Origin of the sequence: Micromonospora sp. NPDC050187 (assembly GCF_044459745.1) — a bacterium.
In the GTDB taxonomy this organism is placed as follows: Bacteria; Actinomycetota; Actinomycetes; order Mycobacteriales; family Micromonosporaceae; genus Micromonospora.
This window is the reverse complement of the sequence record NZ_JBITJH010000006.1, coordinates 230,687-288,357: the sequence shown is the minus strand read 5'-3', so window position 1 is coordinate 288,357 and position 57,671 is coordinate 230,687. Positions and strand designations below refer to the sequence as shown.

The 57,671-nt window shown below is 72.2% G+C and carries 49 protein-coding genes and 1 pseudogene (2 of these 50 running past the window's edge); 33 read left to right on the top strand and 17 right to left on the bottom strand.

What is annotated here, in order from left to right; genetic code table 11:
* The 4 genes from ACIBJE_RS12880 to ACIBJE_RS12865 form a co-directional block, all read right to left on the bottom strand.
* A protein-coding gene (locus tag ACIBJE_RS12880) for a signal peptidase II (protein ID WP_396747353.1) crosses the window boundary here: on the bottom strand, positions 1-139 show its beginning. It extends 461 nt beyond the left edge of the window; only the first 139 of its 600 coding nucleotides appear in the window; the start codon lies at positions 137-139; its stop codon lies beyond the left edge, outside the window.
* Between the two features lie 114 nt (positions 140-253).
* On the bottom strand, positions 254-1,255 hold the full coding sequence (locus ACIBJE_RS12875; RefSeq protein WP_396747350.1) for a MaoC/PaaZ C-terminal domain-containing protein: 1,002 nt from the start codon (positions 1,253-1,255) through the stop codon (positions 254-256).
* Complete coding sequence (locus ACIBJE_RS12870; RefSeq protein WP_396747347.1) at positions 1,252-2,079, bottom strand: GtrA family protein; 828 nt, start codon at positions 2,077-2,079, stop codon at positions 1,252-1,254. Before ACIBJE_RS12870 ends, ACIBJE_RS12875 begins: the two co-directional genes overlap by 4 nt.
* A gap of 62 nt (positions 2,080-2,141) precedes the next feature.
* Positions 2,142-2,729 (bottom strand): GtrA family protein, encoded by a 588-nt coding sequence (locus ACIBJE_RS12865; protein ID WP_396747344.1) that lies wholly within the window; start codon positions 2,727-2,729, stop codon positions 2,142-2,144.
* Positions 2,730-3,102: 373 nt separating this feature from the next.
* Between ACIBJE_RS12865 and ACIBJE_RS12860 the strand changes: the two genes are divergently transcribed.
* From ACIBJE_RS12860 to ACIBJE_RS12840, 5 genes are all read left to right on the top strand, one after another.
* On the top strand, positions 3,103-4,944 hold the full coding sequence (locus ACIBJE_RS12860; protein ID WP_396747341.1) for a phosphoenolpyruvate carboxykinase (GTP): 1,842 nt from the start codon (positions 3,103-3,105) through the stop codon (positions 4,942-4,944).
* A 172-nt stretch (positions 4,945-5,116) separates the two neighbouring features.
* The gene (locus ACIBJE_RS12855; protein WP_396747338.1) at positions 5,117-5,977 is read left to right on the top strand and encodes a hypothetical protein; all 861 of its coding nucleotides are present in this window, start codon (positions 5,117-5,119) and stop codon (positions 5,975-5,977) included.
* A gap of 102 nt (positions 5,978-6,079) precedes the next feature.
* Positions 6,080-7,207 carry a geranylgeranyl reductase family protein gene (locus ACIBJE_RS12850; protein ID WP_396747335.1) on the top strand — a complete coding sequence of 376 codons (1,128 nt, stop codon included), beginning with the start codon at positions 6,080-6,082 and terminating at the stop codon, positions 7,205-7,207.
* Positions 7,208-7,253: 46 nt separating this feature from the next.
* Positions 7,254-8,024 carry an isoprenyl transferase gene (locus tag ACIBJE_RS12845; RefSeq protein ID WP_396747333.1) on the top strand — a complete coding sequence of 257 codons (771 nt, stop codon included), beginning with the start codon at positions 7,254-7,256 and terminating at the stop codon, positions 8,022-8,024.
* A 172-nt stretch (positions 8,025-8,196) separates the two neighbouring features.
* The gene (locus ACIBJE_RS12840; RefSeq protein ID WP_396747330.1) at positions 8,197-11,748 is read left to right on the top strand and encodes a ricin-type beta-trefoil lectin domain protein; all 3,552 of its coding nucleotides are present in this window, start codon (positions 8,197-8,199) and stop codon (positions 11,746-11,748) included.
* A gap of 158 nt (positions 11,749-11,906) precedes the next feature.
* Here ACIBJE_RS12840 and otsB read toward each other — a convergent pair whose 3' ends face one another.
* The 3 genes from otsB to ACIBJE_RS12825 all read right to left on the bottom strand — a co-directional run bounded on the left by otsB (position 11,907) and on the right by ACIBJE_RS12825 (position 13,758).
* Positions 11,907-12,731 carry a trehalose-phosphatase gene (gene otsB / locus ACIBJE_RS12835; protein WP_396747327.1) on the bottom strand — a complete coding sequence of 275 codons (825 nt, stop codon included), beginning with the start codon at positions 12,729-12,731 and terminating at the stop codon, positions 11,907-11,909.
* 76 nt (positions 12,732-12,807) lie between these two features.
* Complete coding sequence (locus ACIBJE_RS12830) at positions 12,808-13,161, bottom strand: hypothetical protein (protein WP_396747324.1); 354 nt, start codon at positions 13,159-13,161, stop codon at positions 12,808-12,810.
* Positions 13,162-13,320: 159 nt separating this feature from the next.
* Positions 13,321-13,758, bottom strand: coding sequence for a helix-turn-helix domain-containing protein (locus ACIBJE_RS12825; protein ID WP_396747321.1), 438 nt, complete (start codon positions 13,756-13,758; stop codon positions 13,321-13,323).
* Between the two features lie 263 nt (positions 13,759-14,021).
* Here ACIBJE_RS12825 and ACIBJE_RS12820 point away from each other — a divergent pair, with 263 nt between their 5' ends.
* The 6 genes from ACIBJE_RS12820 to ACIBJE_RS12795 all read left to right on the top strand — a co-directional run bounded on the left by ACIBJE_RS12820 (position 14,022) and on the right by ACIBJE_RS12795 (position 19,536).
* Positions 14,022-14,366 carry a hypothetical protein gene (locus ACIBJE_RS12820; protein ID WP_396747318.1) on the top strand — a complete coding sequence of 115 codons (345 nt, stop codon included), beginning with the start codon at positions 14,022-14,024 and terminating at the stop codon, positions 14,364-14,366.
* 37 nt (positions 14,367-14,403) lie between these two features.
* On the top strand, positions 14,404-14,844 hold the full coding sequence (locus tag ACIBJE_RS12815; protein WP_396747315.1) for a hypothetical protein: 441 nt from the start codon (positions 14,404-14,406) through the stop codon (positions 14,842-14,844).
* Between the two features lie 472 nt (positions 14,845-15,316).
* On the top strand, positions 15,317-16,723 hold the full coding sequence (locus ACIBJE_RS12810) for a PhoH family protein (RefSeq protein WP_396747312.1): 1,407 nt from the start codon (positions 15,317-15,319) through the stop codon (positions 16,721-16,723).
* Between the two features lie 276 nt (positions 16,724-16,999).
* The gene (locus tag ACIBJE_RS12805; protein WP_396747309.1) at positions 17,000-17,695 is read left to right on the top strand and encodes a lytic transglycosylase domain-containing protein; all 696 of its coding nucleotides are present in this window, start codon (positions 17,000-17,002) and stop codon (positions 17,693-17,695) included.
* Positions 17,696-17,829: 134 nt separating this feature from the next.
* Positions 17,830-18,471, top strand: a complete 642-nt coding sequence (locus tag ACIBJE_RS12800; RefSeq protein WP_396747307.1) for a rhomboid family intramembrane serine protease — start codon at positions 17,830-17,832, stop codon at positions 18,469-18,471.
* Positions 18,472-18,567: 96 nt separating this feature from the next.
* Positions 18,568-19,536, top strand: coding sequence for an NAD(P)/FAD-dependent oxidoreductase (locus ACIBJE_RS12795; protein ID WP_396747304.1), 969 nt, complete (start codon positions 18,568-18,570; stop codon positions 19,534-19,536).
* A 28-nt stretch (positions 19,537-19,564) separates the two neighbouring features.
* Here the strand turns inward: ACIBJE_RS12795 and ACIBJE_RS12790 are convergent, their stop codons facing one another.
* Complete coding sequence (locus ACIBJE_RS12790; RefSeq protein ID WP_396747301.1) at positions 19,565-20,251, bottom strand: TetR/AcrR family transcriptional regulator; 687 nt, start codon at positions 20,249-20,251, stop codon at positions 19,565-19,567.
* Positions 20,252-20,392: 141 nt separating this feature from the next.
* Between ACIBJE_RS12790 and ACIBJE_RS12785 the strand changes: the two genes are divergently transcribed.
* Entirely contained in the window at positions 20,393-21,337 is a 945-nt protein-coding gene (locus ACIBJE_RS12785; protein ID WP_396747298.1) for an NAD-dependent epimerase/dehydratase family protein, read from the top strand.
* Positions 21,338-21,347: 10 nt separating this feature from the next.
* Here the strand turns inward: ACIBJE_RS12785 and ACIBJE_RS12780 are convergent, their stop codons facing one another.
* Together ACIBJE_RS12780 and glpX are read right to left on the bottom strand one after the other, a co-directional pair.
* Positions 21,348-22,292 (bottom strand): DMT family transporter, encoded by a 945-nt coding sequence (locus ACIBJE_RS12780; RefSeq protein ID WP_396747654.1) that lies wholly within the window; start codon positions 22,290-22,292, stop codon positions 21,348-21,350.
* A gap of 20 nt (positions 22,293-22,312) precedes the next feature.
* Complete coding sequence (gene glpX / locus ACIBJE_RS12775) at positions 22,313-23,344, bottom strand: class II fructose-bisphosphatase (protein ID WP_396747295.1); 1,032 nt, start codon at positions 23,342-23,344, stop codon at positions 22,313-22,315.
* 184 nt (positions 23,345-23,528) lie between these two features.
* On the opposite strand from glpX, the gene ACIBJE_RS12770 reads away from it, so the two are divergent.
* Both ACIBJE_RS12770 and ACIBJE_RS12765 read left to right on the top strand, forming a co-directional pair.
* Entirely contained in the window at positions 23,529-24,332 is an 804-nt protein-coding gene (locus ACIBJE_RS12770; RefSeq protein ID WP_396747292.1) for a DUF4245 family protein, read from the top strand.
* A gap of 106 nt (positions 24,333-24,438) precedes the next feature.
* Positions 24,439-25,263 carry a hypothetical protein gene (locus ACIBJE_RS12765; protein WP_396747289.1) on the top strand — a complete coding sequence of 275 codons (825 nt, stop codon included), beginning with the start codon at positions 24,439-24,441 and terminating at the stop codon, positions 25,261-25,263.
* Positions 25,264-25,312: 49 nt separating this feature from the next.
* On the opposite strand, the gene ACIBJE_RS12760 is transcribed toward ACIBJE_RS12765, so the two are convergent.
* Positions 25,313-25,525: an exodeoxyribonuclease VII small subunit gene (locus ACIBJE_RS12760; protein WP_396747286.1), complete on the bottom strand. Its 213-nt coding sequence runs from the start codon at positions 25,523-25,525 to the stop codon at positions 25,313-25,315.
* Between the two features lie 25 nt (positions 25,526-25,550).
* On the bottom strand, positions 25,551-26,801 hold the full coding sequence (xseA, locus tag ACIBJE_RS12755; RefSeq protein WP_396747283.1) for an exodeoxyribonuclease VII large subunit: 1,251 nt from the start codon (positions 26,799-26,801) through the stop codon (positions 25,551-25,553).
* Positions 26,802-27,113: 312 nt separating this feature from the next.
* Here xseA and ACIBJE_RS12750 point away from each other — a divergent pair, with 312 nt between their 5' ends.
* Both ACIBJE_RS12750 and ACIBJE_RS12745 read left to right on the top strand, forming a co-directional pair.
* A complete protein-coding gene (locus ACIBJE_RS12750; RefSeq protein WP_396747280.1) occupies positions 27,114-28,106 on the top strand; it encodes a 4-hydroxy-3-methylbut-2-enyl diphosphate reductase in 993 nt (330 codons plus the stop codon).
* 54 nt (positions 28,107-28,160) lie between these two features.
* Complete coding sequence (locus ACIBJE_RS12745; protein WP_396747277.1) at positions 28,161-28,613, top strand: hypothetical protein; 453 nt, start codon at positions 28,161-28,163, stop codon at positions 28,611-28,613.
* Between the two features lie 240 nt (positions 28,614-28,853).
* Here ACIBJE_RS12745 and ACIBJE_RS12740 read toward each other — a convergent pair whose 3' ends face one another.
* Positions 28,854-32,153, bottom strand: coding sequence for a S8 family serine peptidase (locus tag ACIBJE_RS12740; RefSeq protein WP_396747274.1), 3,300 nt, complete (start codon positions 32,151-32,153; stop codon positions 28,854-28,856).
* Between the two features lie 150 nt (positions 32,154-32,303).
* On the bottom strand, positions 32,304-33,491 hold the full coding sequence (locus ACIBJE_RS12735; RefSeq protein ID WP_396747271.1) for a DNA recombination protein RmuC: 1,188 nt from the start codon (positions 33,489-33,491) through the stop codon (positions 32,304-32,306).
* A gap of 54 nt (positions 33,492-33,545) precedes the next feature.
* Between ACIBJE_RS12735 and ACIBJE_RS12730 the strand changes: the two are divergent.
* Positions 33,546-33,881 (top strand): annotated as a pseudogene (locus ACIBJE_RS12730) (hypothetical protein); the annotation flags it as partial.
* An 86-nt stretch (positions 33,882-33,967) separates the two neighbouring features.
* Here ACIBJE_RS12730 and ppc read toward each other — a convergent pair.
* Positions 33,968-36,754, bottom strand: coding sequence for a phosphoenolpyruvate carboxylase (gene ppc / locus ACIBJE_RS12725; protein ID WP_396747268.1), 2,787 nt, complete (start codon positions 36,752-36,754; stop codon positions 33,968-33,970).
* Positions 36,755-36,927: 173 nt separating this feature from the next.
* On the opposite strand from ppc, the gene ACIBJE_RS12720 reads away from it, so the two are divergent.
* A complete protein-coding gene (locus tag ACIBJE_RS12720; protein WP_396747265.1) occupies positions 36,928-37,968 on the top strand; it encodes a S66 peptidase family protein in 1,041 nt (346 codons plus the stop codon).
* Positions 37,969-38,132: 164 nt separating this feature from the next.
* Here the strand turns inward: ACIBJE_RS12720 and ACIBJE_RS12715 are convergent, their stop codons facing one another.
* Entirely contained in the window at positions 38,133-38,870 is a 738-nt protein-coding gene (locus ACIBJE_RS12715; RefSeq protein ID WP_396747262.1) for a hypothetical protein, read from the bottom strand.
* Positions 38,871-39,096: 226 nt separating this feature from the next.
* On the opposite strand from ACIBJE_RS12715, the gene mfd reads away from it, so the two are divergent.
* The 5 genes from mfd to ACIBJE_RS12690 all read left to right on the top strand — a co-directional run bounded on the left by mfd (position 39,097) and on the right by ACIBJE_RS12690 (position 46,528).
* Positions 39,097-42,735: a transcription-repair coupling factor gene (gene mfd / locus ACIBJE_RS12710; protein ID WP_396747651.1), complete on the top strand. Its 3,639-nt coding sequence runs from the start codon at positions 39,097-39,099 to the stop codon at positions 42,733-42,735.
* Positions 42,736-42,901: 166 nt separating this feature from the next.
* On the top strand, positions 42,902-43,630 hold the full coding sequence (locus ACIBJE_RS12705; RefSeq protein ID WP_396747260.1) for a hypothetical protein: 729 nt from the start codon (positions 42,902-42,904) through the stop codon (positions 43,628-43,630).
* Between the two features lie 2 nt (positions 43,631-43,632).
* Complete coding sequence (locus ACIBJE_RS12700; protein ID WP_396747257.1) at positions 43,633-43,800, top strand: hypothetical protein; 168 nt, start codon at positions 43,633-43,635, stop codon at positions 43,798-43,800.
* Positions 43,797-44,786 carry a nucleoside triphosphate pyrophosphohydrolase gene (locus tag ACIBJE_RS12695; RefSeq protein WP_396747254.1) on the top strand — a complete coding sequence of 330 codons (990 nt, stop codon included), beginning with the start codon at positions 43,797-43,799 and terminating at the stop codon, positions 44,784-44,786. The genes ACIBJE_RS12700 and ACIBJE_RS12695 overlap by 4 nt, the downstream gene beginning before the upstream one ends.
* A 128-nt stretch (positions 44,787-44,914) precedes the next feature.
* Positions 44,915-46,528, top strand: coding sequence for a DUF885 domain-containing protein (locus tag ACIBJE_RS12690; RefSeq protein WP_396747251.1), 1,614 nt, complete (start codon positions 44,915-44,917; stop codon positions 46,526-46,528).
* 91 nt (positions 46,529-46,619) lie between these two features.
* Here the strand turns inward: ACIBJE_RS12690 and ACIBJE_RS12685 are convergent, their stop codons facing one another.
* Positions 46,620-47,312: a hypothetical protein gene (locus tag ACIBJE_RS12685; RefSeq protein WP_396747248.1), complete on the bottom strand. Its 693-nt coding sequence runs from the start codon at positions 47,310-47,312 to the stop codon at positions 46,620-46,622.
* Positions 47,313-47,531: 219 nt separating this feature from the next.
* On the opposite strand from ACIBJE_RS12685, the gene eno reads away from it, so the two are divergent.
* The 10 genes from eno to ACIBJE_RS12635 all read left to right on the top strand — a co-directional run.
* The gene (eno, locus tag ACIBJE_RS12680; protein ID WP_396747245.1) at positions 47,532-48,815 is read left to right on the top strand and encodes a phosphopyruvate hydratase; all 1,284 of its coding nucleotides are present in this window, start codon (positions 47,532-47,534) and stop codon (positions 48,813-48,815) included.
* 36 nt (positions 48,816-48,851) lie between these two features.
* Positions 48,852-49,490, top strand: a complete 639-nt coding sequence (locus ACIBJE_RS12675) for a septum formation initiator family protein (RefSeq protein ID WP_396747648.1) — start codon at positions 48,852-48,854, stop codon at positions 49,488-49,490.
* 131 nt (positions 49,491-49,621) lie between these two features.
* A complete protein-coding gene (locus ACIBJE_RS12670; protein ID WP_396747645.1) occupies positions 49,622-50,179 on the top strand; it encodes a DUF501 domain-containing protein in 558 nt (185 codons plus the stop codon).
* Positions 50,176-50,688: an amino-acid N-acetyltransferase gene (locus tag ACIBJE_RS12665; RefSeq protein ID WP_396747242.1), complete on the top strand. Its 513-nt coding sequence runs from the start codon at positions 50,176-50,178 to the stop codon at positions 50,686-50,688. The genes ACIBJE_RS12670 and ACIBJE_RS12665 overlap by 4 nt, the downstream gene beginning before the upstream one ends.
* 142 nt (positions 50,689-50,830) lie before the next feature.
* On the top strand, positions 50,831-52,270 hold the full coding sequence (locus ACIBJE_RS12660; RefSeq protein ID WP_396747239.1) for a hypothetical protein: 1,440 nt from the start codon (positions 50,831-50,833) through the stop codon (positions 52,268-52,270).
* A gap of 22 nt (positions 52,271-52,292) precedes the next feature.
* A complete protein-coding gene (locus ACIBJE_RS12655) occupies positions 52,293-53,231 on the top strand; it encodes an exopolyphosphatase (RefSeq protein ID WP_396747642.1) in 939 nt (312 codons plus the stop codon).
* 170 nt (positions 53,232-53,401) lie between these two features.
* Positions 53,402-54,961, top strand: coding sequence for a glycosyltransferase family 39 protein (locus ACIBJE_RS12650; protein ID WP_396747236.1), 1,560 nt, complete (start codon positions 53,402-53,404; stop codon positions 54,959-54,961).
* Positions 54,962-55,000: 39 nt separating this feature from the next.
* Positions 55,001-56,326 carry a glycosyltransferase family 2 protein gene (locus ACIBJE_RS12645; protein WP_396747233.1) on the top strand — a complete coding sequence of 442 codons (1,326 nt, stop codon included), beginning with the start codon at positions 55,001-55,003 and terminating at the stop codon, positions 56,324-56,326.
* Complete coding sequence (locus ACIBJE_RS12640; protein WP_396747230.1) at positions 56,319-57,398, top strand: glycoside hydrolase family 26 protein; 1,080 nt, start codon at positions 56,319-56,321, stop codon at positions 57,396-57,398. Before ACIBJE_RS12645 ends, ACIBJE_RS12640 begins: the two co-directional genes overlap by 8 nt.
* Positions 57,399-57,564: 166 nt before the next feature.
* Positions 57,565-57,671: the start of a hypothetical protein gene (locus tag ACIBJE_RS12635; RefSeq protein WP_396747228.1), read on the top strand. 1,402 nt of this gene lie beyond the right edge of the window; only the first 107 of its 1,509 coding nucleotides appear in the window; the start codon lies at positions 57,565-57,567; the stop codon falls past the right edge of the window.

The window sequence follows — 57,671 nt, the reverse complement described above, 5'->3', positions numbered from 1 at the left end:
GGTCGGTGACGACCACGACGAGTGCCGTGCCGCCCGCCACCCAGGGGGCACGGTGCGTCCACCGCTGCGCGCGGGGCGCGGCGGCCGGTGCGTCGGCGGCGACCGGTGGCGACTCGTCGGTCGCGGATTGCTCGCTCATCCCGGCAAGTCTCTCACGCGATCGTGACTCCGCCGACCGCGTCACTCGCCCTGACCGGGGGCGCACGCCGTTCCGGTGTCAGAGCCGTCAGACGACCTCGGGTGGCGTGGGCCGTCAGGTGGCCTCGGGCGGAGGGTGCCGGTGGGACGGGTCGGGAAGGTCGTGGGGGTCGCGGGCGGCCGGGATGACGGCGGTGGGAGCGTCCAGACCGTACCGGCCCGTCGGCCCGACCGGTGCCGGTGCCGGTGGCGCGGGCGCCGGCGGGGCGGAGACCACCGGGCCGGGCAGGACGGCGGTGGGGGCGTCCAGCGAGGTGGCCGACGCCACCACGCGGTCGGGCACGCCGACCGGGGCTGGTGGGCGGGCCGGCGGTGCGGAGACGGGAGCGCCGACCGGCACAGCCGGCGCATTGGGCAGCGGTGGTGCGGAGACGGGCACGCCGGTGGGCATGGCCGGCGCACCGGGCAGCGGCGGTGCGGAGACGGGTGTGCCGGGAGCCGGACCGGTTTCGGTCATCGGATCGGGACCGGTGGCGACCGCGACCGGATCCGACCGACCGGGCGGTGGCTCGTCCCCGTCGACGGCACCGTCGGGTTCGGTGGCGTCGACGGGCTCGGGCTGGACGCGGAGGGTGAACCAGCCACGGAAGCGGGTGCGGAGCACCTCGCACTCCGGGCGTCCCTCCGCGTCGAGACGGAGCATCGTGCCGTTCAGGGTGACGGTGCCGAGCCCCGGACGGGCGGTGGAGGGCTTGCTCCCCATGACGTCGAGGCGTACCGCCAGACGGTCGCCGGCCCGCACCGGGGCCAGCCAGCGCAGCTCCTCCAGACCGGGGGAGGCGTCGGCCGCCGCGCGGGAGAGCACATGGTCGACGTACGCCCGCATGAAGAGGCTGACCGTGTAGAAGCCGCTGGCGATCAGGCCGCCGTGGTGGCTCTGCCGGGCCAACTCCGCGTCGACGTGGTACCACTGCGGGTCGAACCGTCGGGCGAAGGCGACCATCTCGTCCCCGTCGACGGTGAGCACGCCCAGGTCGAACCAGCGGCCCGGGGTGAGGTCCTCGAAGAACAGCTCGGCTGAGGCTCCGGTCCCCGAGCGGACCGGTTCGGCGCTCACCGGCGCGGAGCACGCCGGGACCCGGCGTGCAGTTCGGCGGCGAGTTCGGCTTCCAGTTCGCTGTCGATCGCGACGAGCCCCGGGTCGAGCGGCTTGAGCCGGTCCAGCGGTGAGGGGCCGGGTCGGGCGTCCGCCCCGGTGGTCGTCCGGGGGGAGATCGCGTCGCCGCCGCCGGCCGGACGTGGCTTGACCGCCCGGCCGGGGCCCGCGGTCGGGCTCGGCGTGACCCGGGAGCGGGGCCTGAGCGTCGGTCGTGGCCGGACCTCGGGTGGTGATGTCGGTTCCGGCTGGGCCTGCTCGAGTTCGGTGACCGACTCGGCGAGTTCGGCCACCGGGTCCATCTCGGCGACCGTCTCGTGCTCGTCCCGCTTCGCGGCGGGTTCGGCGACCGGGACGGGCTGGAAGACGAAGGTGCGGTACGACCAGAAACGGAACAGCGTGGCGAGCACGACACCGCCGGTCTTCGCCACGTTGAGCGCGAGCAGGCTGGTCATGCCGAGGCCGTACTTCGCCGCAGCGAGGACGCCCAGTTCGATGAGCAACCCGGTCGCGTTGAAAAGGAAGAAAAGGGCGTATTCCCGACGCATCGCCGATCTCGGCCGGTCCCGGTACGTCCAGTGCCGATTCATCAGATACGACGTGATGGTGGCGACGATCGTCGCCGCGACCGCAGCCTTCAACTGACCGTCGCTGAACACGGTGAGTGCCAGTGCGTTGAACACCGCGTAATTGATGACGGTGTTGATGCCACCGACGATGCCGAATTTGAGCGCCTCGTGGACGAACTTCTGCCAGCGCTCGGGCAGGAGGCGGACAAGACGCATGCGGAACACCTTAAGGTCGGTCGTGGCTTCCGGCCTGTCGGCCGGACGGGATGGGCCCCAGGTCACGCCTGGGAGTCTGGATCGGGTCCTCGCGGAACCCGTGGGGTTCCCGCTTCGACGAAGACGAACCGTCGGTACGACCAGAACCGGAACAGCGTGCCGAGGCCCGTGCCGACGATGAAGCTGGCGATGTTGTCGGCCAGCGTGGTCTGGAAGACCTCCGGCCAGATGCTGCCCAGCCCGTAACGGCTGATGGCGAGGCAGGCCACCGCGATGCCCAGCCCCACCCCGTTGAAGAAGAAGAACAGAGCGTACTCGCGGACCGGGTTGGAACGCTGCCGGTGCCGCCAGGTCCAGAACCGGTTGCCGAGGAAGGCGACCGTGGCCGCGATGACAGTGGAGATCGTCTTCGCCGTGACCGGCTCGATGCCGCGTCCGGCGGTGAAGTAGTTGAACAGGGCGAAGTCGATGAGGAATGCGATCCCGCCCACCGTGGCGAACTTGCTCAGCTCGCGCAGGAGGTGACCGAACCGGTCCAACAGCGACCGGACCAGGCCCGGGCGCGTATGCGGGGTACCCGGTTGGTCCCCGGTCACGGTCGCAGCCACGGGGGAAGCGTACCGGCTGACCGCTTCCCGGACGGGTAGCAACGTCGACAGCGGGTAAACACCTCTCGACGATGACGGAGGGTGATGTCGGCGGTGCCGTGAGGGACGGTGACCGGTGGAGGTGGTGTGGTGCCGTGTGCGTGCGCTCCCGCCCGGCCGGGCCCCACTTCCCGCGGCGTATTGAAGGTCAACTGGGGAATGTGCGTGAAACTGAGCGGGAAAGCGGGTATCAGCTCGTGAAGCCGCAGGTTAGCCGTACTTTGTGCAGTTCTTCACAACCAGTCCCACTGACGCCCGGGGCCGCCCGGTTTACGCTGAGCGGAATCCCAGGTTTCCACGAAGGCGACGCGGTTCCCGCCCGCCACGACTCGTGCATCCCATAGATCGGTCAGCGTCGACCACAAGGAGATGTGTCATGGTTGCTCCGGCTGCTGTTCGGGGTATCGATCAGGCCCCGACGTCCCACGCCAAGCTGCTCACCTGGGTCCGAGAAGTCGCGGAACTGACCACTCCCGACCGGGTGGTCTGGGTGGACGGTTCCGACGAGGAGTGGCGTCGTCTCACCGACGAACTGGTCGAGGCGGGCACGTTGATCCGCCTGAACCCGGAGAAGAAACCGAACTCCTTCTACGCGCGTACCGATCCCGGTGACGTCGCCCGGGTCGAGGAGCGCACCTTCATCTGCTCCGTCGACGAGGCGGACGCCGGCCCCACCAACAACTGGATGGCGCCGGCCGAGATGAAGCGGGTGATGACCGACCTCTACCGCGGGTGCATGCGCGGCCGGACGATGTACGTCATCCCGTTCTGCATGGGTCCGGTCGAGGCCGAGCGCCCGATGTTCGGCGTGGAGATCACGGACAGTCCCTACGTGGTCGCCTCGATGCGCATCATGACCCGGATGGGCACGAAGATCCTGGAGGCGATGGGGGACGACGCCGACTTCGTGCACGCCCTGCACTCGATCGGCGCGCCGCTGGAGTCCGGCCAGCAGGACGTGCCGTGGCCGTGCAACGAGACCAAGTACATCTCGCACTTCCCCGAGACCCGGGAGATCTGGTCCTTCGGCTCCGGCTACGGCGGCAACTCGCTGCTCGGCAAGAAGTGCTACTCGCTGCGGATCGCCAGCGTGATGGGGCGGGACGAGGGCTGGCTCGCCGAGCACATGCTGATTCTCAAGATCACCTCTCCGGAGGGGCGGGTCTACCACATCGCGGGCGCGTTCCCGTCCGCCTGCGGCAAGACCAACCTGGCCATGCTGGAGCCGACCATTCCGGGCTGGAAGGTCGAGACCATCGGTGACGACATCGCCTGGATGCGGTTCGGCCCGGACGGCCGGCTCTACGCGGTCAACCCCGAGTACGGCCTGTTCGGCGTCGCGCCCGGCACCGACTGGAAGACCAACGCCAACGCGATGCGCACCCTGGACCGGGGCAACTCCGTCTTCACCAACGTCGCGCTCACCGACGACGGGGACATCTGGTGGGAGGGGATGGGCGAGCCGCCGGCCCACCTCACCGACTGGAAGGGCAACGACTGGACGCCGCAGAGCGACACCCCGTCCTCCCACCCGAACAGCCGGTTCTGCACCCCGATCACGCAGTGCCCGATCCTCGCCGAGGACTACTACGACCCGAACGGCGTGCCGATCGACGCGATCCTCTTCGGCGGCCGGCGCAAGGACACCGTCCCGCTGGTCACCGAGGCCCGCGACTGGGTGCACGGCGTCTACCTGGGAGCGACGCTCTCCTCGGAGACCACCGCCGCCGCGTCGGGCGCGGTCGGGGTGGTCCGTCGCGACCCGATGGCGATGCTGCCCTTCATCGGGTACCACGCCGGGGACTACTTCCGGCACTGGATCGAGATGGGCAAGGGCGCCGACGGCGACGCCTCGAAGCTGCCGCAGGTCTACTACGTCAACTGGTTCCGCAAGGACGCCGACGGCAACTTCCTCTGGCCCGGCTTCGGCGAGAACTCGCGGGTGCTCAAGTGGATCGTCGAGCGGATCCAGGGACGGGCGGACGCGGTCGAGACCCCGATCGGCATGGTCCCGGCCCAGGACGCGCTGGACATCGAGGGGCTCGACATGACCCCGGAGGACGTCCGGATCGCGCTGAAGGTCGACCCGGAGGAGTGGCGGGCCGAGCTGCCGCTGATCAACGAGTGGTTCGAGAAGTTCGGGGACAAGCTGCCCGGCGTGCTCTGGTCCGAGTTGGACGCCCTGCGCGCCCGCCTGGACGCCGCCCCCGGACGGTAGCCGTGCGCCCGAGGTAGCCGTGCGAGCCAGGCGGTAGCCGTGCCCGGGGTGGTAGCAGGGGTCCCCTGCTACCACCTCGGGCCGAGCAGGGGTCCCCTGCAACCACCCCGGCGGAGCGTGCGCCGGCCGGGGTAGGTGTGCGGGTGGACCGCCGGGGGCATCATCAGCAGTCATGAGGACGGCCGCCGCGACCGAGATCCGGCGGCCGTCCGCCGTCCGCGCGCTCACCGCCCTGCTCGTCGTGACCGCGGCGGCCACCGTCGCGGTCGACCTGCTCAACTGGTGGTACGCCCCGGAGCGGGGCTTCGGCCTGGCCGTCCGGACCGGCTGGGCGTTGCTACGGGCGTTCGGGTTCGTGCTGCTGATCGGGCACGTCCGCCGGGGCCGGACGCTGGCCCGGCCGCTCGGCCTGATCCTCGTCGTCACCACCGTCTTCGCGGTCGGACGGCTGATCGTGCCCCGGCAGGGGGTGCCCCCGCTGCCCGGGATCCTCGGGTTCGCCCTGCTCCTGCTGCTCTGCCTGGCCGTCCTCTGGCTGCTGTACCGCTCCCCGGCGGTTGCCGGGCACCTGACCCGGCACCGGGGGCGCCTGGTCATCGACCGGCAGGGCATCTCCTGGCGGGAGACCCCGCCGCGTCGGCCGGCGGTCGCCGGTTGGCTGCTCACCACCCGGGTCGCCGCGTTCACGTACACCCCGCTGATGCTCGTCCCCTGTCTGGTCGCCGCCGGCACGATCCTGGACGGCCGGCTCGCCGCCGGGCCGGCCGTGCTGTCCTGGTTCGGCTTCGCCCTCGTCACCAGCTACGCGGTGCTGTTCTGCACCTTCTTCCTGCTGCGGGGCAGGCGCTGGGCACGCGGGCTGCTGGTGGCGATCACGTTCGGCGTGCTCGCCGTCGACCTGCCGCTGTGCTGGTGGCTGCTCGGTGTCGACGGTCTGGTCCGGGACGGCGCGCCGCTGGTGACCGCCGGTGCCCTGGCCATCTACGGTCTGTGGCGGAGTGGTCGGGCCGGGACCGGAGACGGCGTCGCGTGAGCGAGGCGTGCGACGTCGTCGTGGTGGGGGTCGGTCGGGCCGGGACGGGAGGTGGCGCGGCGTGAGCGAGGCGTACGACGTCGTCGTGGGGGCGGGGCCGGTATGAGCGAGGCGTACGACGTCGTCGTGGTGGGGGCGGGCCCGGCGGGGGCGGCCGGTGCGCTGGCGGCTTGCCGGGCCGGGGCCCGGGTGCTGCTGCTGGACCGGGCCGACTTCCCCCGGGACAAGGCGTGCGGGGACGGCATCACCGCGCACGCGCTGGACGTCCTCGCCCGGCTCGGGGTCGCCGACGCGGTGGCCGGGTATCCTCCGCTGCCCGCGTTGCGACTGGTCGCCCCGGGTGGCGACGCGGTGGCCCGGGCGCTGCCCCGGCCGGCGTACACGGTGCCCCGGACGGTGTTCGACGCCCGGCTGGTCGCGGCGGCCGTGGCGGCCGGCGTGGAACTGCGGCGGCACACCGTGCGCCGGGTCGTCGAGCGGGACGACCGGGTGCTGCTGGACGACGCGTTCACCGCCCGGGCGCTGGTCGGCGCGGACGGGGCCGGCTCGGTGGTGCGCCGGGTGCTCGGTCACCCGATCAACCCGGAACGCCATCTCGCGCTCGCCATCCGGGGGTACGCCACGGCCCGCCCCGGCCCACCGGAGCAGCTCATCGTCACCTCGGCCGCGCGCTGGCCGGCGTACGCCTGGTCGTTCCCGATCGGTGATGGCCGGGCGAACGTCGGGTACGGGGAGGTGCTGCGCGGCGAGCCGCTGAGCCGGACGCACCTGCTCGACCGCCTCGCCGCGCTGCTGCCCGGCACCGATCCGGCCACGGTGACCGACCTGCGCGCCCACCACCTGCCGCTGTCGACCTACCGGCCGCCACCCGGGCGGGGCCGGGTCACGCTGGCCGGCGACGCGCTGTCGCTGATCAACCCGTTCACCGGGGAGGGGATCTTCTACGCGCTGCTCTCCGGCGCGTTGGCCGGTGCGGCGGCGGCCCGGAGCCCGGACCGGGCCGCCGACCGGTACGCCGCCACCCTGCGCCGCCGTCTCGGCACCCACCTGCGGCACAGTTCGGCGGCGGCCTGGCTGGCCCGGCGCCGGCGGGTGGTGGACGGGGCCGTGTGCGCGGCCCGCCGCGACGACCGGGTCTTCCGTACCGTGGTGGAACTGGGGCTCGGCGAGGGTCGGCTGGACGCGCGGACGCTGGCGATGATCGGCTGGGGACTGTCCGGGCGGGTTTGAGGTGGGACGTGCCCCTTCCCGGCCCGGGTCGCTACGCTGCATGGTGATGACTCTGCGGAACCTGCTCTATTCGGTGTACGAGCGTCGACTGACGGCGAGCCTCGCGGGCAAGCCGGTGCCCCGGCACGTCGGCGTGATGTGCGACGGTAACCGCAGGTGGGCCAAGGAGATGGGCTTCGTCGATCCCAACGACGGCCACCGGGTCGGCGCGGCCAAGATAAAGGACGTGCTCGGCTGGTGCGACCAGGCCGGAATCGGGCACGTCACCCTCTACCTGCTCGCCACCGACAACCTGCGGCGCCCGGCCCGGGAGCTCGACCCGCTGTTGCAGATCATCGAGGACCTGGTGGTCGAGTTGGCCGAGGAGGGCAACCCGTGGCGGTTGCGTATGGTCGGCGCGCTCGACCTGCTCCCCGCGCAGACCGCCGCCGCGCTGAAGGCCGCCGAGGAGCGCACCCGGGAGCGCAGCGGGGGTGCCCAGGTCAACATCGCGGTCGGGTACGGCGGCCGGCGCGAGATCACCGACGCGGTCCGCTCGCTGCTGCTGGAGCACGCCGCCGCCGGTGGCACCCTGGAGGAACTCGCCGAGGTGCTGGACGTCGAGCACATCGCCGAGCACCTCTACACCCGGGGTCAGCCCGATCCGGATCTGGTCATCCGCACCAGCGGTGAGCAGCGCCTGTCCGGCTTCATGCTCTGGCAGTCGGCCCACTCGGAGTTCTACTTCTGCGAGTTGAACTGGCCCGACTTCCGGCGCGTGGACTTCCTCCGGGCGCTGCGCTCGTACGCCAGCCGGCAACGCCGCTACGGCATCTGATCATCCGAGGCCGGTCCTTGTCGTAGGACAACTGTCAACAATCCGCACCGGGGTACTGTCGGCGTTCCGACCGTGCCCGGCTGGCCGGGACACCTGTCCCTTCCGGCTGGGACGGTCCTCCGGCGAACCTCCCCGTGCCGTCCGACTGTGGGCGGCACCGGGAGGAGAGGTAATGATCCAGAGAGGATCGACAACGAGACGGCGACGCGGGTTCGCCGGTCGATGGGGCCGACTCTGCGCCGTGGCGGCGGTCGCGCTGGTCGCCGCTGTGGGCAACGTCGTGGTGTCACCGTCGGCGTACGCGTCGGGCGGGGTCGTCGTCGACGAGGACACCCAGCGCCGGGGACTGTTCGCGGCCTACATGCGGTCCCGGGCCACCGGGGCCGAGGGACTGCGGCAGATGTTCCTCAGCGCGACGATGGTCGGCTACCGGCAGCAGCACCCGGGCGCCACGTCGCAACAGTTGGTGCAACACACGGCGTCGATGAACCAGTGGTACACCAGCCAGCTCGGCGCCGACGACCTGGCCCGGCCGACGTACCAGCTCATGGTGAAGCTGCTGGAGCTGTCCGCGCTGCACCCGTCCGGCGCGGTGGCCGCACCGATCTTCAAGGAACTGGCCGAGTCGACCCTCGGCAAGGAGATCAAGGCGCTCGGCGAGACGCTGGACGACATCCACGCCGCGCAGCGGCACAACTCGGTGATCAACCAGGTCTTCGAGCACCAGAACAAGATCTGGGGTGAGGTGGCCGGCCGGGGCGCGATCGACCCGACCTTCACCACGGCGTGGAACGGCTACTTCGGCGCGAAGTACAACATCGTGGCGAACGCGACCTCGGACCAGTTGATGGCCGACCCGCTGATCGCGACGTACGTCAACGTCGAGGCCCTGCTGGAGCACAGCAACAACCTCCAGAACTACCTGGCGGAGGGCAACCGGCAGATCACCGCGTTGCTCAACGAGATCAACGTACGGACCCACGCCGCCAACGCGGACGTGGAGGCGATGAACGCGGCCCTGCCGGTGGACGGGCGGCAGGCGACCCCGGCCGAACTGGAGCAGGCGAAGGCGAAGGCCGAGGAACGCAAGAAGTGGCTCGAGGGCGCCGCCGGTGCGATCGACCTGTTCGGGAAGCTGGTCGGGTTCGCCGACCCGAAGGTGGGCGCGATCGTGATGGGCACCGGCCGGGCCGCCGTCCAGATCGCCACTGCGGTCAGTGACTGGCTCCCGACGCTCGCCGCCAACGGCCTGAAGGCCGCGCTCTTCTCGGCCAGCGGCATCGGCATGGCCGGCGCGGTGCTCGGTGCCATCCAGTCGCTGGTTCCCCTCTTCGGCGGCACCGGTCCGACCATCGACCAGCAGATCCTCGACGAGCTCAAGGAACTCCGTCAGGAGCTGAGAGACTTCCGCGACGAGATGAAGGAGCGGTTCGACCGGATCGAGCTGGCCCTGGTGCAGATCTACGACCAGATGGACGCCCAGTTCAACCGGCTGCTCACCGAGGTCTGGCTGGTCCAGGACGAGCTGAAGAAGGTCGTCTCGCAGCTCGCGCTCGTCACCCAGCAGGTCGACTTCTGGGGCAGCTCGATCCTGCGGTCCCTGCAGGAGACCCAGGTGTCCCAGCTCAAGGGCCTGATCAACCAGCGGGTCAGCCACGCCGCGCGGTATCCGCAGACCCCGTTGACCTGGGACGAGTACAAGGCGACCGTGGAGGCGCTGAACACGGCGGCCAGCGTGCAGAGCAAGGCGGCACCGTTCACCGCCGGCCTGGGCGACCCGAACCCGGAGAACAATCTCGGTGCCTTCGGCTACCACGGCTCGATCCGCTACCTGACCGACTACGCCGAGAACAACCTGCAGCTGCCGTACCTCGAAAGCGGTGGTGTGCGGGTGCAGGCACCGCCGGTGCCGGCGGTGGAGCACTGGATGCTCGCCGCCGAGGGCTACAAGCACATGGTGGCGCAGAACCCGAACTATGCCGCGCAGGTCAACCTGACCACCGACGAGATCCTCTCGTCCGGCCGGGCCATCCAGGCGGCCGTCCAGCGGTTCAGCGCTCCCCAGCGGACCGGGGACGTCCAGCTCAACCCGATGTTCGACAAGCTGATCAACGACTACCGGACCACTGGTGAGACGCTGTTCGGCAAGCTGCACGAGAAGCGGAACACGATCCAGAACCACCGCCTGGGCTACACGATGTTCGGCGTGCCCACCCAGGACGTGGAGGGCGCCAGCACCGCCGAGCCGACCTCTATTCCGCCGTGTTCGAGCAACGTCACCTACCAGGCGAGCCGGCCCGGCAACGTGGTCAGCAAGGACGTCAAGGAGATCTGGCTGGCCGACTACGGGCGTCCCGACACCCCCGCGCAGCTCTGCTACCAGCCCGCCTGGGCGAACGAGTCCGAGCCGCCGGACCCGGACGGGGACAAGCCGTACGCCGTCTACGCCGACCTGGAGATCACCTTCATGGTGCGGCAGAAGTGGGACGGCCAGTGGCTCACCGCGTCCACGTGGAGCAAGGTCTACCCGTACGGCAAGATCCAGCAGTACTACCCGCCGGACGACCCCCGGCAGGGTTGGCGCCGCACCCTCAGCCAGGCGATGTCGGAGAAGTGGAGCGGGGTCAAGGCGGACTTCGCGCAGACCGTCAGCCGCACCCGGATCGACGAGGCGAAGATCCAGACGAAGGTGCGTGACTGGCTCTACGGCCAGGCGGGGCAGTACTACTACGAGGTGGTCCGGGACCTGAAGAAGCCGGGCACCGAACTGTACGAGCTGAACAAGCGGCTCACCCGTTCGGCGCTGCTGCTCCAGTCGTACACCAAGCTCGGGTTCGCCCGTTCGTTGGAGCAGGACCAGACCATCGGCATCCACCTGTTCGGGCAGTCCCGCATCCCGTTCGACCAGGGGCAGCTGGAGGCCAACGTGGTCAACGGTCGGGAGGGCCACTCCGGTGGCATCACTCCGGCGAAGCGGGTGACCGCCGGCTTCGAGAGGGCCTACGCCAACTACTGCGAGTCGGTCGTGAACGACCGGTGCGTGGTGAAGCCGAAGAAGGACGGCGTAGCGGAGCCGAACCCGCTGACGGACCCTCCGGGCACCACCCCGGACCCGTACCTGCTGCCCTGCAACTGGGCGGAGCGGTGGGACCCGGTGGAGCGCTGTCTCACCTGGGCGGTCGTCTACCGGTCGAACCAGCTCCGGGATCGGCTCGAGGTGGCCAGTGAGCGGATCGCCGACCAGGTGACCCTCACCGAGGGCATCCCGGCGGTGGACGACCTGATGCAGGGCATCCGGATCGCGGAGACGGTGGCCAAGAACGGGCCGACCGGCGGCGCCGCCCGGGTCGGCGCGGTGACCGGGTTGGCCGGCAAGTGCCTGGACTCCCGGGCTCCGCACTCCGACGGCGCGCAGGTCGAGATCTCGACCTGTGACGACTCCGGCCCGCAGGGCTGGGCGTTGATGCCGAACCGCACGGTGATGTCGATGGGCAAGTGCCTGGACATCAGCGGTGGCGGAACCGCGGACGGTACCCAGATCGTCCTCTGGTCCTGCCACGGGCTCGCCCACCAGCAGTGGCAGCCGCACCCCGACGGCACCCTGCGCAACCCCCAGAACGGCAAGTGCCTGACGGTCGCGGACAACAACTCCGCCGACGGCACGGTCGTGCACCTGTGGACCTGCGGTGCCGGCGCGAACCAGAAGTGGACCCTGCCGGCCTGACCGCCGACGGGACCAGCTGACCGGGATCCTCCGCCCACCTCGGGCGGGGGATCCCCTCGCGTCCGGTCAGCTAGCGCGGAAGGAGTCGGTGGCGACCTCCGGGCCGGCGACACCAGTACCGCGTCCGTCCACCGGCGCGCCGGCGGGCCCGGGTGCGGTCAGCGCAGCCGGGCGACGGCGTCGGTGAGGAAGTCGCCGAGGGCGGACGGGGAGTCGATGGTCAGGTCGGCGGCCTGGGCGACCTCCTGCCCGGTCTCCGGGTTGGCCACCGCGACGCAGACCCCGACGAAGTCGGGATCGGCGGCGGCCCGGGCGCGCAGCGCGGTGAACGCCTTGATGTCGGAGACGTCGTCGCCGAAATACCAGGCCCCGGCGGCGGAGCGGACCACCTCGCCGATCACCATGCCCTTGTCCCGGTCGACCGGGGGCTTGAGTTCCAGCACCATCCGACCGGCCTGCACCCGCAGGCCCAGCCGGTCGGCCTGGGCCCGGCCCCAGCTCTCCACCGCCTCGGCCAGGTGCGGCGCGGTGCGGTAGTGCAGGGCGACGGAGAGCCGTTTGAACTCCACCAGGGTGCCCGGGGGCAGTTCGGCGCGGGCCAGGTCGGCCAACTCGGCCATGGTGGGCACCCAGGGCAGGGCGGCCGGCTCGGTGACCGTCTCGCCGCCGGAGTGGCTGTGCTCCAGCCCGTAGAGGCCGTAGAGGTCGATGCCGGCGAGCCCGCCGAAGTGGTCGCGCAGGAACTCGACCGGACGGGCGGAGACGATCGCGACCCGCCGTACGACGGGGGCGAGCGCCTCGAGCGCGGCGAGGACCTTCGGGGCGGGCTGGACCGCCTTGGGGTCGTCGTCGACGGGGGCGAGTGTGCCGTCGAAGTCGAAGAAGAGGACGTATTCGCCGGCCCGCTCGGCGGTCGCGGCCCAGGCGTGGGCGGCGTCGAGCGGGCTCTTCGGCTCCTGGTTGCCCAGATTCAACGGTGGCACGCGCGTCAGCGTACCCGTAGGAGGGCCGGGCATTCGTGGTCGCGAGAAGCTCTCTCGGAGCGCCCGCCTGCCGCCCTCAGCGTTCGGCGGCCCCGCGTCCGCGTCGCCCGAACGGCACCACCGCGGCCTCCCGGTCGTGGCTGAGCAGGTAGCCCTCCACGAAACCGGCGTTCCGGTCGCCGGCGTGCTCCTCGATGTCGTTGAGCCGGGCCACCAGGAACTCGGTGAGCGCGGTGAGCCGGTCGTTGAGCCGGTCGTAGAGGTCGGCGAGGACGGCCAGGACGACCGCCGTGCCGGCCGTGGTCAGCGCGAAGAGGTTGACGACCAGAGGAAGCTGTCCGCCGTCGATCGCGCCGATCACCACGTTGCCGGTCACGGACAGCGTCACGGACACCGTCGCGACCAGGACTGCCAACCACTTCAGGGTCATGGACAGACCCCTCCTTCTGTCCCGCAGGGCTGGGTTCGGCCTTGTCCCGTCCCCCCGCCGACGACGAGCCCAAGCAGTTAGGGGGACGCTAGCGCGCGAACCCACCGTCCGGTGCGGAACGGGGATTTCCCGGTCAGTGTTCTTTTCGCCATTTGAGAACTAGCCCGCCTGTTTGTCCACATTCCGGGCGTTCGCCGGGAGTGGCGGGCGATAAGCAAGGTATCGGACGGTTTCTCGGATGTGGAACTTTTCGAGGTCCGAGACCCCGGGATCGACCAGGCGACGCAGCAGCGCCTCGACGTCCGGGTCCATCGGCGGCGCGCCCGGCCGCGACCGGGACGGGTCCGCCCGGTCCCAGCCGAGGGCGGCGAAGGCCGCCGCCGGGTCCAGCCCGAGCCCCTCGCAGAAGGAGACCACCCGCGCGGCCTCGGGATCGCTGCTCCAGTCGCCGCGGACCCACCGGTTGATGGTCTGCCGGGAGACGCCCGTCCGGCGGGACACCTCGGTGCCGCTCCAGGCCCGGGTCGCCCGCGCGTCGTCGAGCGCCCGGCGCACGAAGGCGGCGAATTCGATCTTGCGCGCGTGGGCGTGGGTCACCCGACGACGGTACGACCGGCCGTCCGCCGCGTCGTCGTGAGACGCGCTCTTGTCACGTGGATGTGACACTGTCTTCGCATTTCGACGACTGCCGCGCGGGCTTGGACATCGACTCTGACGTGCATGAACCAAGGAGCGTCGAGTGTGGTCCCAAAAACATCGGAAGCTGCTACTGTCACGCCGATGGGACAATTTGTGGTGTGTGGTATGCCCTGGGGCGACGCGTCCCGGCCATGCCGCACACCAGGTACGAGGGGGGTGTGGTGACTGAACTCGCAACCCGCGCCCAGGCGTTCGGCCTGGTGGCGGAGGGAGTGGCCGCGGGTCTGAGTGCCCCGTGGCGCCTCTACCTCGCCCGAGGGAGCCGGCACGTCTCGCTGAACGTGGCGGACCGCGTCGAGTGGGACGCCTGGCGTGCCCATCTCGGCTGCCCGGAGCTGAGCGTCCGGGTCTACGACGCCGGAGGCGAGATCCGGCGTACCTCGGTGGCGGAGGTCCTCCTGGACGGCTGCCGGATCAGCGTCGAACTGGTCGAGGAGGTCGGCACCGACGACCTGGACCGGCTGCTCGTCGCCGACCCCGCCCGGCCCGGGCCGGAGGAGCGATGACGGCCCGCCCCGGCCCGAGCCGCGCCGGAGCCGCCGGATGAGTCCCTTCTTCGCGGTGTTCCTGGTCCTGCTGCTCGGCTCGACCAGCTACGCGGCCGGACGGCTGCACGGCCAGATGAGCTACCGGATCGGGTACCGGTTCGGCTACCGCCAGGGCTACTTCGACGGGGACCGGGGCGCGTGGAACCGCAGGCGTCGGGAGGCGCAGGCGGCCCTCGCCTCGGCCCTGGCCGTCCCGTCCGGTCCCGCCGTCCGGGCCGGTGTGCCGGTCAACCGGACGGGCACCACGTACACCGGCTCGGCGTTCGCGCCGGGCGCGGCAACCCGGGGGGTCGCGGCCGAGCCACACCCCCGAGGGCGTCAGCCGGGCGCGGCGGTCGGCGTCGGCCGTCCCACCGTGAGCGTCGGCGCGAGCCAGTCGACCGTGACCGTCGGCGGACGGTACCCGACCGGGACGCTGGCCGGCCGACACGGCTGAGCCGACGACGACCGCCGCCCGGCGGACCCGACGCGTCGCCCGCGACGCGTCGTGGACCCGCGTCCCATCCGGTGACGCGGGGCCGGGGCCGGCCGGGGTGCGCGCAGGGGGCACACATCCCGGCCGGCGTCCCGGAGGACCGCGACCGTGGTCGTCCACGGGCCGGGTCTCGGAGCCGCCGCGGCACCGCGATCGTCGCCGGCCCCGTCGGGACCGCGACCGTGGCCGTCAGCACCGTCGACGTGCCGCCCGAACAGGGTGTTCGTTCACTGCTCGATTGAGATCCATCTTCACCTCTAGCCGGAACGGGCGCGGCGACGCTAGCGTCTATTCATGGCGCGGGGTTCTCCCGGGCCAGCCGGCCAGCCCGGATCTGCGACCTCGCGCACGGGGCCCGCATCCGACCCCGTGTCCCCGGGCACCGGAGGAGGCGGAACGCGGGTGGCGGGTGCCCATCCGTCGGAGCAGGCCTGTGACGACTCGTCGTACCCCCGCCGGTGGCGATCAGACCCCGGCCGCGACCACGACCACCCGCCGGACGTCCCGGAGCCGCCGTGCGGCGACGGCCGCCGCCGAGCCCGGGGAGCCCCGACCAGAGGTCTTCGTTCTGGACACCTCGGTCCTGCTCTCCGACCCCGCGGCGTTCCACCGGTTCGCCGAGCACGAGGTGGTCCTCCCCCTCGTGGTGATCTCCGAGTTGGAGGGCAAGCGCCACCATCCGGAACTCGGCTGGTTCGCCCGGCAGTCGCTCCGCATGCTCGACGAGCTGCGGATCACCCACGGTCGGCTGGACCATCCGGTGACCGCCAACGACGAGGGCGGCACGCTGCGGGTGGAGCTGAACCACACCGACGACCGCGTGCTCCCGCCCGGGTTCCGCACGGACTCCAACGACGTCCGGATTCTCGTCGTGGCGCTCAACCTGGCCGCCGAGGGGCGGCACGTCACGCTGGTCAGTAAGGACATGCCGCTGCGGGTCAAGGCCGCCGCCGTCGGGCTGCGTGCCGACGAGTACCGGCACGGCCAGGCGAGCGACCCGACCTGGACGGGCATGGCCGAGCTGGAGGTCGCCGAGGAACAGATCGGTCAGCTGTACGGCGGTGAGACGCTCGACCTGGACGAGGCGGCCGGGCTGCCCTGCCACACCGGCCTGGTGCTGCACTCGGGCAACGGCTCGGCACTGGGGCGGGTCCTGCCGGACAAGACCGTCCGGCTGGTCCGGGGCGACCGGGAGGCGTTCGGCCTGCGCGGGCGCTCGGCGGAGCAGCGGATCGCCCTGGACCTGCTTCTCGACGAGTCGGTGGGGATCGTCTCGCTCGGTGGTCGGGCGGGCACCGGAAAGTCCGCCCTGGCCCTCTGCGCCGGCCTGGAGGCGGTGATGGAACGCCGCCGACACAAGAAGGTGGTCGTGTTCCGCCCGCTGTACGCCGTCGGCGGCCAGGAACTGGGCTACCTGCCCGGCTCGGAGGCGGAGAAGATGTCGCCCTGGGCACAGGCGGTCTTCGACACCCTGGGTGCCGTGGTGCACGAGAACGTGCTGGAGGAGGTCACCTCCCGGGGCATGTTGGAGGTGCTGCCGCTGACCCACATCCGGGGGCGGAGCCTGCACGACGCGTTCGTCATCGTGGACGAGGCGCAGTCGCTGGAACGGGGGGTGCTGCTCACCGTCCTGTCCCGGATCGGCCAGGGCTCCCGGGTGGTGCTCACCCACGACGTCGCCCAGCGGGACAACCTCCGGGTGGGGCGGCATGACGGCGTGACCGCCGTCATCGAGGCACTGAAGGGGCATCCCCTCTTCGCGCACGTCACGCTCAGCCGCTCGGAGCGATCGCCGATCGCGGCGATGGTGACCGACCTTCTGGAGGACATCCCGCTCTGACTGTCGCTTACGACCACTTTTGGCACTATTTGCATAGTGGTGCAGATCACATTTGCGGCGTGTGGTTTCCCAACGGCCCCATGGTGCGCGATGGTGTCCCACGAGCGCCCGCGCACCACAGGGATCGTTGGTGATCACTCGCCACACGGGCCGGGGGTCACCGGCCCACGGTGCCGGCGGTGACCGGCACGGTCGGGGCGCTCACGGCGCGGGTCCGCCCGGTGCTGACCGGGATCGGCCGCGCCGTGTCCTTGCCCCCGATGAAGGGACCTCTTCGTGAGTCGGCTGTGGAGCCGGTTGGGTGCTCGAACCGCCGCCGTCGCGTTGCTCTCCGTGGGCGTCGCCGGCGGCTTCTACCTTGGTGAAGACCGCGAGACCCGGCCATCGGACGCGACCGCGCAGGTCGGCCAGGTCGAGATCGAGCAGTCGCGGTACGAGCAGACCGAGCACGTCGTCGAGTCCGCCAGGTACCAGACCGAACTGCGGATTACGCAGCGGGCCGAGGCCGCCGCCGAGCTGGCCGCCCGCAGGGAGGCCGCCGAGCGCGCGGCCCGCAAGAAGCGCGAGGCCGAGGCGAAGGCCAAGGCGGAGGCCGAGGAGGCCGCCAGGGAGGCGGCCGAGAAGGCCTCCAAGCCGTACGACGGCCCGATCCCCGCCTCGTGCAACGAGTACAGCGGCAACCGGAAGATCGGCTGCGCCATGCTGGTCGACGCCGGCTTCGGTATGGACCAGATGCCCTGCCTGGACAAGCTCTGGAAGAAGGAGAGCGGCTGGAACCACAAGGCCAGCAACCCCTCCTCCGGCGCGTACGGGATCCCGCAGTCGCTGCCGGGCAGCAAGATGGCCTCGGCCGGCGACGACTGGCGGACCAACCCGGCCACCCAGATCGAGTGGGGCCTCGGCTACATCAAGGGCCGGTATGGCACCCCGTGCAAGGCCTGGTCGCACTCCCAGGACACCGGCTGGTACTGATTCCCCGGACCTGAACCGGTGGGGTGGGTGGCGCTGCCACCCACCCCACCGTCGTCTCCGCCGGAGGGCGGACCCCGCAGCTCGGCGGGGCCGGCGAGTGGCGGTCTGCCGCCAGAGCTGATAGCTACTTGTGGGTGACTTTCGACGGCGGCCCGTCGGGCGACCCCAACCGGTTCGGCAGCGATGCGTTCTACGCCTCGCTGGGCCGGGCCTTCGTCGCCATGTGCGCGGTGGTACCGGTGCTCTTCCTCGTCGAGGCGCTGGACGTCTGGCTGGCCGCCGGGTTCGACCCGGCCGCCGGGATCATCCCCAAGCGCATCGAGGGGCTGGACGGCGTCTTCTTCTCGCCCTTCCTGCACCACGGCTTCGACCATCTCTACAGCAACAGCATCCCGCTGATCCTGCTCGGCACCTTCGTGCTCGCCGCCGGGGTCCGCCGCTTCCTCTGGTCGACCTTGGTGATCATCCTGGTCAGCGGTCTGGGCGTCTGGTTCACCGGGTCGTCCAACTCGATCGTGGTCGGCGCCAGCGGGGTCATCTTCGGATACCTCGGCCTGTTGCTCACCCGGGGTGTGGTGGAGCGCACATGGTGGAACTTCGCCGTCGTGCTCCTGGTCGGTCTCCTCTACGGCTGGCAGCTGGTCGGCATCCTCCCCACCGACGAGCGAATCTCCTGGCAGGGGCACCTGTTCGGGTTGGTCGGCGGGATGCTCGCCGCAGTGCTCTTCCGTCGTCAGCGCGGGGCCGACGCGGGGTATCCGCTCACCACGTCCTGAACGTTCCGTATGGCAGGTGCTTGCTCAGCGCAACCGACACCCCTACCGTCTGAATCGGCATGTGTTGATCCCCGGGCGGAGAGTGACGGTACGCGGATGCGAGAGGTCGATGTCGCCATAATCGGGGCCGGTCCGTCCGGCCTCTTCGCTGCCTACTACGCCGGGTTCCGGGGGTTGTCGGTGGCCGTCGTCGATGCCCTGCCAGAGCCGGGCGGGCAGATCGCCGCGATGTACCCAGAAAAGATGATCTACGACATCGCCGGGTTCCCCGCGATCAAGGGGCGGGACCTGGTCGCGAACCTGGTCGCCCAGGCGGCCACCGCGACTCCCCAGTACCTGCTCGGCGTCCGTGCCGAGCGCCTCGAACACCAGGACGGCAGGCCGGTGCTCACGCTCGCCGACGGCGAGCGGCTGCACTGCGGCGCGGTGATCATCACGGGTGGGCTGGGCAGCTTCACCCCGCGTCCGCTTCCGGCCGCCGTGGGCTTCGTCGGCACCGGGTTGGTCTACTTCGTCCCGCAACCGGCCGACCTGGCCGGCCGGGACGTGCTCATCGTCGGTGGCGGCGACTCCGCCTTCGACTGGGCTGCGGCGCTGGCCCCGCTGGCCCGTTCGGTGACCCTGGTGCACCGGCGGGAGCGGTTCCGCGCGCACGCCGCCACCGTGGCCCGGGTCCGTGAGATGCCGGTGCGGGTCGTGGTCAACGCCGAGGTCACCAAGCTGCACGGGGACACCGTGGTGACCGGCGCCGACGTGGCCGTGCGCGGCGGGGTCGCCGAGACGGTGCCGGCGGACGCGGTGATCGCCGCGCTCGGCTTCACCGCCGACCTGGGGCCGCTCTCCGACTGGGGGTTGCGGCTGGACCGGCGGCACATCGTGGTCGACAGCGCGATGGCCACCAACCTGCCCCGGGTCTACGCCGCCGGGGACATCACCGAGTACCCGGGCAAGGTCCGGCTGATCGCCACCGGCTTCGGCGAGGCGGCCACGGCGGTGAACAACGCCGCGGTGGCGATCGACCCGGCCGCGCACCTCTTCCCCGGCCACTCCTCCGACGGCACCTGACCAGCCCACCTCCGCCGTCCAGAGCCGGTCAGGGGAGGCCGATCAGGTCGGCCATCAGGGCGACCTGATGGTCGAAGTAGGCGTCCCGGTGGGGCAGGGCGTCGTTGATCCGGCCGAAGATCTCGAAGCTGATCAGCCCGAAGAGCTGTGTCCAGCCGGCCATGCCCCGGGCCAGCAGCGCCGCCGGCATCCCGGACCCCAGCGCCGCGCCGACCTCGGCGAGGTCCGTCCGCAGCGGCTCGGGCGGCTCGTCCGGGGGTGCGCTCAGCCGCCCGCTGGTGAGCCCGTCGTGCAGGATGCCGACCAGGGTGGCCGGCGGGCGTTGGGCCGGTCCGACCGTGTCGGCGGGTGCGGAGTACCCGGGCACCGGGCTGCCGTAGAGCAGTGCGTACTCGGCGGGATGGTCCAGCGCCCAGCGCCGGGCCGCCCGACAGCAGGCGGTCCAGCGCCCGCGTAGGTCGGCCGGGTCCCGGTCGGCGTCGGCCGCCTCCACCGCCGCGCCCAACGCGTCGTACGCCTCGATGATCAGTTCGGTGAGCAGTTCGTCCCGGCTGGGGAAGTAGCGGTAGACCGCCGAGGAGACCATGCCCATCTCGCGGGCCACCGCGCGCAGCGACAGGTTGGCGCCGTCGGTGGCGAGATGTCGACGGGCGACGGCCTTGATCTCGGCGATCATCTCGGCGCGTACCCGGGCGCGGATCGAGGGTGCGGGCATGGGCTCACTCTGCCACGACGAGAGCGGCAACCAAAACAGAGAGCACCGCTCTTGACGGATGTGCTGGTCGGATGCAGGATGGGAATGTCGGATGAGAGCGGTGCTCTCTGTTTGAAGCGCTGTCACGAAAGGCTGCCGCCTGTGTCCACTCATGTGATCGTCGGTGCCGGTCCGGTCGGCGTCGCCACCGCCCGGCTCCTCGCCGAGCAGGGCTGCCGGGTGCGGCTGGTCAGCCGACGCGGCCGGGGACCGGAGCACCCGGCCGTCGAGCGGATCGCCGCCGACGCCACCGACGCCGACCGGCTGACCGCCCTGGCGCAGGAAGCGGGCGCCCTCTACAACTGCGCCAACCCGGCGTACCACCGCTGGCCGACCGACTGGCCACCGATCGCGACGGCACTGCTGGCCGCCGCCGAGCGCACCGGCGCGGTGCTGGTCACCGCCGGCAACCTCTACGGGTACGGTCCGGTCGCCGGGCCGATGACCGAACAGACGCCGCTGCGGCCGAACAGCGTCAAGGGGGCGGTACGCGCACGGATGTGGACCGAGGCGCTGGCCGCACACCGGGCCGGCCGGATCCGGGCCACCGAGGTGCGCGGCTCGGACTACCTCGGGGCCGGCGCGCACTCCGCCGCCACCACTCTCGTGCTGCCACGGGCGGCGACCGGCCGGCGGATCGCCGTACCGGCCGACCCGGACGCTCCGCACAGTTGGACGTACGTCGGCGACATGGCCCGTACCCTCGTCACCGTCGCCACCGACGAGCGGGCCTGGGGCCGGGCGTGGCACGCGCCGAGCCCGCCGCCGATCTCGGTACGCGGTCTCGCCGCGCGGGCGGCGACCCTGGCCGGTGCCCGACCGCCCCGGATCACCCGGCTGCCCCCACCGGTGCTCACCCTCGGCAGCCTGGTCAACCGCGAGGTACGGGAGATCCGCGAGATCGCCTACCAGTTCTACCGGCCGTTCGTGCTCGACTCGACCGCCGTCACCGAGACGTTCGGGCTGACCTGCACCCCGCTCGACGAGGCACTGACCGACAGCCTCACCGCATCGACCGTCGCCCGCCCGTCCACCCCCGTCCGCTGAGGCACGCCCCTCAGCGGCGTACCGGTGGGCCTAGTGCGGCGATCAGCACGGCGACCAGGGTGAGGGCGGCCCCGAGCAGGGTGGTCGGTCCGGGGTGCGAAGCCTCCGTGGGCAGCACCACGTCCAACAGCACCGCCCCGACGATCTGGCCGGCGATGGTCGCCAGGCCGAGCAGGAGCACCCCGGTGAACCGGACGATCGCCGCCGCGAGCGCGATGAACAGGATGCCGATCGGGCCGCCGAGGTAGAACCACGGTTCGGACGGGAACCCGCCGGTCGGGAGCCCCCGCACCAGCAGGTCGACGGCGAGCGCGACGAGCAGCGCCAGCGTCCCGACCACGAAGTTGACCAGCGTGGCGGTCAGCGCGCTGCCTGAGGCCGCGCGCACCTGGCCGTTGACCGCCTGCTGCCAGGCGATGGCGAGACCGCCGAGCAGGGGCAGCAGGGCCAGGGCCAGTGTGCCCGGGTCGCCCAGCCGGTCGCCGACGGCGATGAGCACCGCCACCACGGTCAGCGCCGCACCGGCCAACCGGTTGGCCGTGACCGGCTGCCGACCGGTGGGGCCCAGACCGGCCCGGTCCACGGCGAGGCTGCTGCCGGTCTGCCCGGCCACCACCGCGACGGTGAAGACCGCCACGCCGAGCGTGCCGATGGTGAGCCCCTGCGTGGCGACCAGGAGGGCGCCGCAGACCCCGCCGAGGCACTGCCAGGGACGCAGGGTCCCGGCGGTGAGCGCGGTCCGCAACCGGCGCAGCCCCCGCCGCCCGGTCGGGACGGCGGGGACCAGCACCAGCAGGACGAGCAGCCCCAGACCGAACGAGACCACCGCGGCGGCGATGCCGTCGCCGAGACGTACGCCCAGCTCGCCGTTGATCCGCGACTGGAGTGCCACGGCGAGGCCGGAGAGACCGGCGAGCGCGACCCCGGTGATCCGTAGCGCCGCCGACGGCGCCACGTCGGTCTGCGGGGGTGCGGTCACTCCTGTTCGGCCAGGGGACGGCCGTCGAAGTCGATCGCCGAGTAGAGCGCCAGCTTCTCCAGGCGGTGGTACGAGTCGATCACCCGGATCGTGCCGCTCTTGGAGCGCATCACGATCGACTGGGTGTACGCCCCGCCGGCCCGGTAGCTGACCCCGCGCAGCAGGTCCCCGGAGGTGACGCCGGTGGCCACGAAGAAGCAGTTGTCCCCGGTGACCAGGTCGTCGGTGGTGAGCACCCGGTCCAGGTCGTGGCCGGCGTCGAGGGCCTTGGCCCGCTCGGCGTCGTCCCGGGGCCAGAGCTTGGCCTGCATCATCCCGCCCATGCACTTCAGCGCGCAGGCGGCGGTGATCCCCTCCGGGGTGCCGCCGATGCCCATGAGCACGTCGACGTCGGATTCGCCCCGGGCGGCGGCGATGGCCCCGGCGATGTCGCCGTCGGAGATGAACCGGATGCCGGCCCCGGTCTTGCGGATCTGGCCGACCAGGTCGTCGTGGCGGGGGCGGTCGAGCACGCAGACCGTCACGCCGGAGACGTCGGTGCCCTTGACCCTGGCGATCCGGCGCAGGTTCTCGGTGACCCCGGCGTTGATGTCGACCACGTCCGCGTACGCCGGCCCGACGGCGAGCTTCTCCATGTAGAAGACGGCGCTCGGGTCGAACATCGCACCCCGTTCGGCCACCGCCAGCACCGCCAGGGCGTTCGGCATGCCCTTGCTCATCAGCGTGGTGCCGTCGATCGGGTCGACCGCCACGTCCACCTCGGGGCCGCTGCCGTCACCGACCTCCTCGCCGTTGAAGAGCATCGGGGCGTTGTCCTTCTCGCCCTCGCCGATCACCACGACGCCCCGCATCGGGATCGAGTTGATCAGTTTGCGCATGGCGTCGACGGCTGCCCCGTCCCCGCCCTCCTTGTCGCCCCGTCCGACCCACCGCCCGGCGGCCATCGCCGCCGCTTCGGTGACGCGGACCAGATCGAGGGCGAGATTGCGGTCGAGATCCTGCGGGATCCGCGTCCTGGTGTTCGTCATGACGGCTTCCTCCTCGCGACGGTGCGGGGTGGACCGGCGGAATGCGGCCGTCGCCGCCGCCGGCTTTGTCACTGATCCTCACATGATGGCCAGCGAAACGCCCTCACACGGTGGTCAACCTAACGCCGTCGCCGGGCCGTGGTGGCCCGGATCCGGCCAACCCGGCGGCTGCGAAGATAGGGGGGTGGAGACCGCAGACCGCGTACCCGCCGATTCGACCCCGCCGGACGGCCAGCCGCCGCTGACCCCGCCCGGGACGGCGACGACCCCACCGCAGGGGCAGCCGCCGGTGCCCGGCCGGGCGGCGGGGGACACCCCGGCCGGACCGGAACCGGGCGCCGGCCCCGCCGGGAGACCGGCCGCGTCGGACCCGGCCGGCGCCCGGACCCCCGCCGGGTCGACTCCGGCGGGTACGGAACCGGCGCTGGTGGACCCGGTGGCTCCGCGACGGGCGGCGTCGCCCGGTGGGGGAAAGGCGGGGCGTTCCGAACGCTCCCCGAAGGACATGGCGATCTCGCTTCTGGTGCTGCTCGTTCCGATCGCCCTGCTGCTCGCCTTCTACCGGGGGTTCCTCGGCGGGGAGGAGCCGACCACCGTCGACCCGGCCCCCGCCGTCGAGCAGGCCCGCGCGGCGAACGTCTTCCCGGTGGCCGAGCCGTCCGGTCTCGGCGACGACTGGCAGACCATCACGGCCCGGTTCCAGCAGACCGAGCAGGGGGCGAGTCTGCGCCTGGGCTACCTGACGCCGGAGGGGCGTGGCGTCCAGCTCGTGCAGAGCAACGTGCCGGTGGAGCGGCTCCTGCCTCAGGAACTCACCGACCAGGGCCAGTCGCAGGGCGCGCTCGACCTGGACGGCCGGAGCTGGCAGCGTTACACGGCCCGGGGCAACGAGCGCGCCCTGGTGCTCCTGGAACCCGCGCGGACGGTGATCGTGGTGGGGGATGCGACCGAGAACGAACTACGCGAGTTGGCCGACTCCGTACGGTAGGGTGCCCGCCGGACCGGGTAAGTAACACTCGGACGGGCACCCCCGTTTCCCGGTATCCCCCTTTCCGGCGCCGGTGTCGCGCCGGACGACAACTGGAGACGTCCACGTGAAGATCCGACGGTGGAGCGCCGGCGTCCTCGCCGCCTCCCTGCTCGTACCCGGCCTCACCGCCTGCAAGTCCGACGGCACCGAGTCGACGGCCGAACCGGCCGCCAGCGGTTCCGCGGCCACCTCGGCGGTCCCCTCGGACGCGAAGGAGGCGCTGCTCGCCTCGACCAAGGAGATCAGCAAGGGCAACTTCAGCTTCACCATCAACGGTGGTGAGTTGAACGGCGCCGGCAAGGTGCACGCGCCGACCAAGAGCGCCGAGATGTCGATGACCGGCGGCGACGCCGCCTCGGCCGACCTCACCATGGAGATGCACCTGATCTTCATCGACACCGACAGCTGGGTCATGGTCCAGTTCGGCGGGTCGATGGCCACCGCCATGCCGAAGCAGGCCACCTCCGGCAAGTACCAGCACCTCGACCGCTCCCGGATCAAGGGCATCGACCAGCTGGAGTTCGACTTCAACGACGTCGACCCGGCCGGCAGCGAGGCGCTCACCAAGGCGATCACCGAGGTCCGGAAGACCGGCGATGGGCTGTACGCGGGCACCATCGACGCCACCAAGGCCAGCGACTCGGACTTCCTCGACGCCGACGTGGTGAAGGCCCTCGCCGGCCAGGCCTCGGCGGTGCCGTTCACCGCCAAGCTCGACGCCCAGGGCCGCCTGGTCGAGCTGGGCCTGGAGGTGCCGGCCGTCGGAGACAGCGCGGCGCAGAACCTGGTCGTCACGTACGCCGACTACGGCACGACCACCGCGGTGCAGAAGCCGCCGGCGGACCAGGTGGTCGAGGCGTCCGAGGACGTGTACAAGATGTTCAAGTAGGCACCCCACGAACGGGTACGGGGCGGACGCGGTCCGCCCCGTACCCGTTTCAGGCGTCGGCGTCCTGGCGGGCGGCGTCGATCCGCGCGCGGGCTCCGTCCAACCAGTGCTGGCAGATCTCGGCGAGCCGCTCGCCCCGTTCCCAGAGCGCCAGCGACTCCTCCAGCGACGTGCCGCCGGCCTCCAGCCGTTCCACCACCGAGGCCAGTTCGGCGCGGGCCTGCTCGTAGCTGAGCCTCTCGGGGTTCTTCTCCGCAGTCATCGCCTGCCATCCCACCACACGCGGCTCAGCCGTCCACCGTCGCGGCGAGCTCACCGGCGGCGAGCCGTACCCGCAGCGGGTCGCCGGGGGCCACCTCGGTCGCCGCCCGGACGACGTGCCCGTCCGCACGCTGCACGATCGCGTAGCCACGATCCATGGTGGCGGCGGGGGAGAGGGCACGCAGCCGGGCCAGGGTGTGCCGCAGGTCGTTCTCGGCGGTGCCGAGCCGGTGGTCCAGGCAGCGGCCGGTCCGGGCGCGCAGCGCGGCCAGGTCGGCGGCCCGCTGTTCGACCATGACCTGCGGGCGGGCCAGCACCGGACGGGAGCGGAGCAGGTCGAGCCGGTGCGACTCCCGGTCGACGAGGTTGCGTACCGCCCGTTCCACCCGGTGCCGGGCCTGCCGGATGAGGCGTACCTCCTCGGCCAGGTCGGGAACCACCCGCTTGGCGGCGTCGGTCGGCGTGGAGGCCCGCACGTCGGCGACGTAGTCCAGCAGCGGGGCGTCGGTCTCGTGGCCGATGGCGCTGACCACCGGCGTACGACAGGCGAAGACCGCCCGGCAGAGCGCCTCGTCGGAGAAGGGCAGCAGGTCCTCGATGCCGCCGCCGCCCCGGGCGATGACGATCACGTCGACGGACGGGTCGGTGTCGAGCACCTTCAGCGCGTCCACGATCTGCGGCACCGCGCTCGGCCCCTGGACCGCCACGTTGACCGTGCGGAAGTCCACCGCCGGCCACCGCCGGCGGGCGTTGGTCAGCACGTCGCGTTCGGCGGCCGAGGCCCGGCCGGTGATCAGCCCGATCCGGCCGGGCAGGAACGGCAGCCGGCGCTTGCGGGCCCGGTCGAAGAGTCCCTCGGCGGCGAGCAGCTTCTTGAGCTTCTCCAGCCGGGCGAGCAGCTCACCGAGGCCGACCTGGCGGATCTCGTCGGCGCGGAGGCTGAGCGTGCCCCGGGCGGCGTAGAACTCCGGCTTGGCGTGCAGCACCACCCGGGCGCCCTCACGCAGTTCCGGCGCGCCCGCGTCGAGCACGTCCCGGTTGGTGGTGACGGTGAGGCTCAGGTCGGCCGACGGGTCGCGCAGGGTGAGGAAGACGGTGGAGGCACCCGGCCTCCGACTGATCTGCGCCACCTGCCCGTCGACCCAGACCCAGCCGAGCCGCGCGATCCAGGCTCCGACCTTCTGGCTGACCACCCGGACCGGCCATGGCTCCTCGGCCGTGCTCCGGGGCGTCCCGCCACCCTCGCCGCCCGCGTCTCCGGCACTCCCACCACCCACCCGCCCACCCTAAGCCCCACCCACCCCACCCACCCCCACCCCACCCACCCCCACCCCACCCACCCCCACCCCACCCACCCCCACCCCGCCCCCACCCCGCCCCCCGTCGCGTTGATCAAGAAGTTCGCGTCAGCGTTGATCTCCACCGTGACGCCAACTTCTTGATCGACGGTGTGGGACACGGGGGTGGGAGGGTGGCCGGGTGGTCGTGGTCGCCGGTGGCCGTGCGCGCGTACGGCCAGGTGTGCCCGCCAGCGTGGCGACGGCCGTCACACGACATGCGCCCCAGCCGGTGGCACGTACGATGGGCGGGTGACCGAGGCTCAGGCGACTCCCCAGACCGGCAAGCGCGTGCTCCTGGCGAAGCCCCGTGGCTACTGCGCCGGCGTCGACCGCGCGGTGCAGACCGTCGAGGAGGCGCTGAAGCTCTACGGTGCTCCGATCTACGTGCGCAAACAGATCGTGCACAACAAGCACGTGGTACGGACGCTGGAGGCCAAGGGCGCGATCTTCGTCGAGGAGAACGAGGAGGTCCCCGAGGGCGCCACCGTCATCTTCTCCGCGCACGGCGTGGCCCCTGAGGTGCACGAGCAGGCCCGGGCCCGATCGCTCAAGGCGATCGACGCGACCTGCCCGCTGGTCACCAAGGTCCACCACGAGGCGAAGCGGTTCGCTGCCGAGGACTACGACATCCTGCTGATCGGGCACGAGGGGCACGAGGAGGTCGTGGGCACCACCGGCGAGGCCCCCGCCCACATCCAGCTCGTGGACGGCCCCGAGGACGCCGACCGGGTGACCGTGCGTGACCCGAACAAGGTCGTCTGGCTCTCCCAGACCACGCTGTCGGTGGACGAGACGCTGGAGACGGTGGCCCGGCTGAAGAAGCGGTTGCCGATGCTCCAGTCCCCGCCGAGCGACGACATCTGCTACGCCACCTCCAACCGCCAGCAGGTGGTCAAGGAGATCGCGCCGCAGTGCGACGTGGTGATCGTCGTCGGCTCGCGCAACTCCTCGAACTCGGTCCGCCTGGTCGAGGTCGCGTTGGACGCGGGGGCCCGCGCCGGGTATCTGGTCGACTTCGCGTCCGAGATCGACGACGCCTGGCTGGCCGAGGCCCGTACGGTCGGTCTGACCTCCGGTGCGAGCGTCCCGGACGAGCTGGTGCAGGAGGTGCTGGCCCACCTCGCCGTCCGTGGCTTCGCCGACGTGGAGGAGATCGTCACCGCCAACGAGCGGTTGACCTTCTCCCTGCCGCAGGAGCTGAAACGGGACATGCGCGCCGCCGCCACGGGCGTCCGGAGCTGACCCTCCGGGCGGATCGGGCCGGAACGATTTGCCCGCGTGGTGCGTCTGAGCGGTATGAAGACGTATCGGATCGCGCTGCCGCTCCTGGTCGCCTGTCTGGCGCTGGGCGCCTGTGCCGGCCAGGACGGCAGCGGTAACCAGGATGGCGGCACGGCCGCCAGTCCGAGCCAGACGGGAGCGCCGGTGACCACCCCAACCGACGGGACTGACGATCCGGCCGCCCCTCCGTCGGCCGGCGTACCGCCGACCGAGGTCAAGCCCACCGAGTGGCCGCCGGGCGGGCCTGGCGCGTCCTCCGCTCCGGGCGGCGCGACCATCACCGGAACCGTCACCTCCGGGGTCGAGCCGGGCTGTCTGCTGCTCGGCGAGTACCTGCTGGTCGGTGGCCCGCGTAACTTGATCAAGTCGGGTGCCAAGCTCACCGTCACCGGCCGGGTCCAGCCCGACCTGATGACCACCTGCCAGCAGGGCACTCCGTTCCTGGTGGACCGGGCCACGCCCGCCTGACCCGTCACGTCGGACACCGGGCCACCAAGGTCGGACGCCGGCCACCGAGGTCGGACGCCGGCCACCGAGGTCGGACGCCGGCCACCGAGGTCGGACGCCGGGCACCGAGGTCGGGCACCGGGCACCGAGGTCGGACGCCGGTCCGCAGGGTGAAGGCGGCCAGGTCGCGCCGGCCACCGAAAGGGTGGAGCCCGCCCCCGCGACGAGCGGGGACGGGCTCCGGTGGTGCTCAGGAACGGATCAGTTGACCGCGCCGATGGAGACCGAGCCACGGCCGACGACCGCGCCCTCGCCGGTCACCACGGACAGCTCACCGAAGAGCGAGCGGCCCGCCTGCGTGGTCGACGACGCGGTCACCGTGCCGGTGATGCTGGCGGTGGCGCCGTGCGGCATCGGGGTCGCCGTGGTCGGGGCGGACAGGGTGCCCAGCGCCGGCGCCGAGAACGAGTCCCGGTAGTCGTAGGCGGTGGTGGAACCCGGGCCGTTGACCGCGTAGCCCTCGACGACCACCCGGTAGGTGCCCGCCGGCGGGTTGTTGATGGTCACCGCTTCCTCGGAGTCACCGTCGGCCTGGCGGCCGACCTCGGTGGTGCCACGGAAGACGTACAGGTCGAGGTCGGCGCCGACCTCGGCCGGGTTGCCGATCCGCGCGGTGAAGGTGGTCGCACCGGCCGGAACCTCGACGGTGTACTCCTGCGAGGCGCCCTCACCGATCGTCGGGCGGGCGGCGTTGACGCTGGAGAGCGGGCCACCCCGGCCGGAGACCGAGACCGGGCCGAAGGTGTTCTTCAGCGACCAGGTCACCTGGGTCGGCTGACCGGCGGTGACCGACGGCAGCTCGACGATGGCCGGCTCCACCTTGACGCCCTGGACCCGCACGTCGAGCTTGAACGGGTTGTTCAGGGACGGCGAGGTCCGGCGCGACTCCACCTCGATCTCCCAGACCCCGGCGATCGGGTTCTGGTAGTCCCGCTCCTGCGGCTTGCAAGCGGCGGCGTCGGAGAAGTTGGTGTAGCAGCCCAGGCTGGAGGTGGGGTCGACCGGCACGCCGTACGGGTTGAAGGCGATGAACCGGGTCTGCGAGCCGGTGGCGATGCCGGAGAGGTACACCTGCAGCGCGCCCGTGCCCGGGGGAACGGTCACGAAGTACGAGGTGAAGCCGTTCCGGGCCACCGAGCCTGCGGCCGAGTACGCGAAGTTCGGAGCCCTGACGTCGTTCGAGGCGACCACCACGGTGGAGACCTCGAAGTCGACGACGTTGGTCGCCGGGTCGTCGATCGTCATGATCGCGCCGTGCGCCCCGGCGGTGGCCGCCTTGGCGGTGACGTTGACCGTGACGGTCTTGTTCAGCGGCAGCGAGACGGACTTCGGCGCCTTGAAGGTGCCGTCGTTACCGCGCAGCTCGATGTCGTGCTTGATCGAGCCGGCCGGGCCGCTGTTACGGGTGATCTTGACCGGGTAGGTCTTGCTCTGTCCGACCTTCTGGCCACCCTGGTTCGCGGCGCAGCGGTTGTGGACGCCCACGCCCTGGTGCGGGTTCGGCACGAACTGGCCGAGCGAGGCGTCGTACCGGGTCAGGTTGCCCGACAGTTCGGTGCAGACCGCCGCCTCGGAGGTGTAGGTGCGGGTCTCCACGCCCTTGCGGAGCAGGTTCCACGCGCCCGGCACGTTGACCATGCCGTAGCCCTGCCCGTAGGTCGGGACGTCGGCGATCGGCTTGGCCGAGGTGTACAGCGCGCGGCGCATCGCGGCCGGGGTGACGCCCTTGCCGGTCGCCTTGGCGGCCGAGAGCAGCAGCGCGGTGGCGCCGGCGGCCTGCGGGGCGGCCATCGAGGTGCCGTTGATCATCGCGTAGCCCGGGGGCAGCGGGTAGCCGGCCTCGGCGACCGGGCTGCCGGCCTGCCAGGTCGGCGCGGTGGAGATGGCCGAGCCCGGCGCGGTGAGCTGCGGCTTGAGGCCGCCGTCCTCACGCGGGCCACGGGACGAGAAGTTGAACAGGGTGTTCTTCGTCTTCACCACCGAGCCGTAGTTGGCCAGCCAGGTGTCCTTGCTGATGCTGGCCGCGGTGCTGATCACGTTGGTGGCCACCGACGGGTCGCCGACCGTGTTCAGGCCCGGACCGGAGTTGCCGGCCGAGAGGACGAGCTGGACGCCGTAGACCTCGACGAGCTCGTTGTAGAGCACGGCGCGGGCGTTCGAGCCGTCGTTCAGGGTGGGCAGGCCACCGATCGACATGTTGACCACGTCGACCTTGCGGTTGATCACCAGGTCGGCCATGCCGGTGGTGAGGGCGGCGAAGGTGCAGCCGCCACCCCACGAGCAGGCACGGGCGGAGACCAGCTTGGCGCCGGGGGCGGCGCCGTCGAAGGCGCTGTTGCCGAGCATGTCGTTGGCGGCGGTGATGCCGGCGACGTGGCTGCCGTGGGTGCTCTCGACGATGCCGATGTTGACGTAGTCGACCAGGCCGGGGCCGCCGGCCGGGGTGGTGTCCACGTCCTCGCGGTACTCGACCACGAACGGGATCTGCTCCCGCACGGCGGTGGCCGGGTTGTCGGTGCCGAAGCGGCCGACGTCGAACTTCTCCTTGTACGGCCGCATCACGGCCTCGTCGGTGAAGTCGTTGTCCTGGTCGACGTCCACCCAGATGTTGTGGCTCACCGGGTCGTAGATGATGCCCCAGGTGTCGGTGGTGTCGCCGTCGCGGTTGACGTCACCGGCCGGGTCGCTGGCCCGGGTGATCGACTCGCTGAACCGGTTGAACCGGTAGGTGCCGGCGGGGGCCTTGAAGGTGGTGGTGCCGACGGTGAAGGTCGGCCCGGTCACCTCGGTGATCATGGCCCGCCAGGTGGCGTCCTCCAGCGGGTCGGTCGCGGTCACCCAGTCGACGATCTTGCGCTCGCCGGTGGTGGTCTTCTGGAGCGCCGGGTGGTCGAGGTCCACACCGGAGTCCATGATGCCGATGGTGACGCCACGGCCGTCCCACTGCGGGTTGTTGGCCTTGAACTTCTCGGCGCCGGTCTCGTTGGTCGGCATGTACGGGTTGACCGCTCCGGTGTCCGCGCCGGGGCCGCTGAGGGTCGCCCCCTGCTTCGCGGACCGGCTGCCGGCCGGGGCCGCCTCCGGCTTCGGGTCGGGCAGCTGGATGACCTCGTCCAGGTCCACCGCGGCGACACCCGGCAGCCGGGCCGCCTTCAGCGCCTTGTCGGTGGGCACCTTGGCCAGGACGTAGCCGATGCTGTCGAAGCGCTGGCTGACCGCGCCACCCAGCTTCTCCACGCCGTCGGCGACCTTCTTCGCCTGACCCTTGTCGGTGGCGACGATCATCGTGACGGTGGGGGCCTTCTTGGCCTCGGCCTCGGCGAGGAGCTTGGCGTCGTGCGAGCCCAGGGTCTCGGCGGCGGTGGCCGGAGCGGTGTCGGGCGCGGAGGGAGCGGCGCTCGCGGTGGCTGCACCACCCGCCCCGGTCATGGCGCCGGCCGCCACGACGGACGCGAAGAGCGCGGCGGAGGTACGCCGGCTCAGGTTGCGGGGTCTACTCACGTTCTCTTTTCCTCCAGAGAACCAGGGCTCTGCGATGCAGAGCACTCGTGAGCGTGATCTTTCGTGGTGCCGGGAGTCGATGTCACTACTCCGAAGTAGGTTGTGACCACCTCGTGACGTGAATCGGTCCACACCGTCACGGAAAAAGTGCTAGTCGTCGATGGGGGTGGGCCGAACGGGCGAAGTGGACGCCCGACCGGTCGGCTCGACGAGCTCCGGAGCCTGCGGCTGCCGGGGCGCCAGCTCCACCTGGGAGGGCACCGGCAGCTCCCGGTCGGAGACCCCCAGCTCGGCCAGCTTACGGGCACTGACCAGCACCCGCGCCTCCAGCGATCCGACCGCCCGGTTGTACGCGGTCACCGCCGCCCCGAGCGAGCCCCCGAGCCGGCCGACGTGCTCGCCCAGCGTGGACAGCCGGCCGTACAGCTCCCGGGCCAGCGAGTGCACCGCCACCGCGTTGCGGGCCAACGCCTCCTGCCGCCAGGAGTACGCCACCGTCCGCAGCAGCGCCACCAGGGTGGCCGGGGTCGCCAGCACGACGTTCCGCCCGAACGCGTGCTCCAGCAGCGTCGGGTCGTGCTGCAACGCCACGTCCAGGAACGGATCGGCCGGCACGAAGAGCACCACGAATTCCGGAGTGTCGTCGAACGCCGCCCAGTAGGACTTCGCGGCCAGCGCGTCCACATGCGCCCGGAGGTGTTTCGCGTGCGCCCGCAGGCGGGCGTCCCGCTCCCGGTCGTCGCGCGCCTCCATCGCGGTCAGGTACGCGTCGAAGGGCGCCTTGGCGTCCACCACCACCGAACGCCCGCCGTGCAACCGGACCACCAGGTCGGGGCGGACCTGCCGGTCCTCGACGGCGGCGGTGACCTGCTCGGCGAAGTCGCAGTGCTCCAGCATGCCGGCCGCCTCGACGATCCGGCGGAGCTGGTGCTCCCCCCAGCGCCCGCGGACCTGGGGTGCACGCAGCGCCGCCACCAGCTGCTTGGTCTCGGTGCGCAGCTCACCGGAGACCGCCCCCATGGCCCGCACCTGCTCGCGTAGCTCGGCGTAGGCGTCGACCCGGTCCCGTTCCAGTTCGGTCACCCGGGACTCGTAGCGGCGCAGCGTCTCGTGCAGCGGCGCGACCGCCCGGGCCACCGCCTCCTGCGACTGGGCGGTCGCCTCGTAGTTCAACGCCCGCATCGACTGCTCCAGCCGGCCTTCGCCCTCGCGGGCGGCGCGCAGCGTGGCGTCCAGCCGGGCGATCTCCGCCGCCGCGCGGGCACTCGCCGCGAACCAGCCGACCGCGCCGCCGGCACCGAGGCACACCACCACCACGGCCAGCGTCGAGAAGTCCATCCCCCGAGCTTGCCAAAACCGGTACGACGTGACGACCAGGGGTACGTTCGGGCCATGGAAACGCTGCTCATCCTCGGCCTTCTCGCGGTGCTGCACGTGGCCGGCTTCGTCCTGTGGCAGTGGCACAGCGCCCGGGGGCGGGCGCGGGAGACCGCCGACGCCCGGGCCGAGGCGCTCCGCTGGTACGAACGCCTCGGCGGGCAGGTGATGAGCCTGCACGGCGACGCCCCGGCGGTCCGCCAGGCGCTGGTCGACGCGGGTGAGCGGTACAACGCGGCCGGCAGTCAGCTGGAGCAGGCCCGGACGGTCCGGCAGTACGAGATTGCCCGGGAGACCGCCCTGGAAGGGCTCGCCCACGTCCAGGCGGCGCGGGCGGCGCTCGGCCTCGACGCCCACCGGCACAAGCCCGAGTGGTAGCAGGGGACCCTTCCTCACCAAAAAACGGTAGGAAGGGTCCCCTGCTACCAACCAACCCGTCAGCCGGTGTTGCGCATCCCGGCGGCGATGCCGTTCACCGTGGTGAGCAGGGCGCGCTCCAGGGCCGTACCGTCGCTGGGCGCCCGCCGGCCCCCCGGCGCGGTGGCCACCGCGCGGCCGGCCGCCCCGGAGTCGCGGTACTGCCGCAGCAGCGCCACCTGGAGGTGGTGCAGCGGTTCGAGGTAGGTGTCCCGCACGGCCAGGGTGCGCTGGAGCACCGGGGAGTTCTCCAGCAGGGCCGGGGAGCCGGTCACCCCCAGCACTTCCTGCCTGGTCAGCTCGTACTCCTGCTCGATCTTGTGGAAGATCGGGTGCAGTTGCTCCGGAACCAGGGTCTCGACGTACCGGCGGGCGATGGTCAGGTCGGTCTTGGTCAGCATCATCTCGACGTTCGACAGGAACGTCCGGAAGAAGTGCCAGTTCCGGTGCATCTCGGCGAGCACGTCGGACAGTCCCGCCTCGCGGGCGGCGGCCAGGCCGGAGCCCACCCCGAACCAGCCCGGGACGATCTGCCGGGTCTGCGTCCAGCCGAACACCCACGGGATCGCCCGCAGCCCGGCCAGACCCGCGCCGGTGTTCGGTCGCTTCGCCGGCCGGGAGCCGATGTTCAGCGCGCCGAGCAGCTCGGTCGGGGTGGACGCCCAGAAGTACGCCGGCAGGTCCGGGTCCTCTACCAGGGACCGGTAGCGCCGGTACGCGGACTCGGAGACCCTGTCCATCGCGGCGTCCCAGCGTTCCAGCATCTCGGCCGGCTGCCGGGGCGCGGTGTGCAGCAGCGTCGCCTGGAGCACGGCGGCCAGGGTCAGCTCCAGGTTCTCCCGGGCCAGCGACGGCAGGGTGTACTTGTCGGAGATGACCTCGCCCTGCTCGGTGACCTTGATCGCGCCGTCGAGCGTGCCGTACGGCTGGGCCAGGATCGCCTCGTGGGTGGGGCCGCCGCCCCGGCCGACCGTGCCACCCCGGCCGTGGAACAGCCGCAGGTGCACGCCGTGCCGGGCGGCCACGTCCCGCAGCGCCCGCTGCGCCCGGTGGATCGACCACTGGCTGGTGGTGATGCCGGCCTCCTTGTTGGAGTCGGAGTAGCCCAGCATCACCTCCTGCACGTCGTCCCGGGCTGCCACCAGCTGCCGGTACGCGGGCAGCGACAGCAACTCGTCCAGCAGTTCGCCACCGGCGTTCAGCTCGGCCGGGGTCTCCAGCAGCGGTACGAAGCCGATCCGCGCCCGGCCGCTGTGCACGTCGACCAGGCCCGCCTCGCGGGCCAGCACCACGGCGGCGAGCACGTCGTCCACGCCGAGGGTCATCGAGACGATGTACGACTCGATGACCTCGCTGCCGAACCGGTCCTGCGCCTCGCGGACCGCGCCGAAGACGTCGAAGGTCTTCCTGGCCCCCTCGGTCAGCGGGGTGTCCGCGGTGGAGAGCGGTCGACGCCCGGTCAGCTCGTCGGCGAGGAGCTTCGTCCGCTCCAGCCGGGTCAGTGACGGGTAGTCGTCCACCTCGCCGACGGCCTTGTAGAGCTGGGCGAGCACCGCGTGGTGCGCCTCGGCGTGCTCGCGGATGTCCATCGTCGCCAGGTGCAGGCCGAACGCCGACACCGTACGGATCGTCGAGGCGAGCCGCCCCACGGCGGTGAGCTGGCCGGAGTTACGGGCCAGCGAGGCGCGCAGCAGCTCCAGGTCGGCGACCAGCTCGGCGGAACCCCGGTAGTCCCGCCCCGGCACGTGCGGGGTGCCCTGACGCAGTCGCTGCCGCGTGTTGGCCAACTTCGCCTTCACGCAGCGGGCCTTGAGGCGGTACGGCTCCTCGGCGTTGACCCGGCGGAACCGGGGAGCCACCTCGGGCAGCGCGTCCAGGTCGGTGGCGAGGCTGGCCGACAGGTCGAGCGAGACGCCACGCAGCCGACGGGAGACCGACACCTCGTTGATCAGGTGGTCCATCGCCCGCTCGGTGGCGGCGATGCCGTGTTCGTGCTGGATGACCAGCACCTCGCGGGTCACCGCCGGGGTGACGAACGGGTTGCCGTCCCGGTCGCCGCCGATCCACGTGCCGAAGGTCAGCGGCCGGGCGGTCGGCGAGGTCTCCACCCCCAGGGTGCGCAGCGTGTCGGCCAGGTCGTCGAGGACCTGCGGAGCGGCCTCGGCGTAGAGGTCGCGCAGGTAGTAGATGGCGTTGCGGGCCTCGTCGGTCGGGTCCGGCCGGTCCAGTCGCAGCTCGTCGGTCTGCCACATCAGGTCGAGCAGCTCGGCGAGGCGGCGGTTCGCCGGTCCCTCGTCGCTCGCACCGTAGAGGATCGCGTTGGCCGTCTCGGTGTCCAGCTCGTCGGCGATCGCCCGGAGCTTCGACAGGATCGAGCGGCGGGCCGCCTCGGTCGGGTGGGCGGTGAAGACCGGCCGGACCGCGAGCCGGCGGGCCGCCCCGGCGATCTCCTCGGCCGGCACGCCCCGCTCGGAGATCATGGTGGCGGCCTGGTCCAGCCAGCCGCCCTGCACGGCGCGGCGGCGGCGCAGGTCCCGCGCACGGTGCACCTGCTCGGTGATGTTCGCCAGGTGGAAGTAGGTGGAGAAGGCCCGCGCCAGCTTGGTGCCGGTGGTCACGTCGAGGCCGCCGAGGCGGTGCGCGGCGGTCTCCGCGTCGGTGCGGACCAGGGCGCGGATCTCCTCGACCAGGTCGAGCAGGGGACGTCCCTCCTGCCGGGCCAGGGTCTGCCCGAGCAGGGTCCCCAGTCGGCGGATGTCGGCCCGCAGTGCGGCGTCCGGCCCGTCGTGGTCGTGCTGGTCGGTCACGGGGTGCGCTCCTTACGTGAGGACGAAGGACTGCGCTGTCCGACTCCCTGGATCGTATCCGCGCCACCCCCGCACGGGGGGATCGGCCCTGAGATGTCGCTCATTGCGTGGGAATCCCCAGGTGTGCTGGGGCGAGAGGGAAAACCGGTTGGGGCGGCCGATAGCGTCGGCCCATGGCCCACCGCACGTACCCGCCGAAACCGCGCCCGGGAGACCGGGTCGCGGTGGTCTCCCCGTCCGCCGGACTGCCGGCGATCTTTCCGCACGTGTACGAACTGGGCCTGCGCCGACTCCGGCAGGAGCTCGGGCTGGAGCCGGTCGAGTACCCGACCACCCGGGTGATGGACGCCGACCCCCGGGACCGGGCCCGGGACCTCACCGCCGCGTTCGCCGACCCGACCGTCACGGCGGTGCTCGCCACCATCGGCGGCGACGACCAGATCACCGTCACCCCGCACCTGGACGACGCGGTGCTGCGCGCCAACCCCAAGCCGTACTTCGGCTACTCCGACAACACCAACCTGCTCAACCACCTGCACCGGCTGGGCATCGTCGGCTACCACGGCGGGTCGGTGCTGGTGCACCTCGGCCGCCCCGGCGCGCCGCACCCGCTGACCATGGAGTCGCTGCGCGCTGCCCTCTTCACCTCGGACTGGTACGAGCTGCGGCCGGCCCGGGAGTGGGGCGACGAGCCCCTCGACTGGGGCGACCCGTCGACCCTGGACACCGAGCCACCGATGTTTCCGGGCACCGGCTGGGCGTGGACCGGGCCGCAGCGCACCGTCGAGGGACCGGCCTGGGGCGGCAACCTGGAGATCCTGCACTGGCTGGCCGCCGCCGACCGGATCGCCCCGGCCGCCGAACTGGCCGGCTCGGTGCTGCTGGTCGAGACCTCCGAGGAGCTGCCGTCGGCCGTCGAGGTGTACCGGATGCTGCGTGACCTGGGGGAGCGGGGGCTGCTCGCCGGCTTCCCCGCCGTCCTGGTCGGTCGGGCCAAGGCCTGGGACTTCGCCCGCCCGCACACCGTCGAGCAGCGCCGTGGGTACGCCGACGCGCAGCGGGCCGCGATCACCCGGGCGTTGCACGAGTACGCCCCGGAAGCGGTGACGGTCTTCGACGTCGACCTCGGTCACACCGACCCGCAGCTGATCGTTCCGTACGGCGGGCAGGTGCGCGTCGACGGCGTGGCCCGCCGCCTCACCGTCCGCTACTGACCCCACCCCGCTGCCTCGTCCCGCCCGCCCCTCGCCGGTCGCCTGGTCCGTCGACCGGTCTTGATCCGCTCCGGTTGCGGCACGTCGGGGTGTCCCGCATCGAGGTTCGCCCGACCTGCCGCAATCCGTGGCCGTCCCCTCCGTTAGGGGCGGGCGGGGAACGGTCAGAGGGTGATCGGGCAGCGGCCAGCGCTGAAGTGGGTCACCGCCGCCACGATCTCCTGCTCCGAGCGGTCCGCGAAGTTCAGCGTCGACACCAGACCGGAGCCGTAGAAGGCGTTCAACATGCTGCTGTCCAGCGCGGTGTACGCCCCGAGGTTCTGCAACATGCGCGGATCCCGGAGCTGGACGACCAGCATCTTCTCCAGGCTCCACCGGCGGCGACGGATCTGCGCGACCGCCTCCCAGGGCACCCAGACCGCCTGGCCACGCGTCGGTCGGGTCCGGATCCACAGCCCGGCCGGGCTCAGGGCCAGCACCGGACCGCCCGAGGCGATCAGCCACAGCTGGATCCCGAGCGGCAGACCGGTCGCGGCGAGCAGGCAGACGAAGATGCCGACGATGCCGAGGACGGCGTTGGCCCGCATGTCCGGGTCGGCGGAGCCGGCAATGCCCATACCGGCGAGGCAGACGATCGGGCTGAGCAGGACCAGCACGACCGTGCCCATGACGAGGCCCCGCTTGGCGACGCTGGGGCGGACCACGAAGGGTTGGTCCTCCGGGATGCGCTTGGTCGTCGGGGCCGGCGGGGGCGGATAACCCGTCGGGTACCCGGGCGCGGGGTGTCCGGGCTGTGGGTATCCCGGCGACGGGTTGCCGTACGGCGGCTGCGGCGAGTTGCCGTACGGCGGGTGGCCGTACGGGGGCTGCGGCGGGTGGCCGGGCGGAGGAGGGGTGGTCACCGGGTTACTCCAGCTGTCGGGCGGGACACGGGCGCCCAGAGTACGACGGGTCCGCCCGGCCTGCGTCGGCGCGACCGACGGTGGCGCTGGCACCGGTCAAATCGTTCGTACCGCGAGATAGGCTGGCATTCGTACACCCCCCGTCCGGCCGGACTCGGGGTACCTGTTCGTGTGCCAGCAGCCCACCGGGCGTGCTTCTCGGCGACACTCACTGGAAGTGATGCAGATGCTCACCGGCCTCTTCTCCGCCGCCCTGGCCGACCCCGGGCTGGCCCGGGCGCGTGACCTGGCGCGCTCCGGTGCCGCGCAGGTCGACGGACTCGACCTGACCGCTCCGCCGGCCCTGCGTCCGTTCGCCGTGGCCGCCGTGGCCGCCGACGCGGCCGGCGCGCAGGGTGGGGCCGGGCGGTCGGTGCTCGCCGTCACCGCCACCACCCGGGAGGCCGACGACCTGGCCGCCGCGCTGGGCAGCCTCCTCCCGCCCGAGCAGGTCGCGGTCTTCCCCAGTTGGGAGACGCTGCCGCACGAGCGGCTCTCGCCCCGCTCCGACACCGTCGGCCGGCGGCTGGCCGTGCTGCGCCGGCTCGCCCACCCGGACGCCGTCGACGCGCACGGGCGCAGCGGGCCGTTGCGGGTGGTCGTCGCGCCCGTCCGGTCCCTGCTGCAACCGCAGCTCAAGGGCCTCGGTGACCTGGAACCGGTGCAGCTCGCCCCGGGCGGGGAGGCCGACCTGGAGGGGGTCGCCCGCCGGCTGACCGACATGGCGTACGCCCGGGTCGACCTGGTCACCAAGCGGGGCGAGTTCGCCGTCCGGGGCGGCATCCTCGACGTCTTCCCGCCCACCGACGAGCACCCGTCCCGGATCGAGTTCTGGGGCGACGAGGTGGAGGAGATCCGCACCTTCGCCGTCGCCGACCAGCGCACCATCGAGTCGTCCCCCCGGTTGTGGGCCCCGCCCTGCCGGGAGCTGCTGCTCACCCCGGCGGTGCGGAAGCGGGCCGCCGCCCTGGCGCAGGAGCATCCCGAGTTGGCCGAGATCCTCGACAAGCTGGCCGAGGGCATGCCGGTCGAGGGGATGGAGTCGCTCGCGCCGGAGCTGGTCGGGCCCGACTCGATGGAACTGCTGCTGCACAGCATGCCGGCCGGCACCCACGTCCTGCTCTGCGACCCGGAGCGGATCCGCACCCGGGCGCACGACCTGGTGCGTACCTCCGACGAGTTCCTCCAGGCCAGCTGGGCCGCGGCAGCCGTCGGGGGCCGGGCCCCGGTCGACCTCGGCGCCGCCGCCTTCAGGACCCTGGCCGAGGTACGCTCGGCCGCCACCGCCCTGGGCCAGCCCTGGTGGACGCTGTCGCCGTTCGGCCTGGCCGAGTCCGACGGCGCGCCGGCACGCCAGCCCTGGGAGGACGACCCGGCCGAGGTCGACGTCACGCCCGACGACGCCATCGCGGTGACCCTGGCGGCCCAGCCGGCCCCGCTCTACCACGGCGAGACGCCCCGGCTGGTCGACGACCTGAAGCGCTGGGCCGGCGAGGGCTGGTCGATCGCGCTGGTCTTCGAGGGGCACGGTCCCGCCCAGCGGGCCGTCGAGGTGCTTCGCGACGCCGGCCTGGGCGCCCGACTGACCGAGGAGGTGCCGACCGCCCCGGAGCCGGGCGAGCTGCTGGTCACCTGTGGCTCGCTCAGTCAGGGCTTCGTCGACGAGGCGTCCCGGTTCGTGCTGCTCACCGGCAACGACGTCACCGGTGGCCGGGGCACCTCCACCCGGGACATGCGCAAGCTGCCCAGCCGGCGACGCAACACCATCGACCCGCTGGAGCTGAAGGCCGGCGACCACGTGGTGCACGAGCAGCACGGCATCGGCCGGTACGTCGAACTCGTGCAGCGGACCGTCAACGGCGCGTCCCGGGAGTACCTCGTCATCGAGTACGCCCCGAGCAAGCGCGGCCAGCCCGGCGACCGGCTCTTCGTCCCCACCGACCAGCTCGACCAGCTCTCCCGGTACGTCGGCGGTGAGCAGCCGGCCCTGCACAAGATGGGCGGCGCGGACTGGCAGAAGTCCAAGGCCCGCGCCCGTAAGGCGGTCAAGGAGATCGCCGCGCAGCTCATCCAGCTCTACGCCGCCCGCAAGGCGTCCAAGGGGCACGCGTTCGGGCCGGACACCCCGTGGCAGCGGGAGCTGGAGGACGCCTTCCCCTGGCAGGAGACCCCGGACCAGCTCGCCGCCATCGAGGAGGTCAAGCGGGACATGGAGCAGACCGTCCCGATGGACCGGCTGATCTGCGGCGACGTCGGCTACGGCAAGACCGAGATCGCGGTACGGGCGGCGTTCAAGGCGGTGCAGGACGGCAAGCAGGTGGCCGTGCTGGTGCCGACCACGCTCCTGGCCCAGCAGCACTACAACACCTTCGCCGAGCGGATGAGCCAGTTCCCGATCGAGATCCGGCAGCTCTCCCGCTTCCAGACGCCGAAGGAGGCCGAGCGGACCATGGAGATGGTCGCCGACGGGAGCGCCGACATCGTGATCGGCACCCACCGGCTGCTCTCCGCGGCCACCCGGTTCAAGCGGCTCGGCCTGGTGATCGTCGACGAGGAGCAGCGCTTCGGCGTCGAGCACAAGGAGCACCTGAAGACGCTGCGTGCCTCGGTGGACGTGCTCAGCATGTCGGCCACCCCGATCCCCCGGACGCTGGAGATGGCGATCACCGGCATCCGGGAGATGTCGACCATCGCCACCCCGCCGGAGGAGCGGCACCCGGTGCTCACCTTCGTCGGGGCGTTCGACGAGCGGCAGGTGGCCGCCTCCATCCACCGCGAGCTGCTCCGCGACGGTCAGGTGTTCTACCTGCACAACCGGGTCGAGTCGATCGACAAGGCGGCCCGCCGGATCCGGGAGATGGTGCCCGAGGCCCGGGTCGCGGTCGCGCACGGCCAGATGGGCGAGGACGCCCTGGAGAAGGTCATGGTCGGCTTCTGGGAGAAGGAGTTCGACGTCCTGGTCTGCACCACGATCGTGGAGTCCGGCATCGACATCCCGAACGCGAACACGCTGATCGTGGAGCGGGCCGACCTGCTCGGCCTGGCCCAGCTGCACCAGATCCGGGGCCGGGTCGGCCGGGGGCGGGAGCGGGCGTACGCGTACTTCCTCTACCCGTCGGACAAGCCGCTCACCGAGCACGCCCACGAGCGGCTGGCGACCATCGCCCAGCACACCGAGCTGGGCGCGGGCATGTACGTGGCGATGAAGGACCTGGAGATCCGGGGTGCCGGCAACCTGCTCGGCGGCGAGCAGTCCGGCCACATCGAGGGCGTCGGCTTCGACCTGTACGTCCGGATGGTCGGCGAGGCGGTGCAGGCGTTCAAGGGCGAACGTCCCGAGGAGGAGACCGACGTCAAGATCGACCTGCCGGTCGACGCGCACCTGCCGCACGACTACGTCGGCGTGGAGCGGCTGCGCCTGGAGATGTACCGCAAGCTCGCCGAGGCCCGCGACTCCGAGCGGCTGCGCGAGGTGGCCGCCGAGATGACCGACCGGTACGGCGAGCCGCCCGCCCCGGTGCAGAACCTGATCGCGGTGGCACGGTTCCGCCTACTGGCCCGCCGGTACGGCCTCACCGACGTCAGCATGCAGGGCAAGCACATCCGGTTCGGCCCGCTGCCGCTGCCCGACTCGAAGCAGCTGCGGCTCAAGCGCTACCACCCCGACTCGGTCTACAAGTCCGCTCTCGACCAGGTCAGCGTCCCGAGGCCGAGCACGAGACGGGTCGGCGGCGAACCCCTGCGGGACCAGGCTCTCCTGGACTGGTGTGCCCAGCTCCTCGCCGACGTCCTCGGCCAACCCACCCCCGCCGGAGCGCGCGCCTGAACGCGTCGCCTGAGCGCGCCTGAGCGCGTCGATCAAGAAGTTCGCGTCACGGTCGATCTCCCCGCTGACGCGAACTTCTTGATCAACTGCTGGGAGCGGGTGGGTGCGAGGGGGAAGGGCAGGGGGTAAGCGCGGTGGGAGGGTGGGGCGTGAGAGAGTGACCGTCATGCGTGCTCGCCGTCTTGTCGCCGTCGCCAGCGTGGCGGTCGGCCTCGTCGCCCTCTCCGGTTGCCGTTCCGAGCCCGGGGTCGCCGCCTACATCGGCGACCAGCGGATCACCGAGGAAGCGGTCACCCGCATCCTGGACGAGCTGCGGGACGACGCCGCCTCCTCGACCCCGGAGCAGCCGGCCACGGACCAGCCCGCCGGTCAGCCGGGCGCGCCCGGCGAGCCGCGGTTGCCCGGCCGGGGCGAGGTGGTCAGCACCCTGGTCCTCGGTGAGGTCTGCCAGCGTCTCTCCGCCGAGAAGGGCTACCGTCCGCAGAACGAGGTTCCGGTCGAGCAGATCAGCCAGCAGCTCGGCTACCCGACGAACACGGCGTACCCGCAGCGGGTGGCGGAGCTGTACACCTGCCTCTCCGGCGTGCCCGCCGGCGCGCCGGTCGCGCCGACCGAGCAGGAGATGACCGACCTGGTCAAGGCCGGCAAGAAAGCCGGCGCCATCCCGGACGAGGTGACCGTCGAACAGGCGGCGTCCCAGCTCGACGGGCAGCAGCTGCGCACCGCGCTGGCCACCCGCAACGCGCTCGCCGAGGCGGTGGAGGGGTACGACGTCACGGTCAACCCGCGCTATCGTCCGCTGTCCTTCCGGGTGCTCAGCTTCCCCGGCGACGTGGCGGCGGTCAGCGTGCCGCTGGGCGAGGCCGGCTCCGACGCGGTGACCGACCCCGCCTGAGCATGATCGCCGCGACGCCCAGGACCGCCCGCTACCCGACGGCCGACGGGCATGCGCGGGTCGCCGAACCGGGCACGACCGCCGGGCACCTGCGGGTTGCCGAATCGGGCACGACCGCCGGGCACCTGCGGGTTGCCGAATCGGGCACGACCGTGCGGGACGACCGATGACCGGACGCATCGTGCTGCTGGTCACCTCGCCCCGGCTGCCGGCGGGGCTGCTGACCGCTGCGGCCTGGGACGTCGTACGCGCCCATCCGGTGCTGACCGGCGCGGAGAGCGCGGTGACCACGGCGCTGCGGACGACGGGCGCCGAGGTCACCGTGGTCGACGGCCCGGCCACCCAGGCGTTGCTCGATGCGGCGGCCCGGCACGGCACGGCGGTCTGGTTGGCCGGCCCGACCGGCGACGAGACGCTCGCCCGCGAGCTGGGCCTGCGCCTGGCCCGCGAGCCGGGCCTGGCCGAGCTGGAGCTGATGTACGGCTCGTGGGACCCGCCGGGAGCGCGACTGCTGGACGCGGTCGAGGTGATGGACCGGCTCGCCTCGCCCGGCGGTGACCCGTGGAAGCGGGCGCAGACCCACCGCAGCCTCTCCGGCTTCCTGTTGGAGGAGTGCTACGAGGCGTACGACGCGATCAGCGCGGGGGACACCGACGCGCTCCGCGAGGAACTGGGTGACGTGCTGCTCCAGGTGGTGCTGCACGCCCGGCTCGCCGAGGAACTGCCCGAGGACGAGCGCTGGAGCATCGACGACGTGGCCGGTGGCCTGGTCGACAAGATGGTCCGGCGCAACCCGCACGTCTTCGCCGGTGCCGAGGCGGGCACCCTGGAGGAGATCACCGCGAGCTGGGAGCGGATCAAGCGGGCCGAGAAGGCCCGGGACTCGGTGCTGGACGGCATCGCCATGAGTCAGCCCGCCCTCGCCCTGGCCGCCAAGATCCTGGAGCGCGCCGGCCGGATCGGCCTGGCCGTGCCGCCCCCCGTTCCCGCCGGGGACGCGGATCCGGAGACCCGACTCGGCGCGGAGTTGCTGCGGATCGTCGCCGAGGCCCGCGCCACCGGCCTGGACCCGGAGGCCGCCCTCCGCCGGGCCACCCTCGCCCACGCCGCCACCATCCGCGCCGCCGAATCCTCCACCCCACCCTCTCCGCGTTGATCAAGAGGTTCGCGCGCCAGACCGCCCGGATCCTGACGCCAACTTCTTGATCAACACGTAGGGCTGGCGCGCGGGGCGGGGGAGGATCGCGGGGGGCGGGGGAGGGGTGGGGCGGCTAGGGTCGGGGGATGTTCACCGAGCGGGCCGAACGGATCGTCGACGCGTTGCTGGAGAGCCGACCGGAGCTGGCCTCCGGCGCGGGAGACCACCGGTACGACGACCGGCTGCCCGACTGGTCCACCGATGCCGTCGCCGCCGACCGACGCATGCTGACCGAGGCAGCGGACGCGCTCGCCGAGGTGGACGGGGACTCCCTCCCGGTCGAGGAGTCGGTCGACCACGCCCTGCTCACCGCCCTGGTCGACCGGGAGCTCTTCGAGTCGACCGAGATCCGGTCGCACGAGTGGGATCCGCTGCGGCACAACCCCGGCCTGCTGCTGCACGCCCTGCTGTCCCGTCCGTACGCCCCGGTCGAGGTGCGGCTGACCCACCTGGCCGGGCGGTTGGCGGCCGTACCCGACGCCCTGGCGACCGCGCGTGCGACGCTGCGCGACATGCCGCGCATCCACGCCGAGACGGCGGTCGGGCAGTTCGTCGGCACGGCGGCGCTGGTGCGCCAGGAGGTGCCGGCGCTGCTGGCGCAGGCCCCCGCGCTCGGCGACCGGGTGGAGCCGGCGGCGCGGGCGGCGATCGCCGCGCTGGAGGAGTTCGCCGACTGGCTGCGGGCCGGCTTGGCCGCCGACGACGGGCCGGGCCCGGACCCCCGGCTCGGCCGCCGCCGCTGGGAGGCCCGACTCTGGCACACCCTGGACACCGAGCTGCCCGCCGCCGAGGTGCTGCGCCGCGCCTGGGCCAACCTGGAGCGGGTGACCGAGGAGATCCGCGTGGCCTCCGTCGAGCTGGTCGGCGGTCCGGCCGACGACGAGACGGTGCGCCGGGCGCTGGCCCTGCTCGCAGCCGAGCACCCGGACGACCACACCATCGTCGACCTGGCCTCGGTCACCCTGGACGAGGCCACCGACTTCGTCCGGGCGCACGACCTGGTCACGCTGGTCGACGACCCGTGCGTGATCCAGGAAATGCCCGAGTTCGCCCGGGGCGTGGCGGTGGCGTACTGCGACTCGCCCGGTGGGCTGGAGACGGCGGACCTGCCCACGTTCTACTGCATCGCGCCGACCCCGGTGGACTGGCCGGCCCACCGGGTCGAGTCGTTCTACCGCGAGTACAACGACCACATGATCCGCAACCTGACCGTGCACGAGGCGATGCCCGGACACTTCCTCCAGCTCGCCCACGCCCGGCGGTACGTAGGCGGCACCCGGGTACGGGCACTGGCCCGTTCCGGGCCGTTCATCGAGGGCTGGGCGGTGTACGCCGAGGAGCTGATGACCACCGCCGGCTTCGGTGGCCTGCCGGTGCGGTTGCAGCAGCTCAAGATGCAGCTGCGGATGACCATCAACGCGCTGATCGACCAGTTGACGCACTGCGAGGATCTGCCCGAGGCCGAGGCGATGGCGCTGATGACCGGCCGGGGCTTCCAGGAGGAGGGGGAGGCGGCCGGCAAGTGGCGGCGGGCGCTGCTCACCTCGACGCAGCTCTCCACGTACTTCGTCGGCTACGCCGAGATCGCGGAGATCGCCGCGGCCCGCCCGGCGGAGGTGCCGGTGCGGCGCTGGCACGACGCGATGCTCGCCCACGACTGCCCGCCCCCGCGCCATCTGCGCACCCTGCTCGGGGTCTGAGCCCGCCCGCTGCGCCCGGGGGTGGTTGCAGGGGACCCCTCCTCGGCAAAATGCGGTAGGAAGGGCCCCCTGCAACCACCTCAGCCGGGTGTCAGCTGCCGCCGGGGCGGCGGTCGACCACGCCCGCGCCGGGCGGCAGGTCGAAGGCGGCGTCGTCCACGGAGTCGCGGATGCTGCTGAGCGCCAGCTCGGTCGGCTTGCCGTCGAGCGCGCCGGTGAAGCTGCCGAGCACGCCGTCGCTGGTGACGCAGGCGGTGAACGGGGGCACCTCGGCGGAGCGGACGTCGACGCAGGTGGCCGGATGCCCGGCCAGCGTGGTGTCGCTCTGCTCGATGACCGCGTTTGGGTCGAGTGCGGCGGTGGTCAGCAGTCCCATGACCGCCGGCGGGGTGACCATGCCCCGCCGCTCGGCCTCGGTGTAGACGGCCACCGACGGCCGGCTGGAAGGCGTCGGCGGCACGGTCAGCGTGCACACCGGCTTGCCGGTGGTCCGGCAGCTGGCGAAGGAGTCGGCGCTGACGCTGATCTTGCCGTCGGGGTATGTGTACGCGGTGCGGACCGGGTCCCGGGACTGGGCGATCGACACGGTCCGACCGCCGGGAAGCTGGTACTCGGCGGAGTAGGTCAACTCGTGCGCGCTGTCCAGCCGGGACGCCAGTTCGTTGACGAGGTCACCCCGGCCGATCACACGTCCGGTGTCCTCCAGGGCCTGGCAACCGGTGACGGTGAGCGACGCGACGACCGAGACGGCGAGCACGCGGAGAACAGTCGAGGCGGCGGGCATGATGCTCAGCCTCGCCGATCGGGTCCACCGATCGCAAACCGGTTGCCGGTTGAGCGGTGAGAATCCGGGAATGTCCGCCGGAACCACCACCGGTGGTACACCGGGCGACGCGGTGCCCACGAGCGTCGCCCGATACGCTGCGTTCAACGTCTGCCTCAGCCGCACCGTCGCGGCCCTACCGGACCGGACACTCGCACACGAACAACGAGGAGCGACTCAGTGGCAACCATCGAGGGAATCGTCGCCCGGGAGATTCTGGACTCGCGGGGCAACCCGACGGTCGAGGTCGAGGTCGGCCTGGACGACGGCACGGTGGCCCGCGCCGCGGTGCCCTCCGGCGCCTCCACCGGCGCCTTCGAGGCGATCGAGCTGCGCGACGGTGACGCCGACCGCTACCTGGGCAAGGGTGTCGAGAACGCGGTCGCGAACATCGAGGACAAGATCGTCGACCAGCTCGTCGGCTACGAGGCCAGCGAGCAGCGGCTGATCGACCAGAAGATGCTCGACATCGACGGCACGGACAACAAGTCCGAGCTGGGCGCGAACGCCATCCTCGGGGTCTCGCTCGCGGTGGCGAAGGCGGCGGCCGGCAGCGCCGAGCTGAGCCTCTTCCGCTACCTGGGCGGCCCGAACGCACACCTGCTGCCGGTGCCGATGATGAACATCCTCAACGGTGGCGCGCACGCCGACTCGAACGTCGACGTCCAGGAGTTCATGATCGCGCCGATCGGCGCGCCGAGCTTCCGGGAGGCGCTGCGCTCCGGCGCGGAGGTCTACCACGCGCTCAAGTCGGTGCTGAAGAAGCAGGGTCTCTCCACCGGCCTCGGCGACGAGGGCGGCTTCGCCCCGAACCTGCCCACCAACGCCGCCGCGCTGGACCTGATCGCCGAGGCGGTCGAGAAGGCCGGCTACCGGGTGGGTACCGACATCGTCTTCGCCCTCGACGTGGCGGCGACGGAGTTCTTCGACAACGGCACCTACACCTTCGAGGGCTCGCCGAAGAGCGCCGAGGAGATGAGCAACTACTACACCAAGCTCGCCGGCGACTACCCGATCGTGTCGATCGAGGACCCGCTGGCCGAGGACGACTGGAGCGGCTGGGCCACCCTGACCGCTGCGGTCGGCGACCGGATCCAGATCGTCGGCGACGACCTGTTCGTCACCAACCCGCAGCGGATCGCCCGCGGCATCGCCGAGAAGGCCGCGAACGCGGTGCTCGTCAAGGTCAACCAGATCGGCTCGCTCACCGAGACCCTCGACGCGGTCGATCTGGCCCACCGGGCCGGCTTCAAGTGCATGATGAGCCACCGGTCCGGCGAGACCGAGGACACCACGATCGCCGACCTGGCGGTGGCCACCGGCTGCGGCCAGATCAAGACCGGTGCCCCGGCCCGTTCGGACCGGGTCGCCAAGTACAACCAGCTCCTGCGGATCGAGGAGGAGCTGGCCGACGCGGCCCGGTACGCCGGTGCGGGTGCCTTCCCGCGCTACCGTTCCGCCTGACGGGCGCGTGATGCGTCGGGGAGGGGTGTGACGACGATGCAGCCGCGCCGCACACCGGGCGGGCAGCGTCCCACCCGCCGGCCGGGACTCCCCGGCCGGCCGGGTGGGGCCCGCGTGCGGACCACCAGCCGGGAGGGCGTCCGCGCCGAGTCGCGGAGCACCACCGGTCGCGCTCCGGGCACCGCCCGGGGTGCCGAGGCCGTACGCTCGGCGAGCCGTCCGGCGGCGGCCCGCCGGGCCGCCGCCGGTGGCACCGTCAAGCGGCTCTCCGCACCCCGTCCCCGGCGCTTCACCGGGCGGGCCACCGTGCTCTTCGCGGTGCTGATCGCCCTCGCCCTCGGCTACACCTACCCGGTCCGGGTCTACCTCGACCAGCAGGCCGACATCGAGCGGATGGAGGCGGCCCAGGCCGCCCAGCGGGAGCTGATCGAGGAGCTCTCCGTCGAGGCGGCCAAGTGGCAGGATGACGCGTACATCGAGACCCAGGCCCGGCAGCGGTTCTTCATGGTCTACCCGGGCGAGGTGCCGGTGCTGGTGCTGAAGGGTAAGGCACCGACCGACCCGGGAACCGGTCCGCTGCCGCCCCGGTCCGAGCGCCCGCGCAGCGACGACCCGTGGTACGACACCCTCTGGTCGAGCATCGAGGCGGCCGACGCCGAGCGCCCCGACAAGTGAGCCCCCGCGACGCCGGACGCCCGACAGGTGAGCCCGGAACGCCGGACGCCGGTTGCTCGACCCGCGCCACCCGGCCCGACCCCGAACTGGTCGTCCGGACGACCGAACAGCACCGACGAGAGATGACGACCGTGACATTCGTACCCCCGCCGGAGCCGGCGGCGGACTCCGTACCGCCGCCGAAGCGGGAGCCGGCGACCGAGGCCGACCTGGCTGCGGTGGCCGCCCAGCTCGGACGCCCGCCCCGGGGCACCCGAGCGGTGGCCCACCGCTGCCCGTGCGGCCTGCCCGACGTGGTGGAGACGACCCCCCGGCTCGCCGACGGCACCCCGTTCCCGACGCTGTTCTACCTGACCTGCCCCCGGGCCACGGCGGCGTGCAGCCGGCTGGAGTCGGCCGGGCTGATGAAGGAGATGGCCGAGCGGCTCGCCACCGACCCGGAGCTGGCCGCCCGCTACCGGGCGGCGCACGAGGACTACCTTGCCCGGCGGGAGGCGATCGGCCAGGTGCCGGAGATCGCCGGTATCTCCGCCGGTGGCATGCCCGGGCGGGTGAAGTGCCTGCACGTGCACCTGGGGCACGCGCTCGGCGCGGGACCGGGGGTGAACCCGTTCGGCGACGAGACGTTGGCGCTGGTGGAACGGTGGTGGGCGGCCGGGCCGTGCGTGGACGTGCCGGCGGACGAGTGAGCACCGACGGTTTCGTCGTCCGGCGGGCGCGCACCGGGGACGTCCGGGGCATCCGCCGGCTGGTGGACACGTACACCGACGACCGGCGGCTGTTGAGCAAGGCCACCGTCACCCTCTACGAGGACGTGCAGGAGTTCCGCGTCGCCGAGCGGGTCGCCGACGGCGCGGTGGTGGGCTGCGGCGCGCTGCACGTGATGTGGGAGGACCTGGCCGAGATCCGGACGGTCGCGGTGGACCCGACGTGCCGGGGCCAGCGGCTCGGCCACCGGATCGTCGCCGAGCTGATCGACGGGGCCCGCGAGCTCGGGGTTGCGCGGATCTTCGTGCTGACCTTCGAGACCCGGTTCTTCGGGTCGTTCGGGTTCGAGGCGATCGACGGCGCGCCGGTCCCGCAGCCGGTCTACGAGCAGCTGCTGCGCTCGTACGACGAGGGTGTGGCGGAGTTCCTCGACCTGGAACGGGTCAAGCCGAACACCCTCGGCAACACCCGCATGCTGCTGCGCCTGTGACCGGCTGTGGGCGGGGTGGGGTGGGGTGGGGTGGGGTGGTAGCAGGGGTCCCCTGTTACCGCTTTCTGCCGAGCAGGGGACCCCTGCAACCAACCAGAACCACCCCGCAGCCCGCTTGACCCGCCCAGGCACCCTGGTCCCCGTGATCGTTCTCCGTCGCCTGGTCCGGGTCGTGGCCGCGCTGGTCAGCCTGGCCGCCCTGGTCGGGGTGGTCCGTCTGGTCGCGCCGGCCACCGGGGCGGGCGGCGAGCCACCCGGAGTGGCCCGACAGTTGGCCTTTCTGCGGGCCGCCCTCGACGACGGGGCGGGCGAGGACGCCCAGGCCCTCTTCCCCGAGGGGTACTTCTTCGCGCACGTCCTCTACGGGCTCGCCCGGGTGGAGCTGGGCATGCGCGAGCCCGCCCGCCGGGAGGAGTCGTCACGGGAGGCCCGCTGGGCGCTGGGCCGGCTGGAGTCACCGGCCGGGTTGGCGCCGTTCAGCCCGGAGCTCACCCCGCCGTACGGGGTGTTCCACCAAGGCTGGACGAACTGGCTGCGCGGCGGGGTGCTCGCCCTGCAACCGGCGGAGCGCCGCGACCCGGCCGAGGTGCGTCGCTTCGCCGAGACCTCGGCCGCGCTCGGCGCGGCCTTCGACGCGTCGGCCACCCCGTACCTGGCCGCCTACCCGCAGCAGGCATGGCCGGTGGACTCCACCGTGGCGGTCGCCTCGCTGCGGCTGCACGACACGCTGCTGCCACCCCGCTTCCGGCGCACGATCGATCGATGGCTCGACGGGGTCCGGCAGCGGCTGGACCCGCGTACCGGGCTGATGCCGCACCGGGTCGACCCGGCCACCGGCGCGCCGGCCGAGGTGGCCCGGGGAACCTCGCAGAGCGTCATCCACCGGTTCCTGCCGGAGATCGACCCGATCTTCGCCCGGCAGCAGTATCTCGCGTTCCGGGACCAGTACCTGGTCACGCCGCTCGGGCTGGGCCCGGCGGTGCGGGAGTACCCGGAGGGGCTGGACGGCCCGGGGGATGTCGACTCGGGCCCGCTGCTGCTCGGGGTGAGCCTCTCGGCCACCGTGGTCACCCTCGGCGCGGCCCAGCGGCACGGCAACCACCGGCTCGCCGGGGCCCTCGCCAACTACGGCGAGCTGGCCGGGTTGCCGGTGCAGACCCCGTGGACGAAACGGTACGCCCTCGGCGCGATGCCGATCGGGGACGCGTTCCTGGCCTGGGCCAAGACCGCCCGCCCGTGGGTGCCGGACACCACGTCCCAGCCGACGCTGTCGGCCGGTGTCCCGTTCGGGTGGCGGCTGCCGCTGCTGTCTCTGCTGGTGGCGCTGGGCGTCGTGCCGTGGCTGCCGGTCCTGCTGGCCCGGTGGCGCCGCCGCCGGACCGGCCCGCCGCCCGCCGAGGGAGGTCCTCCGGCGGGCGCTGGCGGGTCACCGCCCGCTGGTGGAGACCCGTCGGCCGGTGCTGCCGGCCCGCCGCCCGCCCGTGGAGGTCCGGCGACCGATGCTGCCGGGCTGCCGCCCGCTGGTGGAGGCCGGCCGCCCGGTGCTGCCGGCCCGCCCGCACCGGTCGGGCCGCTGCCGTAGGGTTGCTGCCGTGACGACGCGCGTGGCGGCCATCGACTGCGGCACCAACTCGATCCGACTCCTGATCGCCGACCTGCCGGATCCTTCGGCCGGCCCGACGGCGCCGCTGACCGACCTCACCCGGCGGCTCGAGATCGTCCGGCTCGGCCAGGGTGTGGACCAGACCGGACGGCTCGCCGCCGAGGCGATCGAGCGGACCCGCGTCGCGCTGGCCGGTTACGCGGCGGAGATCGAGAAGCAGGGCGTGGACCGGGTGCGGATGTGCGCCACCTCCGCCTCCCGGGACGCCTCGAACGCCGCCGACTTCCGGTCGATGGTGGAACGGACCCTCGGCGTCGCACCGGAGGTGGTCAGCGGCGACGAGGAGGCCCGGCTCTCCTTCACCGGCGCGGTGCGCGGGCTGCCGACCGACACCGAACCGCCGTACCTGGTGGTCGACATCGGTGGCGGCTCCACCGAGTTCGTCCTGGGCACCCGTGAGGACGGGGTCGAGGCGGCGATCTCGGTGGACATCGGCTGCGTCCGGATGACCGAGCGGCACCTGCACGGCGACCCGCCCACCCCGGCGGAGGTGGCCGCAGCCGAGGCGGACGTCGCGGCTGCGGTGGACCGGGCGCTCACGGTCGTGCCGGGGCGGCGGGCCGCCACCCTGGTCGGGCTCGCCGGTTCGGTCACCACCGTGGTCGCCATCGCCGAGGGCCTGCACGAGTACGCCCCGGAGCGGATCCACCACGCCCGGGTGTCGTACGAGACCGTGGCCGGGGTGACCGCCGACCTGCTGGGCCGGACGCGCGCCGGACGGCTGGCGATCCCGGTGATGCATCCGGGCCGGGCGGACGTGATCGGGGCCGGTGCCCTGGTGCTTCGCGTGATCATGGAACGCGCCGGGATGTCGGCGGTGGTCGCCAGCGAGCATGACATCCTCGACGGCATCGCCTGGAGCATGCAGCCCGGTCACTAGGGCCTCCGACCTGCCGGGCGACTCCGGGCATCGACGCCGGACGGTGTCGGTGCGGGTCCTGAAGTGGCCCGACCAGGGGCTGCGGTGTCCGGACGGCCATGGTCAGCGGTTGGCGCGTGACACCGGTCGAGTACCCTGGCGCTGGCCCGAGCCCCTCCTCGGAAAGCGCCATGGCTGACGACAGAGACCGTACCCTGATCATTCCGCGTGTGCGGATGGCGGAGACTCCCACGGAGTTTCGGCCGATCGACGGGTGGAACGAGGGTGCGGCGACGGAGCCGGACGATCCCGGCGACCGTGGCGGACGCTCCCTCGCCAGGCTGGCCTGGATCGTTCCGACCCTGTTGATGGCCGTCCTCGGACTGGCCCGGGTCACGTGGCCGGCGCTGTGGGGTGACGAACTCGCCACCTGGGGCATGGCGCGGGCGTCGTGGGGCGACCTGTGGTCCGTCCTGCGGAACTTCGACGCGGTCAACGGTCCCTACTACGCGCTCATGCACCTGGTGACCGGCCTGCTCGGCGACTCGGAACTGACCCTGCGGCTGCCGTCGATGCTGGCCATGGCCGGGGCGGCCGGCCTGGTCGGATCACTCGGCACCCGGCTGGCCAGCCCCCGGGTCGGGCTGACCGCCGGCCTGATCTTCGCAGTGCTGCCGAGCACCTCCCGGTATGCCCAGGAGGCCCGTCCGTACGGGCTCGCGATCTTCGCCGCGGTGCTCGCCACCTGGCTGCTGGTCCGGGCGATCGACCGGCCCGGCGGCCGACGGTGGGTACCGTACGCCGGCGCGGTGGCTCTGCTCGGACTCGCCCAGGTCGTCGGGCTGCTGCTGCTCGCCGGGCACGCGCTGGTGGTCCTGCTGATGCGGCCCCGGGCGGGCTGGGCCTGGCTGGTCGCCGCGCTGGTCGGGACGCTGCCCGCGCTGCCGGTGCTGCACCTGGCCCGGTCCCAGCGGGCGCAGGTGGCCTGGATTCCGGAGGCGACCCTCGACCGGGTGGCCGACCTGCCCGGCGGGCTGACCGGCGACGCCCTGCTGGGCGGGGTGGTCCTGGCCCTGGCGCTGGTCGGGATGTCGCTGCGCCGGCCGGCGGTGGTCTACACCGCGTGGGCGTTCGTCCCGGTGCTCGCGCTCTACGCGGTCAGCCAGGTCACCCCGCTCTGGCTGCCCCGGTACCTCCTCTTCGTGCTGCCCGCCTTCGCGCTGCTGGCGGCGACCGCGCTCAGCCGGGCACCGGTGCTGCGCGGCCTGGCGGTGGTGGTCGTGGTGGCCCTGGTCGGACTGCCGACGCAGATCGGCCTGCGGAAGACCGACGGGCACACCCAGGCCAGCCGGGACCTGGGCACCCTCCTGCTGGAGCAGGGCCGCCCGGAGGACACCGTGCTCTACGGCGGCAACATCGGCGGCGAGCAGTGGGTGGCCCGGGACGCGGTCACCCGGTACACCCGCGCCGGGAGCCCGCCCCGGGACGTGCTGTTGGCTCAGCCGCCCCGCACCGGGGGCTCGTTCACCGGCCGCGAGTGTGCCGAGGTCGCCCGCTGCTTCGGGAAGCCCGAGCGGGTGTGGGTGGTCCGGACCGGCCGGCTGGACGACCCGCTGCGCGGCCTCGGGGACGTCAAGGAGCCGGTGCTGCGCAGCCAGTACGACATCGACCAGGTGTTCCGACCCACCGGCTTCACCGTGGCGCTGCTGCTGCGGCGGCAGGTGGGCAGCGAACAGCAACCGGTGCGTTGACCACCGGTCGATCCGTCGTCGAGTTCGGGGAGAACTGACATGCTGGCGTTCCTGCTCCAGGTGAACTCCTGGCTGAGCAAGGGACAGCTGTATCTCTTCGCCCTGTTCATGATGATGATCTGGGCGCTCTGGCTGGTACGGGTGGTGCTGTCGTCCTCGTACCGGCCCTGGAAGACGCCGTACCAGACGACGACCTCGGTCATCATCCCCGTGGTGGACGAGACGGAGGAGCTGTTCCGGTCCGTGCTGGCCCGCATCCTGGAGCAGCGTCCCACCGAGGTCATCGTGGTCATCAACGGCCCCCGGAACACCATGCTGGAGAAGGTCTGCGCCGAGGTCGGGGTGCGCTGGGCGTGGACGGAGATCGCCGGCAAACGCAACGCCCTCCAGGTGGGGGTGGGCATGGCGACCGGCGACATCGCCGTGCTCGTCGACTCGGACACCATCTGGACCCGGCACACCCTGTCCGAGCTGATCAAACCGTTCCGCGACCCCCGGGTCGGCGGGGTCACCACCCGGCAGCGGATCCTCAACCCGGAGCGCACCGTGCTGACCCGGTGGGCGGACTGGCTGGAGAACGTCCGCAACGAGTACTCGATGCCGGCGATGAGCGTGCTCGGCACCGTGGGCTGCCTGCCGGGCCGGACCATCGCCTTCCGCCGGTTCATCCTGGTCCGCACCATGGACCGGTTCCTCAGCGAGAAGTTCCTCGGGGTGTTCCTCGAGGTCAGCGACGACCGGACGCTGACCAACTACACGTTGCAGGCCGGCTTCCGGACGGTCTACCAGTCGACCTCGCTGGTCTACACCGACGCGCCCCTGCAACTGCGGAAACTGGTCAAGCAGCAGTACCGCTGGGCCCGGGGCTCGCAGTACAACACCCTGCGGATGCTCGGCTGGATGGTCCGCCGGACCCCGGTGCTCGCCACCTTCTACGTCGCCGACATCGTGGTGCCCTTCGTGCTGGTCGGTTCGTACTTCTCCTGGGCGTTCTCGGTGCTGGTCGGGGAGACGGTCACCATCTACGACGAGCTGCGGCTGCCGGGCAACCTGATCGGCTGGCGGCTCATCGGGGCGATCCTGGCACTCAGCGCGGCGATGACCGCCCTGTCGTTGATGATCCGGTTCGCCCGGCACTTCGCCTTCCGGCCCCGGGACCTGCTCTACCTGCCGGCGTTCATGATGATCAACACGTTCGTGCTCATGCCGGTCCGGGTGGTCGGGTTCTTCCGGATGGCACACAACGCCGGGTGGGGCACCCGGGCCGGCGGCTTCCAGGGCGAGAAGCGGCGCAACCCGCTCGTCCTGGTGCCCTACCTGCTGGGGGGAGCGATGCTCGTGGCGTCGGTGCTGCTCGGTGTCTGAACACACCCGGCGACGGCCTCGGCAGTTCCACCTCTGGATGGCGGTCAACACCGTGGTGCTGCTCCTGCTCAGCGCCTGGGTGGTGCACAGCGCCTCCGGGGCCCCGCCCACGTCCGCGCCGCCGGCCGGCCCGCCCCCGTCGGCGGTGCCCGGCGAGGGCGCGTCCGGCAGCCGTACCCGGATCCCCGCGAAGAAGGACATCCTGTCCGCGCGTGGCCACCGGTTCGGCCTGAGCGCGCCGCATGTGCCCTGGTCACAGCCGGAGATCGACGACATCGCCGCGAAGGCCGGGGCACGACCCACCCTGCTCCAGTACTTCGTGAAGTGGACCGAGGAGTTCCGGCCGGAGAGCGTCGACGCGGCGTACGGCAACGGCGGCGTCCCGGTGATCTCCTGGGAGCCGTGGAGCGGCAGCGGGGCCGGCCTCGACCAGCCGGCGTACGCGCTGCGACGGATCGTCGCCGGGGAACACGACGAGTATCTGGTGCGTTTCGCGACCGCCGTCCGGGACCATCGGTGGCCGATCGGGCTGCGCTTCGCGCACGAGATGAACGGCTCCTGGTACCCGTGGTCGGAACAGCGCTCCGGCAACCGGTCGGGGGAGTACGTGAAGGCGTGGCGGCACGTGCACGACGTCTTCGCCCGGGTCGGCGCGACCAACGTCATCTGGATCTGGAGTCCGAACATCATCCGGCCGGTGCCGAAGATCAGCCTGAGTGCGCTCTACCCGGGGGACCGGTACGTCGACTGGATCGGGCTGGTGGGTTACTCGACCGGCGAGCGGACCGCCACCCAACTGTTCCAGCCGACCCTGCGCCGGCTTCGCGCGTTCACCGACCGGCCGCTGCTGATCACCGAGACGGGCAGCCGGCCGGAGGCGTACCGGTTGCCCTTCATCCGCGACCTGTTCGTCTGGCTGAGCCGCCGGACGGACGTCGTCGGGTTCATCTGGTTCGAGTACGACCGGGTGGACGGCGGCAGCGGCGACTGGCGCTTCACCACCCGACCCGACGCGGTCGAGGCGTTCCGGACCGGCCTCGCCCGGCTGCGGTTGGCGCCGCCGCCGGGCTGAGCGTCGGCTGCGGTGAACGTCGCCACCGGGCTGGACGTCGGCTGCGGTGGGCGTCGCCGCCGGGCTGGGCGTCGGCTGACGTCGCGGGCCGGGCGTCGTGGAAGGGGCGCACGCCGACCGGCACCGCCCGAGGTGGCAACGGTCGAGACTGAGAGGAGGTGCCGGGGTGCGGATGCCGATCCGGCTCGGCCTGCTGGCCGGTTTCATGATCGTGGTGAGCCTGCTGACCGCGGTGGTGGCCCTGCGGGAACACTCCGACACCCCGGACGAACC

What these genes read in the sequence shown, in the direction of transcription:
- ACIBJE_RS12870 (WP_396747347.1), bottom strand. Translation starts at nt 2,079, where the DNA reads ATGCGTCTTGTCCGCCTCCTGCCCGAGCGCTGGCAGAAGTTCGTCCAC.
- ACIBJE_RS12860 (WP_396747341.1), top strand. Translation starts at nt 3,103, where the DNA reads ATGGTTGCTCCGGCTGCTGTTCGGGGTATCGATCAGGCCCCGACGTCC.
- ACIBJE_RS12855 (WP_396747338.1), top strand. Translation starts at nt 5,117, where the DNA reads ATGAGGACGGCCGCCGCGACCGAGATCCGGCGGCCGTCCGCCGTCCGC.
- ACIBJE_RS12850 (WP_396747335.1), top strand. Translation starts at nt 6,080, where the DNA reads ATGAGCGAGGCGTACGACGTCGTCGTGGTGGGGGCGGGCCCGGCGGGG.
- ACIBJE_RS12845 (WP_396747333.1), top strand. Translation starts at nt 7,254, where the DNA reads ATGACTCTGCGGAACCTGCTCTATTCGGTGTACGAGCGTCGACTGACG.
- ACIBJE_RS12840 (WP_396747330.1), top strand. Translation starts at nt 8,197, where the DNA reads ATGATCCAGAGAGGATCGACAACGAGACGGCGACGCGGGTTCGCCGGT.
- ACIBJE_RS12830 (WP_396747324.1), bottom strand. Translation starts at nt 13,161, where the DNA reads ATGACCCTGAAGTGGTTGGCAGTCCTGGTCGCGACGGTGTCCGTGACG.
- ACIBJE_RS12815 (WP_396747315.1), top strand. Translation starts at nt 14,404, where the DNA reads ATGAGTCCCTTCTTCGCGGTGTTCCTGGTCCTGCTGCTCGGCTCGACC.
- ACIBJE_RS12795 (WP_396747304.1), top strand. Translation starts at nt 18,568, where the DNA reads ATGCGAGAGGTCGATGTCGCCATAATCGGGGCCGGTCCGTCCGGCCTC.
- ACIBJE_RS12790 (WP_396747301.1), bottom strand. Translation starts at nt 20,251, where the DNA reads ATGCCCGCACCCTCGATCCGCGCCCGGGTACGCGCCGAGATGATCGCC.
- glpX (WP_396747295.1), bottom strand. Translation starts at nt 23,344, where the DNA reads ATGACGAACACCAGGACGCGGATCCCGCAGGATCTCGACCGCAATCTC.
- ACIBJE_RS12760 (WP_396747286.1), bottom strand. Translation starts at nt 25,525, where the DNA reads ATGACTGCGGAGAAGAACCCCGAGAGGCTCAGCTACGAGCAGGCCCGC.
- ACIBJE_RS12745 (WP_396747277.1), top strand. Translation starts at nt 28,161, where the DNA reads ATGAAGACGTATCGGATCGCGCTGCCGCTCCTGGTCGCCTGTCTGGCG.
- ACIBJE_RS12735 (WP_396747271.1), bottom strand. Translation starts at nt 33,491, where the DNA reads ATGGACTTCTCGACGCTGGCCGTGGTGGTGGTGTGCCTCGGTGCCGGC.
- ACIBJE_RS12720 (WP_396747265.1), top strand. Translation starts at nt 36,928, where the DNA reads ATGGCCCACCGCACGTACCCGCCGAAACCGCGCCCGGGAGACCGGGTC.
- mfd (WP_396747651.1), top strand. Translation starts at nt 39,097, where the DNA reads ATGCTCACCGGCCTCTTCTCCGCCGCCCTGGCCGACCCCGGGCTGGCC.
- ACIBJE_RS12705 (WP_396747260.1), top strand. Translation starts at nt 42,902, where the DNA reads ATGCGTGCTCGCCGTCTTGTCGCCGTCGCCAGCGTGGCGGTCGGCCTC.
- ACIBJE_RS12700 (WP_396747257.1), top strand. Translation starts at nt 43,633, where the DNA reads ATGATCGCCGCGACGCCCAGGACCGCCCGCTACCCGACGGCCGACGGG.
- ACIBJE_RS12695 (WP_396747254.1), top strand. Translation starts at nt 43,797, where the DNA reads ATGACCGGACGCATCGTGCTGCTGGTCACCTCGCCCCGGCTGCCGGCG.
- ACIBJE_RS12690 (WP_396747251.1), top strand. Translation starts at nt 44,915, where the DNA reads ATGTTCACCGAGCGGGCCGAACGGATCGTCGACGCGTTGCTGGAGAGC.
- ACIBJE_RS12685 (WP_396747248.1), bottom strand. Translation starts at nt 47,312, where the DNA reads ATGCCCGCCGCCTCGACTGTTCTCCGCGTGCTCGCCGTCTCGGTCGTC.
- ACIBJE_RS12675 (WP_396747648.1), top strand. Translation starts at nt 48,852, where the DNA reads ATGCAGCCGCGCCGCACACCGGGCGGGCAGCGTCCCACCCGCCGGCCG.
- ACIBJE_RS12650 (WP_396747236.1), top strand. Translation starts at nt 53,402, where the DNA reads ATGGCTGACGACAGAGACCGTACCCTGATCATTCCGCGTGTGCGGATG.
- ACIBJE_RS12645 (WP_396747233.1), top strand. Translation starts at nt 55,001, where the DNA reads ATGCTGGCGTTCCTGCTCCAGGTGAACTCCTGGCTGAGCAAGGGACAG.